This is a genomic window from Nostoc sp. FACHB-888 (genome assembly GCF_014696655.1).
Classification (GTDB): Bacteria; Cyanobacteriota; Cyanobacteriia; order Cyanobacteriales; family Nostocaceae; genus Nostoc.
The window spans coordinates 115,344-165,694 of the sequence record NZ_JACJQM010000006.1 but is presented as its reverse complement, the minus strand read 5'-3'; the positions used below and the strand labels follow the sequence as shown (position 1 = coordinate 165,694).

The following is a 50,351-nucleotide window of genomic DNA, read 5'->3' as shown; positions in this document are numbered from 1 at the left end:
GTGATGTTTTTTCTGTCAGACGTTCCGCGATTACAACTATCGCTATAAATACCCCAGGCATCAATCTTTTTAGTTATCTCACCCCATTCAGATTAAGAAAACCAATCATTATAACACAAAATCAATTCTGCAAGAGGTCTAATAGCAATCCTAAATTATTTGTGAGAGACAAAATCGCTAAATAGCCTATAAATACGTACTTTTAATCTCCGTATTTTTTCAAGTTTTAATTCGGATTGCTATAGTATTGGCTAAATAATAAAAATAGGACTTTAGACGGGTGACATTGATTAAAGCTCAAGTCTAAGGTAAGAAAATTGTGTCATAATATCTATCCCCATGAAAGTCTATGCGCGTTTCTTGCTGCCAGTATTTTTACTAACCTTGGCAACAGCCTGTAACCAGACTCGCGCTTCTTCAGATAATTTAACACCACAAATATCCGTACCTTCTGCCCAACTGACACAGAATTCCACACAGCCAAAAAATATTGTCCGAACTGAAGCACTTTCACCTAAGCCCATCCGCATCAATCTGAAAAATTTACCAGCACCCTTCGCAACAGAAAGCGCTTCTAAGCGTCCTGAAGTTGTGCCCATTCCGCAAAATCCAGCGCTGCGTGTACCAGCAGGCTTTAGAGTTAACGTATTTGCAGAAGGTTTAGATTCCCCACGCTGGCTAGCTTTAACCCCCAGTGGTGATGTTCTGGTGACTGAAACCGGGCAAAACCACATTCGTCTGTTACGTGACAGTAACAGTGACGGCGTAGCCGACGTTCGAGAAACCTTTGCTAGTAGGGACAACGCACTCAATAAGCCCTTTGGTATGACTTTTGCAGATAATTCCTTTTTTCTAGGAAACACAGATGCTGTAGTGCGTTTTCCCTATACAAAAGGTCAAAATAAAATTACAGGTAAGGGAAAAAAAATTGCCGAGTTACCTTCTCAAGGTTATAACAACCATTGGACACGCAATGTCGTTGTCTCGCCCGATGGCAATAAATTATATGTTTCAGTTGGTTCAGGAACAAATGTGGATGAAGAACCCCTACCACGGGCTTCAGTACAGGTGATGAATTTAGATGGTTCCCAGCAGCGAACTTTCGCTTCCGGCTTGCGTAATCCTGTTGGTTTGGACTTTCATCCTGTAACTAAGGAACTTTACGCCACTATTAACGAACGCGATGGAATCGGTGATGACTTGGTTCCAGACTATCTGACACGCGTTAAACAAGGGGCATTTTACGGTTGGCCCTATGCTTACTTAACACCAAAGAACCTCGATCCTCGTCAAAAGACGGATGACAAAAGTAAACGCCCCGACTTAGCAGCCCGTACCCAAACTCCAGATGTGCTGTTCCAAGCGCACTCAGCAGCATTGGGTTTGCAGTTTTATGATGGTAAAACGTTTCCAGAAAAATACCGGAACGGTGCTTTTGCTGCTTTTCGTGGTTCTTGGAATCGCGATCGCGGTACTGGTTATAAAATTGTATTTGTTCCCTTCAATGCAAAAGGGCGATCGCTTGGCTATTATGAAGACTTTCTCACAGGCTTTTTACTAAATCCTTCTGTACCAACCACTTGGGGACGACCTGTAGGTTTACTCGTGCTGCCAGATGGTAGTCTACTACTAACAGAAGAAGCTAATAATCGGATTTACCGGATTCAATATACGGGGGGATGAATGATTCCCTAGAGGAAATTTAGAGCAGTTGTGACTACATCTGCCTATCCAGGTTTATCCCGTTTACGGTAAATTACAGAAAAATATTAATACTCATCTGGTTGAGAAATTGATTATGACTCCCAATGAAAATAATACTCAGTCAAATGTCAACGAATTGCCTTCACATTCAGGCACACGATACTGGGGTGAGGTGGAGGTGATTGAGGAGGGAGATACTTATAGAATTAGCCGTGTTGAAATCAAGCCCAGGCACGGAATTAAACCACAAATTCATTATCACCGCAATGAACATTGGGTTGTAGTTTCCGGTGTCGCGAAGGTGACATGTGGAGAAGAAGAAATATTGCTGAATCGAAACGAATCAACTTATGTCCCCGCAGCAACACTACATAAAGTAGAAAATCCTGGACATATTCCCCTAGTTATTCTAGAAATTCAAAATGGTGAATATTTGGGCGAAGATGATACAGAACGTCCTTATGATTTAAATTTGGTCAAACCTGTAGCTGAAGGTTAGTGAGTGCAAAGTTAGGAGTTGGGAATCGAGTGATTAATACCCAATGCCCAATGCCTAACTCAAAACCACCCTTCTTGTTCCAGAGTTTCAATCAGCTGCAAGCCACGCGGATCACCCACTCCTAACAGTGAGGCTTTAGCGTCTGCCCGGACTCCTAAATCTTCATCTTCGGCAAAGGCTTGAATTAGAGCATCGATCGCTGTCGCATAAACTACATTAGAAGGCAGTTCGCGGCACAGTTGACCAATTGCCCAAGCACTGTTACTTCTCACTGCTGCGACTGGATCTTTAACTAAGGCTTCAATTAATGGTGGTATTGCCCTTATAACTGCTTCATAACCTACTTCTGCCATCTGTGCTAAGGCGCTAGCAGCCCACAAACGCACTGCCGAAATGTCAGTTTTTAAGGCGTCTGCTAGGGGCGGTAAAGTACGGCGATCGTGACAGTTTCCTAAAGCCCAAACAACGCCTTTACGCACATAGCCATTCCAATCACTGTTTAATTGAGCAATTAATGGACTCACTGCTTCTGAACTGGGATTGCGTCCGAGGCCATAGGCTGCACTCACCCGCACTAAGGGACAGGTATCAGTTAACAAGCGAATCAGATGGGGGGTAGCACGCGCATCTTCTATATCACAAAAAGCACGCGCCGCTAACATTCTTTGCTGGGGCTCGGGATTGTCCAGCAGGGCCAGCATCACTTCTGGATCTGGTTTTGCCACAACTGATTCGTCAGTTAGCGGCTCTATTTTATCTAAGGGGCTTTCTAGCTCCTCCTCAATATCGAGTAGGCTTAGATCGTCTTCGTCATACATAATTTCATCTCAATCCCTTTTCGGGATCAATACATAATCCCCCGCGCCAATAAGTTAAAGCTTTATAAGTAGTATTAGTTGCGTCATTATACACTTTCCTTTCGCCTCGTTGAGACAAAACTCAACGAGAAACGCCATAACTCAGACGTTAAAGTATGTTACTGCTATCCTATAGTTTATTTTTCTGCACTTAGGAATTTTACCATCCACAGGGATTGGGTTTGATAACCTAACTGATTATAAAGATTTAATGCAGGTTTGTTTGATTGAAACACTTGCAGTCCAATCTGGCGATCGCCTCTTTCAATAGCCCAACTTTCCACATATCGCATCAAGGCTTTACCAATACCCAGTCGCCGATGTTCTGGTACAACGTAGAGGATAAAGATGTGAGCATGACGGTTACCATGCACTTGATCTATGGCATTGCCCACCCAGAGACACGCTATCGGGGGATGGGCATTGGGCATTGGGAATGGCGCATAGGGAGGAGGCAAAGGGGCAGTAGGAAGGGTAGAGATGAGAGGAATTTGCTCCTTCTCCCTGCTCCCTGCTCCCTGCTCCCCCTCCTCTTCTACCCACCACAAGGGCGTATCGCTAGAGAAGTATTGCTTAACTGTCTGTTCTAGGTGAGAAAAATTCTCATTGGGAAAGAGATCCTGGTAAGTTCGCTGCATGAATTTAAGCAGCAACGCTCCATCCGAAGTGGAGCCACGGCGAATAATATACCCAGGTAGTAGTTGCTCAGACACTGCTGATGTTTATTGACTTAGCTAACTCGCGTTATGTACTGCTAGTGGTAAATCAATTGGAGTAGGTTGAAAACTTACCCCCACCTCTTCAATTGGTGCGGGTGCTGCCATATCAGAGGGTAAAAAGATGCGGGCGCTAACTGCCACTAGGGCAAAGAAAAATATTAATACTGCAAACAGTGGGGCGAGGTATTGACGAAAAATAGCCATATTTTAATTGCAAAAAAAGCTACGAACTTTTATGAAAATTTAGCTGAATATTTGTGAAGTATTCTTGATTCATTTTAACAATTTTCTGTGCAAGGGAATCGGGCATTGGGCACTTGTACTGACTTGTACTGAGTGGAGCCGAAGTACCGATCTGTCCGAATCTCAACTTCGCTCGATTTTCGCAAAGCCCCGTTGGCGCAGCCTCTCGCAGAGAAGTATTGGGCATTGGGTATGGGTCAAAGCAATTCGCAATTTCCAATTCGTAATTCGCAATTAATAATACCCCACACATGAAGGCGGGGGCTTAAATATTTATACTACGTGTTTTGTTTCTTTTCATAATTAAAATTAGGGGCAATGACCTTGAAGGATGAATCAATTATCAATTACATCCGCAATTGCGTTAGCGACGAAGGAGCGTCACTGCGAATTGTTCGGTCATGGAGCAAGGGGGAGAATTAAAATTACCTCTTTCCTATTTGCTCCCTGCTCCTCCTCATTCCGTGTCCCCTACTCTCACAGTACTATTGATCGTGCTCCAACTCATCTAGCACTTTCTGGCAATACCAATTCTCTGGCAGTCCAGGATAAGTTTCTTTTGCCTGTTCAATTAACCGTTCAGCTTCGGCAGTGTCACCGGATAACTTAGCGATCAGCCTGTTTTTGAGATAGCTATCAGATACACCATCGTCTACCTGGTCTGGTATCCCTTGATTTATAGTTGATGGTCGGGACTGATCTCTTCGTAACTGCCAAAATAAAACGTAATAAAGTGTCCCAAAAATTAAAATTAGGCTGAGTGTTCCAAAAAAAGTTAGGAGGTTAAATGCTAGAAATCCCAGAACTAATTGTGAGAGAACATAGCCAAGTAATAAACCGGTGAGTAAGAGGATAAATGTGCCGACAGCAATAACTACTTGATTCCCCATATATCCTCTTCTTCGTCCTCAAGTCCTGGTCTGGATACTGCCACTGGCTGAGGGTTCCAGGGGGCAAATACTGGTAATAGGAGTAGTCCTGGCACAGCGGCGGCGATGGTAATTAAGAAAAATACTGGCCAACCCGTGCTTTGGGCGATCGCACCTCCAGGGGCCGCCAGAATATCGCGGCTGACAGCCATTAAGCTGGATAACAAAGCATATTGGGTTGCGGAAAACCTCTGGTTACAAAGACTCATCAAAAAGGCAACAAAGGCTGCTGTCCCCAATCCACCACAAAATTGTTCTACGTTGATGGCAAGTACCATAGCTTGGTAGTTTTGACCGATGTACGCTAGAAAAAAGTAAGCTAAATTACTTACTGCTTGTAGAATACCAAAAACCCAAAGTGATCGATTGATGCCAATAGCACTCAAAATTGAACCACCTGCTAAAGCGCCGATAATCGTAGCAATTAACCCCATCCCCACTTGAATTGCCCCAATATCGGTTTTGGTAAAACCTGTTTGCAGCAAAAAAGGCGTGGTCATATTACTCAACAAAGCATCACCTAGCTTATATAGGGTAATGAATGCAAGCATTAGAATAGCTTTGATAATCCCTTGACGCTGAAAAAATTCTCGGAAGGGCAAGATTACAGCATCAGCGAGAGTTGCTGGAGGGCTAATTTCCTTGGGTTCTGGTGCAAACAACGTGGCAAAAATACCTATTACCATCGTCCCTGCCATAAACAAGTAAACCGATGACCAAGGCAGTTTGTCAGCAAGTATCAAGGCTAAAGCACCTGCGGCTAATAGGGCAATTCGATAACCTAAGATAAAAACTGCTGCACCAGCCCCCATTTCTAGTTTTTCTAAAACGTCGGTACGGTAGGCATCAGCAGCGATATCTTGAGTTGCACTGATAAAAGCAATGACTATGGCGTTGATGGCTAGTAACTGTAATGCTTGTTTGGGTTGTTGAAAAGCTATGACTGCGATCGCTACGATCAAAGCAATCTGCGTCAAGATTAACCAACCCCGTCGTCGCCCCAAAACTGGCAAAGTGAACCTGTCCACCAAGGGTGCCCACAAAAACTTCAAAGAATAAGGCAAACTCGCAAGGCTAAACCAACCAATAGCGGCTAAATCTACCTTCTCCTCGGTCATCCAAGCCTTTAAGGTATTACCGATTAACAATAATGGTAAACCCGATGAAAAACCTAAAAATAATAAAGCCGCCATCTTGCGGCTACCGAAAACTCCCAGTAGCGATTTAATTTTCCTCATACTTTCAAATTTTTGCCTCTTTTGAGGAAATATCAATAAAATACAACGAGGAAATCGAAAAGTATATCATCTCACTACTACCTATAAGGGTTTGGATTATCGGAGTGGCAGCAGTTCCGATTAATTTCTATCAAAGATTGAAACTTGCCATAGCTGCTATGTGATTTTCCGTAAACATGAGAAACTACCAAGATTTACTTGGGTTAAATACAAATTCAGGATAACCTTATAGCGTCAGCGTTTTATTAACTTTCTTGAATTGGATAAACCTGATGTCCCTTGATTTCTACTTTGTGTGCAGCGAGGCATTTTTCCCACCCTTCACGCGTACCAATGTCGCTTTTTTGGTTAAGCAGCCCTAATTCCTGTTCTTGTTGGGTGAGTTTAGCAAATTCTTTGTAGCGTGGGTAGTTGCTGGTAACAAATGTTTCTTTACGGTGCAAAATTGGCGGATTTGCCCTATTTTCGTAGTCTCGGTGAGTGACGAATAGGGTTTTTAAATCAATACCAATGCTGGCTTTTAAAGCTGGGTGGGGATCAGTGTCGAATTCGGGGTAAAACAGATAGGATATTTGCGGCTTATCAGTGTGATATTTGATCAATGTTGCTCCGTCTACACGCCCAATGGTGCGGCTAGCACAGCCTTCACAAATTCGCAGCAACGGATCAAGGGCTGCTAATGCCGAAACATGGACGTAAAGCGCACCGCGCGTATGTTTACCAATTTTGCTTTTTTCGCAAGCAGTTTGAATTACCCCAGGTTTACCCAAGCTAAAAAGTTTTTGATCGGCTACTTGACAAGCTTCTTCATAGCTGCTGAAAAAGGCTTTGATATCGTGACGCATTTCTGGGGCTAACTTTTGCCATGCAGGACGTTTATCAAAGTGGGTGAGGGCAAGATAAACTTGGATATCGAGAGAACGACGGTAAGCGATCGCATCCCATTCAGCTTCATCAGTAGCTTGCAAAACTACACCAAAGGCGCGGCGAAAGTTACCAAATTCGCTCAGTAATTCCTGTTCATTTTCCAATTCACCTTTTACAGGTAGTCTACCGCGCTTGGTAAAGAAAGCCATGAGTGGTTGCAGCTGTTCTTGATAGTCTTCAAACCGCTTTGTAGGGATGCGGACTCGCGGTGTAGATGTGGTAGAAAAGAAGCGGATAGCTTTGTAACTTTCTTTTTCAGCTTCGTCTCGAAAAACAAAGTAAACCCCTAATGCGATCGGTACTGCATCTACATTTAAAACTTCATCAATATAAGTTTTGAGTTCTTGTTGTTCGTAATATTTCTGAAAAGTATTGCGGCGCGTCACAATGCCATCATTGTAAGCAAGTTGGGTTTTGCTGGGAGCGTTAATGAGTATTTGAGCCGCGACAATTAAAACTTTCCCAGTGAGTTCCCAGGCTTGGCGAAGGCTTTGACGGCGTTCTTCTGAGTTTTCAATGACGTTGAGGACATAACCCAGGTTAACCACATCGGCGGGGGTGCGTGGTACATCAGGATAGTAGTAAGGGTCCCAACCTGCACTGGTGTAGCCTAAGTTTTTTACTCGTTGGACATCACCACCGTAGCCGCAACCGTAGTCAAAAAAGGTGGTGTCTTGATTGAGGATTGACCCTTCTATAGCCAATCGTACAGGGCGAGAGATGTCGGGGCGAGCGATCGCAGCTCTATGACGCTCAATTTCTAGCGCTTCAGGCATAATATTAATTGTCAGTTAACAGTGAACAGTTAACAGTTAACTAATATCCTTTCAATTTTTAACCGCTAGTTCAATTAAATCTTCAATTTTCTTGATATTTGGATCGCCTGCTAAGTAGCCAATACCGCGATGCAAATGTAAGCGGAATTGGGTGGCGAGAGTTTCTTTGTCCGTGGCATAGCCGTCATTGTGACAGCGTTGCTTAAGGGCGAGGAGGAGAATATCGGACATTTCACCACCAAAGACGCGCCAACTCATTTCGACGTTGCTATCTTGGGGGATTGGGACAGGGGAGGGTGCGGTTGCTTCTGCAAGGGAACGACAAAACGCCCAACGACATAAAATATTCCATTGGTCGATTTTGGTGCTGCGCTTAAGTTTGGTAAGTTGGTCTTTAGCTGTTTGGGATAGTTTGATTCTTTCGATTGGGGATTCCATAATCTTTCTAAATAAAAATTAAAGTAGTTTTCGGTCATAAACCTAAACAGTAGCGAACCGCAGTTTCTACTTCAAGCATTTTGGAGTCAAAAATCTTGCCAGATGGATCAGCAGGAAAGCGATTTGGATCTAAAGAACGAATTTGAAAACATAAGAACACTCTTTCTATAAGCAATCCACTGTCACCTGGCGAGACTCGGATATTAGTTGGATAATCACGCTTAATATTTGTTCCTTTCGTACCGACAATTACAGTCACAACTAAAGGTGATTGATTTATAGCATCTATAGATAAAACTAAAACTGGCCTTGTTCCTGCCTGTTCTCGACCCAGCACTGGATTAAGATTGACAAAATAAATTTGTCCTCTCTCGATGCTCACAGTTTTTCCAAACCATCCATTTCTGTAAGCTTAAATTCATTATTAATAGAGATGAGTTCTGTTTGTATATCTAAATCGATAGCCATTGCAACTAGTTGTTCATTCATATATTTAACATCAGTAAATTTATTTACTATTTGCTTTCTTTCTTGCACTTGTTTTGCGATCCGTTCTAATAACCATTCTAATTCTTCTAATGACAGAACACGTAGTTCATTCTCCATTTTTAATACATGAGGTGAGTTCATAATTGCTTCTCTACTTTCCAAAGGCCGTGATATATATTGTAAATATCTTTTTTAGACGATATCTACTACCAAAAATATTGATTTTCTACCACTGTTGTTTGGCGGGTAGAGGAGTCGTATTTGAGCAGGTATTCGCGGGCGATCGCTTCATTTTCTCGCAGTGTTTCCACTTCTTTCTTGCCAATTTCAGTATCCGTAGATAACAAAATCACTTGATGGCTGGCGGATGGAAAATAACGTTCAACTAAGTTGCTGCGGTGAGAGGAGTCTAGTCTACCTAATGGCGTATCGATTGCTACTGGTAGGCGGTGTCCAGAGACTTTGGCTAAACCCCAGAGGAATGCGATCGCAAGTAGTTGTTTTTCGCCAGCCGAGAGGCGATGTTTCGGGACAGGTTTACCATTTAAATCGTAAAGCAAAAGGCTAAAAGTCTTAGTATCAATAGTGATGCGATGCACTAAGTCTGATTTATGGAGGAGATAAAGGAAGCAGTTTTTAACTTCCTCCTCTAATTTATTGAGTTTTCGCAGAGTTAATTTTTCACGAAAAATCTTGAGTGTATTTTGAACTTTTGCTGCTGACGTAATAATATGTTCGCTATTTTTATGTTTAATATTTTCTACAGTATAATCACTTAATTCTCTTTTTGACTTGGCAATAATAGTTTCTAATTCAGCTAAACGGCGGCGGATTGTTTCGTAATTTGCTTTAGCTTCAACGACTTGATTTTGTGCCGTTTCTAGCGCTTGACGCAGCTTTGTATAATCTTCTGGTGCTGCTGCTGTTTGCACTTGCCTTTCTAGAGTATGAATTTCTTCTTCTTTACTTCTGAGAATAGCTAATTTATCTTTTGCAGAAAGTTTAGAATTTTGTAAGTGATATATAAAATTATCTAGTTGACTTAAAGTTTCATCATCAGCTAATAACCAAGGTGCTTCTGTGTGGATAGTCTTTGCATATAAACTATCTACATCTTGGATTAAAAATGATTGTATTTTTTCAACTTGTATCGGAGAAATTTCTACTTGATTTAGCCAAGCGAGTAAACGCTGATCTCGTTCAAGTAACAAATCCTTAGAGATTTGTACCTGTTGATGGCGAAATTCCTTTTCTCCTTGTGTCTGCGCTTGATTGAGCAAATTGGGAATTAATGCAAGAGGTAAAACATCAGCCGCCAATTCACACATTGACTGACGTACTTGTTCAATTTCCGCAGTTTTTATATCCTGTTGTAGTTCTAGTTGATTGCGTTCGGCTGCAATCTTCCCACCTTCAGAAATGAATTTATCAAAGGCTTCTTGCTGCTTTTGTTCTAATTCTTCTACCTGATTTTTGAGAACTTCTACTTTCTCTTCTGTTGTTTGATAATCTTCTTGCTGTTGGGTTAACCTAGTTTCAATTTCCTCTAGGTTTGCTAAATCCTTACTATTACCAATTTCTTTAAGTTTACGGTTAACTAAAATATCTAAATCAACAGCTAAACGGTCTGCTAACTCTAGCCCTAAAAGTCCGCGTATTGCATCTACTACAACTGGTGGTGGTGTTTCTTGTTCTGCGAGTTCTTTAACCTGTTCACCATCAAAGAGAAATAAGTTAGAAATACCTAATGGCAGAAGATTTTCAATATATTCATCCCAGATATTAACTAAAGCATCAGGCCATGTATCACTATCACCTAAAATACCTAATGTATCCTTACCATCTTTAGGATTTTTTGTCCAGCTACGGACAACACGGTATTTTATTGGCTTATCATTTTCAATATGTTCAAAAAGTAATTCAATTCGGGTGTCTACAACTGGATCTATTTTGTTGTTAACGCATTGATTGAGAAAATCACTATAACTTAAATTACCACGGGTAGAACATTGGGCGCGAGCGCCATAAAGGGCGAGACGAATGGCATCCATAAGGGTGGTTTTTCCGCCGCCATTCATCCCACCTAATAGGATGATTGGGTGTGAGGTTTCCTCATCAATTTTTGGGTTAAGATTAATTACCTGTTTACCACTGTAAGGGCCAAAGTTTTGTAGAACGAGTTCAAGAAATATCATTGATTTTTAAGATTATTAAATATTGGGTGAAGGAATACTGGGCGAATGGAATTCGCGGTTATGCAGGTGAAGTTTATCAGGTACCGGGTGAATGCGAGTCGCGGTTATGCAGGCAAAGTTTATCAGATCCCGGGCGAATGGAATTCGCGGTTACACAGTCAAAGTCCACCTTCGTGGACTAAATCCGTATATAATTTTTGGTTTATTTGGGAGTTAGTTCCCAGGTGGGAATGATTGATTTTTGGCTGTGGTGGGCAGCTTAGTTTCTGATGTAATTGGCTATATTATCAATGGCATCGTGACTAACTGTAAAAGCTCCATAGCTACCTTGCCACTTGAAAAATTCGCCCGGTTTTATTTCGTGAGTGATGAAATGGGAAGAACTTCCCTTAATTTGTTTAACCAATTCAGAGATACTGATGGTTGGCGGAAAACCCGTTAGCAGATGGACATGATCGTCAATACCACCAATCGCAATTACGGTACACTTTAACTCTTCAGATTCCCGAATAATTGCCCCGTAAACTTCCTTTTGAATATCAGGCGTAATTATAGGCAATCTATCCCAGGTTGACCAAACATAATGCACATACAATTGTGTAAAACTTGCTCTCATTTTCTTCAACCCACGTTCGCCCTTGGCGTTCCGAAGGAAAGGTGGGTTTCGTCTGTGTAGCCGCGAATTCCATTCGCCCGGTATTCTCGGTATTCGCCCGGTATTCTATTATTCTTCTGAATTTTCCTTTTTAAATTTCATACTTGCCCAAGTTACCTGCTCATCACTTTCAGCTTCATCTACTTCATTGATTGCTGGAACATCGCCTAAAGTCATCTGCTTGACTTTTGCAACGTCACCTTGACTAACTGCTTCGCTTAATTCGCGTTTCAAACGAGCATTCTTAATCGCATCTTCTGGAGAACGGGAACTCGTATTAAAACATTTTTCTAGGGTTTCGTATATTCCCACGCGACGAGTCTTTTTGCGATACTGGCGTTCTGTGTCTAACAATTTCGCCATGAGTTCCAAGTGCATCGCATCACCTTCACAGATTTCTTCTAATACTATCCATTCATCACGACCTAGTAGACTATAGTCTGCACCAGGACGGGGATCTTGAAATTCTTCGCCTGTCACTTCTTGATAAATCCGGGGTAAGCTATCATCAAATTCGTGTTTGTCTTCTAGCCAAATGCGGCGAATTTCGCTCATTTCTTCTAGAGTAATTAGTGTGATATCGCGCATATTTTCTGGCGCTGTGCGACGGGTTTTTGTTTGCGCTTCTAATAATCGTCTGAGCCAATGTTCCCGCCAATATTTAGTATAGGGGCCGTGAATTGGTTCAATAGAGGTTTCACCATCTACATGACGTTCAAAAAGTTGGACTTCTCCCCAGATGCGACGGAAGTCTCTTTTATCGCGGTCATCTCTATTATCTAATTCATTGCGAATATCTAATAGAGGCTGCATCCATTCTTTTTCTTCATCATTTTGAATCATTGCCTCCATTGATTTATCTTTACTAACAATTGTGCAAACCCAGCAGCCAAATCGAGAATCACCACAGCTAGCAGTCGAAGTATCAACAACTAGTGGACATTCATTATCTGCTGTAGCACCTCGATACATAGTGAACAAATCTTTGTTGCTATATCCCCAAGGATTTTGCCATTGATTTAAGTAAATCCAAACTTCATCAGTACGCCAATCTTCAATAGGGCTATAAATCAAAGAATTAGGTAAGCTTGCACTATGGTAAAGCAGAGATGTCGGTGAACTTGAATCAGAAAGGAGACGATCTTTTAAGCTACCTGCTTGATGTTTTTCCATTGAGATAGCACGTTTGATACTTTCAGCCTTACGCGTACCTAAAACAAGAATAACTTCCCCATTTACTCTAACCACATCACGGATAAAGTGGTTAGAAGGATGAATTTTTAGACGGTCTGTACACCAACGAAATTTTCCTCGTGGCGTTGGATAACCTTTACCAATCAAGCTTACCCAGAATGTCTCTTTGATTTCTGGGTGTAATAAATGTGGCTCAATGGGCATTTTCTGTTCTTGAGCAGCAACTTTCATCCTTTCTAAGGATTTGCGTACCCAAACAGAGACTACAGGGTTTTCTACTAGTGTGTCAGTTGTAATAACATGAATAGTCTTTTTTCGCTTTTCAACTGGTAGTGCTGCGATCGCATTCCAGATAAGCTGTAAGGTAGCAGTACTATCTTTGCCGCCCGAATAGCCCACCACCCAAGGTATCTCATCTAAACAATACAATTCTTGAATTTCAATAGTGAGAGCTTGGATATAGTCCACTAACTCTGCTACAGTACGTGCTTGTTGAACTATCTTTTCTTGTTGTTGTGCTGTAGTCATTTCTCTTTCTCTCTGGAAACACTGGCGTAATATTCGGGCGAATAGAATTCGCGTCTACATAGACAAAACCCACCTCCGCAGGTTTAATGTAATATCCGGGCGAATAGAATTCGCGGCTACACAGACAAAACCCAGCGACCTGGATTGAAGAAAAGTTTTTAAAAACTTTACTACTAATATCCAAATTTTTGGATAATTAAACGACATAATCCTATTCTGTTTTTAAAATTTAACATGAAAGATACTGCATCTGACCCAACGGCTGACATCGCTAGAGAATACCGGGAACGAGAAAACAAGGAAAAACAGGTACTAGCTTTACTCCTAGAGAAGTTTTTAGGAAGAAAAGATCAGATTCTCGTTCAAAAAACCGAGATGGGTGGTACTGAGGCTTATGTTAGCTCTGTTACCTTGGAATGGTTCGCAGGCCGGGTTCACTTCGCCTCTGGCTTACCTCTGTTTCAAAAAAAGTATAATCCTGAGACTGATAATGTCGAGATTGACGCGGATAGTATTGATGAAATTCAACAGCGTCCCCTTGATTGGTCACGTCAAGCGCCACTAGTGCAGTATTTGGCGGCTAGACACAACCATAAGTTTCCGCCAGTGCTGGTAGTAATTAATCAACCGTGGGTGGATAATCCCAAAGCTGCTGAGTGGGATAGTGAAGGACGCGCCACCAAGTCTACTACTGATTTCGTCCCCTTAGATAAAGACGCTAAAGTAGGTCTGCTAAATATTTCTGAGGATGATATAACCATTTATGCACTAGATGGTCAACATCGATTAATGGGTGTACAGGGGTTGATGGAGTTAATTAAAACTCGCAAACTCCAGCGCTATAAAAAAGATAAAGGTGCTGATGACAGTTTTATTACAGTCAATGATTTGATAGAAAAGTACCAAGTAGACCTTGCTTACTTGCAAAATTTACCCAAAGAGAAAATTGGTATTGAGTTCATCTGTGCGGTAGCGGCTGGGGAGACTCGCACCGAGGCGAGGCGGAGGGTGAGATCAATTTTTGTTCATGTCAACCTGATGGCTGCACCGTTGACTAAAGGGCAACTAACACAGTTGAATGAAGATGATGGTTTTGCGATCGTTGCTAGAAAAATTGCAGTTACACATCCACTATTAGAACAACGACAAGAGCGCAATCCTCGTGTTAATTGGAATAGTGCAACAGTCGCTTCAAATTCTACAGTTTTGACCACTTTGCAAGCTCTCCAAGATATGTCTGAGCGATATTTGGCTCAAAAGTTCCCTCACTGGAAACCCTTGGAGAAAGGTCTAATTCCCATGCGTCCAGAGGATGAAGAAATTGAGCAGGGAATTGAGGAATTTAAAAAGCTATTTGATTCTTTGGCTAGTCTTTCTAGTTATAAAATTTTAGAACACGAGGATACACCAGCTTTACGGCGCTTCAGCTTTGAGAAGGATGGAGGTGAAGGAAATATGCTTTTCCGTCCAGTTGCTCAAGTTGCATTAGCGCAAGCTTTGGGAATTTTGGTTTTTAAAAAAGGTTTCTCCCTCGTAGATATTTTTAAGAAACTACGGAAGTTTGACCAGCAAGGTGGTTTTAGTGGTATGGAATATCCCCAATCTCTCTGGTATGGGGTTTTGTATGACCCAAATAAAAAGCGAGTGCAGGTTGCTGGACGAGATTTGGCGGCGAAGTTATTAGTTTACATCCTGGGTGGAATTCAGGAACAGATGGAACGTGCTGAACTTCGTAAGGCTTTGGCTGATGCCAGGACTGTTGAAAATAAAACAATAGGTTTTGATGGGGAGTTTGTTGAACCGAAAGCTGTAGGACTTCCACCTATCCTGTAATTATGCTTGAAATATATTTTGGCGATGCCATTGAAGCGCTTCCAGTTCTGGAAAGTATTGCTCTGTCTTGGGTAGAAGTATTGTTTCACCATGAAAATCTTTCATAGGTTTAGCATGGGGAGATGCTTCTTCCAAATCATTACTAACTATAATTTTGTATTGCTCATCTACAGCAAACCAACCCCTATCAAATGCCCAATGATGATTTTTGCAAAGAGCAATTCCATTATGAATTTTATTATCATAAAACTGTGAAAATGGTTTGATATGTGCGCCATCTACAATGTTTTGATTTACTTTTTTAGTTACTTTGAGTCCACAAAAAGCACATCTGTAGTCATAAATACGAATAATTGCTGTCCTAAAGAAAGCATTTCTAATAACTGCCCGTTTCAAGCTCAACCTTGGATTATTGTCTAAATTTCTCCTTTCAATTAATTTTTCTATCTCTACCGCGTCATCTTGAAAAGTTTGATTTATTTGTAAAATAGCTTCTATATCATTTTCATTATCAGAAAAGAAAGCTGCCACAAGTGCATCAATTAGTTCTTGTCTGTAAAATTCATCTTGCAAAAAATTAAATAATTCATTGTCTAGATATGCGTATTCAACAGCATCTTTTAGTTTGTTAATTGTTTTTGGCTGTAACCCATTAAATTCAGGCTTAAATTTCAAGTACCAAAAGCCTTCATTTTGCAGATGCAAGAAAGGATAGTGTAAACCACCTTTGTAAGACGGAGAACCGATTACATTCCAATACCTCTCAAATATTTGAATTAATTCATCTGAAACTGGAATCTCGTTAGTAGTAATGATACCTCGCGCAATCAAATCAATTACAGATAAAACTAGTATTGGTTTGTATTGAGCGTTACCACGCTTACGGCTATTACTCACATTTAATTCAGCCAGCCGTTGACAATAATATGTTATATTTTTCATATTTAATAACTTAATTAAGCAAGCGAAAAAATCATTTTAAAAATTTACTAAGGTCAAATTCTTCTTCTAGCTGTTCTTTTGTTCCTCTTTCAGAAATCAGAACTAATAGAAGTCGCTCTGAGTAGTCAACAGAACCCCGTAACTCATTTTGTAAAATTTCCAGTCCTGCGTTAGCATACTCTTCAAATATTTGAGTGCGTTTATCTTCATCTTGTTCTTCTCTAGATGAGAGTATGTTGATATCTTGAGTTTCATTTACTCCTAATAATTTAATGATTAGGTCATATCCCAATGAAGCAAAATTTTCTTGGGGAATTGGAGATGGTTCTCTTTTTGTAGTTTCTCCCAAAGGAACCCGCTTTTTATTTTTAACACCCAATGCTGCTGCAAACACCATAACTTCTACATAAGTCTGAAAAGGCCCAGTTGTGTCTTTTGATGCGACTAGAGATTTCACCAACTCAGCCTTATCTTTAGCAACCCTGATTCTATTTGCAGCCATTGTTTTAATATCTACATTGTTGCTATTTTAACCGAAAGTTAGAAGTGATAGTAATTATTAGTACATTATTTTATACTAGTATGTAGGCGATCGCCTAAACAAACAAATTATCCACTAACATAGTCCATCTTGGTACTGCGGGTTCAGCTTCAGCTACCTCATCATCACCCCTCTGTTCTCACCGTCAAAACCTGCGGCGGCGTAGAATCTGGAGGATACAAAAAGTCCACTTGTACTTCTCGCTTCCCACCCGCTAACATTTTCAGCGTCACCAACGGTTCACCCCTTTGTCCCCGACGCTGTACCAAATGCACATAGCGCGTCTTTTCCACACCATTATCATCGATGTAACGCACCCGCACCGTTCCCCGAAAGAATATCTGTTCTACACCTGGCTTTAAAAACAGTAGTCTATCTGTTCCTCCTTCATCCTTCACAGGAGTCTGGATTGATACAGTCACAGTCTGAGTTTGGTTAGTAATATTCCTGAGAGGTAAAGTCAGATTGTATTCAACACCATAGTTACTGTGAGCAAAGTACGCTGTATCAGGATAGCGTTTTAACATTGGTGCGCTTTGAATTTGCCCAGTACTGAGAGTAATTAAATGTACAGTTCCCAAAGGATAAGAAAACGCCTTTCCTGCTTGGGGTATGGTTAACTCAGACACATTGGGATTATCCGTAAGCTGTGTTTGCCATTGCGTTCCTTGGGAGACACCAGCGACACGACTAAATACTGTTGGTTCTCTGGGAGGGTCGAGAGGTGTAGGAATGGGGTCACGTTTTCCTGCTAAACTGCCAGTATTCAGAAGCTTTTGCCACTCTGCTAAAGTGGGTGGAATGTTACTATTTTTGACTAAATTTGCGAGATAAACTGGGCTACTACTTGCCAAGCGCATCATCGTAGTGCGACCGTTAGAAGCAGGAGCCTGTACGGGAATGGGTAAATTCGCTAGGATTTGCGTTTCTTTTGGTTCTATCACCAGCTTGTCAGGAAAAATCCCTTGCCGAACTCCCCGCAATACATCATTCATTGTGCGATCGCCTGGCCCAGAGTAAACTGTACCTTGGGGATTTTCTACCACATCAGGTAAAGCGATAAATGGCGCTTCTCTGGTAAGGTAACTAGCTGCTTGTAAAACTTGCAGTGTGACAGGTTCATTCCCTGGATTATGTACAATTATCCCTTGGTAAACAGTGCGGCTTTGGGCTGGTGTTTCCGCCCTGACGATATGATGAGCAAATATATCAAATCTGCCTTGAAAGGGATAATTTAAATGTGCTGACTGTACTTGTTTCCCATCTGGGGGGAAAGTTGATAGTAAAATTCCTTCAGTTGTTACCAGTTCGGGACTATTGCTGTTAAAGGTGGGAATAATATCGAGTTTTCCTGGTAAGGGGCGTACTTCTTGCGGATGTACTTCAACTCCAGCAATATATTGTGGAGGAACCATGTAGATATTTAACGCCCGACATATCAAAGCTGCAACTTCGCCTCTAGTAGCGCTTTGCAGTGGTTTTAGCTGTTTAACATTGGGATAATTGACAACAATACTATTAATAGTCGCAGATGCGATCGCATTTTGGGCATAGTTAGGAATTTGTCCCGCGTCGTTAAAATATTGTTGTAATATCTGCGTTGGGTTGGATACAGGGCTGTAATTTTTCCCACCAGCTACAACACCAATGATTTGGGCGCGAGGAATTGGCTGGTTAGGCTGGAAAATCCCACCAGGATAACCAGAAAAAAATCCTTTTTGGTAAGCGGTAGAAATTGCTTTATTCGCCCAATAATTACTGGGTACATCTTTAAATGACGTAGCAGTGCGTTTCACTGGTGAATCAGGAAAAGCATTTAGCATCAACACTGCTGCTTCAGCGCGTGTCACTGTTGCTTCTGGGCGAAAACTACCATCAGGGTAGCCTGTAATAAGTTTACGGTCTCCTAGTTGCTGTACACAATTTTTTGCCCAATAGTTTTGGGTGTCAGAAAAGGCTAGCGCGTTGGAAGCTGATAGAGTTAAAAGGGAGACGACGACTACTGAAGTTTTTCTGAGTAGCATTAATAAGCTTTAGTATAAACTAAAACTATTAAAGCATTTTGTGGATACTTGAAAAGAATCAACTTAAGCTTAAAAAGGTACTTAGAAACCTCCTCTGCACAGGACTTTACCCGGCTGCGCGGATTAAAATAATTTGTTTAAGCCTCTTGTTATTTTCTCTTACTCTTAACCCACCTTAGTAGGCTAGCGGGTGACGCTCCTTCTCTGCGAGACGCTACGCGAACGTCGCTATCGCTGAAAGCGTTTTCGTAAGACTAGCTGCTTTAGGTTTATGTTTTGTACAACCCCAAACTCCATTCGCCGGGGCGTAATTATTTATCTCGTTCAACTTCCATAATTTCTGTGTACTCAAACTCGTTCGGACTTTGTTTCACCAAAGCATATTTTTCTCCACCCAACTTAATATCATCTTGTTCGCAATCTGGCTTAGAAGAATAATACGTAAGCACATATTCTCTACCAATTCTCTCTGTCATCTCTGCTTCTACTTCACCCCGCCACTGAGTTTTAGTTACTAAAACTATCAACTGATTCGCTAATTGGGGGATTGTCTTTGCAATGTGTTGCCGTGAATTCTCATCCAAACTACCAAAGGGTGAATCCATCACAATTGGGAAAGTGTTACTATCGGGAATCATCATCATTTTTCGCTTCTCGCTCCATTCCCGTACTTTGTCAATGATGCTAGCTATAAAGGATAAACTGAGAATTTGATTTTCCCCAGTGGAAGCTGCAACTGGTGCTTCTATACCTGTAGTATTTTCTACTAATGTCAGTTCATATTTTTCACTAATTTTAGGAATGTATGGAGTTACAGAAATCTCCATAAATATCTCTTGTACTCGCTTTTCTAGTTGCAGGCGAAATTGTTGTTCTTGACGATTCCTAACTTCCGTTAACCGTTCAATTGCATCTTGAGTAGCGTTAATTCGTCGCTGTGCTAAAGTTTGCTTGTCTTCATTCAGCTTCTGTTTGGTGATTTGTTTGTTTAAACCTTCAATCTCAGTTGTGAGTTGAGCAATTTGCTGCTGATTTGCACCCTGTTCTCGATTTAACTCATCAATCTTACTTTCAATTTCATCTAACCGTTTTTGCAAACTGCTAATTTCTTCATTAGCATCTTTTCGCAACCGTTCTTGAATATTGTCTAAGTCTCCTTCAATTTGAGATATGCTTTGCCTTAATTGATTAATTCTGGCTTGTTCTCTATCAACTTCTTCCCAAAAACCTATAGCTTGCTTATCAATTTCATCTACTTGAGCTATCATCCGAATTGCAGTTTCTTCCACCGCCGAAGAACCTGCTTTATTTAACCAGGTACTCACATGAGTATGAGAATGATTACCCTTATGTAACTCTGCGCCACAAATACAGCGCTGAGAATTGAGTAAATCATTCACAAACTCCCGCGAAATTCCAGATGTTAATTCGCCTCGTTGCTTCAACTCATGGATAATTCCTCGGAATTGAGATGTAGTTTCTGACAATAAAACGGTATAACCCCGCGCAGAAATAACTTTTTTTAGCGCTTCCTTAGTTTTTTTATATTCTTCTTGATTCGTCGCTTTCTGCGATTCTAAATCCTGCCATCTTTCTTGTAATTCTTTTGCAGCGCTCAGTTCTCGCAAACGGTTACTTGTCTCTTTTTTAAAAGTTTGTTGATATTCTAACTCTTCTTTAATTTCCGTTTGCCGTTTAGTAATACGTTCACGTTCTCGCTCTATTTTCTCTTGCTGTCGTAATAACTGTTTAGTTTCAGAATCACCAATCGCTTTTAACTCATTTTCTAAAGTTTTTTTAGCATCTCCCAAATGTCTGATGGAACGGTTGATTACTTCTACACCCAAGAAGATTTTTGTAGCTTCGGCAATTTCAGCTTTTTTATCAGAACGGACTATTTCTTCGATTCGTTCGCCGTCAAAGAAAAAATATTGATGTAAAGTAGCGGGTAATATCTGATTAATTATATCGTCTGGTTGCTGAGTTGGTATATTCCATTTACCATCATCCGCACCAACCCACATGGTTAATTGAGTTTTACCAGCGTCAAAATCACCTTCGTTTTTATAACCCCGACAGGCGCGTTTAACCCGATAGCGTTTACCTTCATGTTCCCAGCCAATTTCTACCCAACATTCTATAGCTTGACCTTTTTGAGTTTCTGCGATCGCACGCTTATTTACCAACTGCTCTATCGATGCAAATGCAGCACTAAATTTATCATACAATACCCAGGTAAAGGCATTCAGCAAGCTAGTTTTACCAGAACCATTATTACCATGAATAATCGTCGTGTTGTGAACATCTCCACCAGCCAAAATCATCTCTGGTGTCGTACCATAAAAGGAGCGAAAGTTGCATAGCTTGATTGAAGTCAGCTTCATCGCACCTCTTCCTTGATAATGTCCAAAATATTATCATTTATATGGCTGTTAATCTTTTTATCTAGCCTGCCTTTTTCCAGCTTCCATACCCGCTCAATAATTCGCCGTACCTCAGGCGGAGCGCTGTTTATTGGCTCTTGCACATCATCGATATTTGCATCTTGTGACATCTTCGGTTTGGAAATATAGTTTTTCTATATTTTAACTTTCTCTAGTACTGCATTTACCTCCGTAAAGCCACTGTTAGCCTTATCTTTAATTTTGTAAAAACTATTTTTTGAAATTTATACTTTTCTTTGAAAAAAGACTTTACTATTGAATTATATTCTGTTATTGTTAATATCAATAATACCAGATCATAATGGGATGTAATTAAAATTTTTAAAACTACTTACATCCCATTATGTTCTAATTCATAATTTTATTATTTCATACTTAATGCTTCTTTTTTCAGAACTCGAAAAATTTTACAAAATAATACAACTATATAGTTCATCATCAAATATCTAATAAACCATAGCGCTTTTGTAAATCAAGTAACTTCATTCTTGCTTCCCCTGCATTATCAGCTAAATCGGCAAACTCCACAAAGCGACGCAATTCCTTTTTCAATAGATTACGCTCAACTTCTATAGTTTCTCTATCTAAATCTGGTGGTAAAACAATCATGTCAAATGTGATATTACAATAAAACCCCTATTTTTTTTAGGGGCTTTGTATTAGCAATTGGCAGCAAAATTCCTACCATCAAAATTAAAAATCAGGACACTCAGAATCTACTACGTTGGGATGACAGTAGTATTTCAAAACCGTTTGCACCTCGTCCCCAATCCACAAAGCAACTTTTTCCGGTGTCACCCCCGACGCGATCGCCCAGGTGGCGAAAGTATGGCGGGTGGCATAGGGTTTTAAGTAAGGTATTTGACCCTGTGCGGCGAGTTGACCAACTACTCCTGGGTATTCGGTGCGCTTGTTGCCCCGGAACATTATCTTGACGCTCCAAAACTGCTGCATGATGCAACTGTTGTATGGTTTTCCCGTTTTGGAGACAAACACCAGCGCATTCGGTTTCAAATCCTGAGAGTTGGCTTTCATCTCCAAAAGCATTTGCTGTAATTTTGACCCTTCACTAGTCGGAAATATGCGGCGCTTGCCGTTTTTTGTGCCTTTACGCACTCGATAAAGATTGCAGGATTTATTAATTAGAATTCGAGTGCAGTTGGCTTGCACATCCCCCCAGGTAAGGGCGAATGCTTCCCCCAATCGCGCCCCTGTCCAAAATAGAAATTTTACTAAATTGGCGTGGTGACTATGGACTGGGTGACTCTCAAAAGTAGAAATAATCAAGTCGCGTTCCTTAAGGGAAAATGCTTCATGCTCCTCTTCAGTACTTTTGCGGCGGGGTTTTTTGATTTTGAGTTTTTCAAACGGGTTAGTAGCAATCAGCCCAGAAGTAACAGCCCACGCACAGCACTCACTAAAATGATTGAGCAGCACCCAGGACATCAAATGTGTGGTGTTTTTAAGTAACCAGTCCCGAATGATTACGGCGTGTGCCAATTCTGTTGTCGGCAGTTTAGCAATATATCTGTTAGTCCCTTTGTATTTAGCAATAATTGTGGTGGTTTCTAGGAGTGACTTTTTAAATTCGCTAAATTTCTCCCACAAATCACTCAGATTAAATTCATAAGTTGCGCTCAAGCTTGAGGTAATGACAGCGTTCCTTCTGGGCTGAAACTGATAGCTTTTAAGTGTGGAGTCAAAGCGCTCAAGGGTGATATCGCTAATAATCATGTCTCTTTTAATCCGCACCAATGCACGATTTTGGGGAGTATCTTGCAACCCAGAGCTAACAAAAAGTTGCCCAATCCCCCGAACACTAAAACGGATGATAAGCTTATTACTGCGTTTATCGACGCTAATCCACTTGTCTTCAGCGTCCATGCTATTCCTCGGCATCGACAACATATAATTGACCTTTGCTATCAGAGGTAATGTACACAGAAATGCTGCGATTTTGCGGCTCTGGGTCTTCATCTTCCTCTTCTTCATAGCTAACAGTCACCAGCGCTTCTACTACAACTGTCCATTCACCAGCTTCGTCGTCACGTTCCTCTACAGTTACTAACTCAATCTTTGTGTCTAGAATCTCCCAACTAGAAAGCGCTTCCTCGTCTGGCTTGGGCCATTCTGTGGCGTAGGTGTGGCAGGTGGTATCGTCATCTGGGTCATCTTGCTCCTCATACAAGTAAGCAGTCAGCCCAGGCGGCGCATATTGATTGAGAATGTACATTTCGGCTAATTCTTTTAGTTGCTCATCAGTTGGGACTGTCATCGCGATCCACTCCCGCCGCACATAGGACAGCTGTGTAATTCGCCGTCCTCCTGAATGAATCCACCGCCGCTACACGTGTTACACAGGGTTTTGTCGTAATACACGATATCGTCTTCATAATCTGGATCGTCAGCGTCCCACGCCCAGGTATGACCGCAGTCAAAGCACTCCCAGTAACCATAATTTTCTTGGTATTGCAGTCGTGTAGAATCGCATCGAGGACAATTTGTTTGAGTCATTGCAGATTTGAAAATTGTTTCGATTTTTTAAGTTTTTTAGCCCCAAAAATTTTGTCTACAGTCGCTAAAATCCGTTCTGGGGGCTATTTTTAGCGCCTACAGCCGAATTTTTAGGGCTAAAAAATTGTAGACGGTGTAGACGCGTTATTAAATGATTAGCGGCAAGGTGATGAGCGATCGCACTTCCACTCAACCACTGCGTATTTAATCGATAATTCATCTACAAAGCGTTGCCTACAGCCTGTAGACGAACTGTAGGCAAGCTGTAGACATTACTTTGACCACCTCCAGCCCAATCGATCGCCATTTCCTTCGACTTCCCCCAACCCCCTGTCAGCCATAGAAGCAAAGATAATCCGCACTTCATCTGGCTGCATACCGTCAAACAATCGGCTAACTTGCAGCAGAATTCTGGCTTTTAAAACCTCGCCTGGGTGCTGTTGACCCCAGTCAAGGATAAATTGCTCAAACTCATTCATGGCTGTAGGCTGCGATTGCACCTTATCTTCCCCGCCGGAGGTTTCCGGCTGCACCGTCGCCCCGGTTGCCCAATTGCTAAGGTCAAGCTCACATGGGCAGTCATCGACTAGAAAGCGCTTTTTACCACCAGCTTTTAACCATTGCTCTAGTTGAGGATCTTTGAGTTTAGTCCTGGCGTAGTCACGCCCGAACTGCCCCAAACGCACCAAGACAAAGCAGCTGTAAAGGGTGTCTTTGTCACCTTGTAAACCGTAATTCTCAGCCGTGTCATTTTGGGCCAGCGCACAAATGAACTGTTTGTATCGCCTGCCCCGTTTAGCGTGGCGTTTAATCCAGGTGGTAGCGTGGTCGCACTCGTCTACCAAAATGGGGAATTCTTCGGCAATCATGAATCGTTCCCGACCGGCGATCGCGTTATCCCCCCCTTCACCCCTAAGCTGAACTAGGTTTTCAAGAATTTCTAAGTCTTTACCCATTGCGGTGTCGATGGCTTTGAAATTCCCTTTACGCCCAATGACATCGGCTTGATCAATCCATGACCAATCATCCGGTTTAGCGTCGCTGTCATAGACGACGACCCTACCGCCGATTTTGGAAGATAGGTACTGGGTAAAGGTTGATTTCCCGTCGCCCGTGCCACCGACCAAAGCAACGTGTTTTTGCTTTTTCTGGATGTACTCAACTGGATCTGTAATCAGGTTTTCAGGTTTCCAGTTGACATCCAATGCCCCAACTGTAACAGCTAACTGCGCTGTGGGTTGGGTCTTTGCGCGGGCCCACGCTTGAAAGTTCACCCGTGATGCACTTTCAATATCACCAAGTGATTGTTGCAGGAGTTTGGCTGTTTGGCGATGTCTGCGACCGACTTCGAGAACGCCAACTGATGCGCCCAGTATCCACGGTTTAGATTCTGGTTTTTGACTTGCCCCCAGGAACAGCAAGCCACAGCTAACAGCCAAGCTTCCCCAAAATGACCACTTAGCACAGGCGTACATCTGCAAGTGTTGATGTAACTGGGAGGGGTGTAAATCACTGCTCATATTCCTAGCAATACCCCCGCGGCGACTAACCCAACCCGCAATAGCAAAATATCCTTGACCTCTGGCACGGCTTGACGTAAGTACATGACGACAATCCCAGCGATCGCTAAAATTCCCACCACCCCCAACCGGATAAACCCAGGCATGGGTATACTTACCCAGCAACTACTTAATAAAGCAGGAATCGCTACTGTAGAAGCAAGGGTGTAAGCCAAGTCTGGCAGATTGTCTGGGAGGGCTATCGCGTTTCTCCACCCCTTTTTAAATTCCTCCAGCCGTGATAGTTCGGCTGTGCTGGTTACTGGCGAGTAGTGACCGCGTTCGCTGGGAACCTCAACAACAATTTTTTGCTCATCTGCCATACTGCACCTCGATTTTGAGGTAGAAAGGACGATCGCTTTCCTGCTTGCACAGTGCCACGAAGGCAATGATTACAGCGCCAATGATGCAAATAAGGATGCTTATCTGATTCACTTTTCCCCCCAGTCACTGTACTTGCCGTAGCCACTGGTTTCAGTCAGTCGGTCATTGATTCGGTTGATAACTTCGTTATCACTGACAGGCAGTGACTTCCCTTGGAGGTAGGCGGCTGATATTTCGGCGCACTCCTCCACAGATGCGCCATTGCCTAGTAGCTGTCCCTCTGGGAAGCCTACGCGGTGAATCTCGTTACTGGGATTTGGTTGATCAGTCATATAATACAGATGATGTTTAGTTTTCGTCGGCGGAGACTAATCTCATGGGCGATCGCGGATCTGTGCGGATGGCGTTCGCCTTTAAAAATCAGCTTTCGTTGCAGTGGTGCTGTTAAAAATAGTTACGACCCAGCAAGGCAAAGTCTTTCGCCTTGTCGGACTAACTTCGATGGGTTGACGAGTGTCAAGGCAAACTGCCCGCCCGTCGTTGAGTTTTACGTAAAGGGTTTTGCCTGTTTTTGTTCGAGAGAACAGTTGCCCAGGTGACAAGGTTTCAAATATTACCTGAGTTTTACCTACTACATATTCGGCTTGGTGAGAATCGAACCCCTCGGAGAGCGGATCGTCTGCCATCTCTTTCCACTGTCTCTGCCTTCTGGCTTTAGGTTCACCATTGTTAGCTGACTTGCCGTTAGTAGTGGCTCGATCTGTGGTCTGTTGGTCGGTCATAGTGGGTGACGTGTGCCTCGATAGTGGGTGATGTGTGCCTCATAAGTGGGTCACAAGTACTTCATGAGTAGGTGATGTGTACGTTATCTTGACTTGAAAATTACATTTGTTTGTTCACTAAAGCATTGCTGTATATACACTTCAGAGTTTTCTTGTTTTAGTTTTGCGCTATAATCTCCTTACTATTAAATTCAGTTTGTTTTGGCGATCGCTCGTTTTCGGGGCATCGCCTTTTTACTGGCTTACCTCCGCTAATTCAGGAGTGTGGCGATAGACGGTCACGCTGTTGTCTTTGACTATCCGCAAAAAGATTTTTGCTTCTTCTTTGCGTAACTGAACTGGCTTTGAATCGCCCTGAAAGTGGATGAAAACTACATCTTCAAATCGTTGCACGTAGGCAATTTTCTCAAAGCAGAGAAATGTATCAGAGTGTGGATTCTCAAAATGAATGAAATTGAGGCTCATAAGCTGTTATCTGTTGTTGGTATACATTCAGCATGGATGGAAGCTAAGTACTGCTAGCCCAGCGACGCTACGACTTACGGGTGAATGCAGTTGTCAGTTGTCGGTTTCCCCTAGCAGGTCTTTGGTATTCGCTCAGTGCTGGCAGGCTGCTATCTCTGCCTGGTTTGGGGTGGTATATCTTAGTTTTGTTCAGATATAACTAATGTTAGTATAATGTACGAATGAAACCTGTCAAGCATTCTATTCGTACAGAATAAAGTTTCGTTCATACAATAAAATGAGGGTATTGTTGTGGTATACGCGAATGGCCAGACCCAAGAAACTAGCAGAAGACTCGATGCGGGCAACTTTTTGGATCAGCGAGAAGGACTGGGAGGATTTCAGGCTTCAAGCCGAAGCTATGGGACTGAATCGCTCGGATCTAATCAGGCTGATAGCTCAAAGGAAAATCCCCTTGGGCGAACAAACAAATACAGAGATACTCCTCCTGGGAAAATCCTAGAGCGGCTCAAATTGATCGAGGGGAGATATCTATCCCATCTCAAGACACTTGAGGGACGACTAGAATCCCAGCTAAACGAAACCAAAGGTGAAGAGCAAAGCTTTAAAACTGCTATTCAAGAACTTGAGCAAGAAATTTACAACTTAGTATCCACCCCAGAGAAATTAGAGTCGCGTAACAAAAATAACGGACATTACGAATAAAGCCGTCCTGCCTACTGTGGCTAGGACGGCTTTATTCATGGATATGTCGCCTACTGCCATCAGCAGGGGACACATCTGTGACTAGGCATCAAGGTGCGATCGCAGATCATCTAACGGTGATTCAACAGAAACAACAGAAGGTCTTTGCTGAGGGACTTCTGGCTCATCCGGGAGGAAATCTAGCCTTAGCCGAAGTCTTCCTTTCTGCCAGCCTCCGCCCTTAACCAGCAAAACCTTACAAGTGATACCATCCTCAGTCTCATTCCTGTGAGAGGTGTTTTCCCCAAACGCCAAATCCTTTAGAGACTCTATTAATTCTCCACACGTAGATGTTGTGTTCCCGGTGAAACTAATCTCCTTGTCCATAGAAACAACATCATCGTCGTACAAGATGATTTCATTACTCATTTGATTTTCTCTTTCGGTAAACGATATGGCGGGTTAAGCGCCAACTTGATCCGCCTTCCCTGAGTTTTCCCAATGTTCAATGACTAATGAGCCAACATACCCAAACTTCCATGAGCTAATAAACCAGACAGATGCCGAAATGCAGCGACTGGGCTGGACAGTAGAGCAAGGTCGAGAGCATTTGATGAAATATTACGGAGTGCGATCGCGATCGCTTTTGACCCAAGAGGAATTAGACAACTTTCTTCTTTACCTGCAACTTACCGATTCGCCAACCCCCAATAACTAATGACCAATGACCGACGAAATCAGAGTAACTATCTACCAAGTCAAGCGAATACCTAACGTTTACCGTCCTCCCCTGGGCTTACCCCTAAACTGGAAAGATGAAACATCGGGAGAATTGCCCCGTGCAGTTTTTAAATACTTTAGTTCCCAGCAGCTTACTGCCGAAGAAATCAGCCTCGTAGCTGAATACTGCCAGCATTACATCAACGCCCCTTGCTGGGATGCCACCGGAGGATTCCCCAATGAGCTAGCAGCGCTGCGGGAATCAGCCAAGGAACTTTCTAGCGTTAGCGATATTAACCAGTGGGTTAATAGCTGCCTTGAAATTGCGATCGATCCTTTTTAACTACCAACAATGTCTCAATAGCAACTAGGCAACTCGTCACACGCAAAAAAAAACTCACTAAGTTTATAGCTTAGTGAATTAGATACAAAAAACATCAGTAAAAAATGAACAAATACTTACGAATCTTAAGCGGTAAAATACGCGTTGTTTCCCTGCATTCTAACACATCAAATAAGTCAAAACTAGCTAATTGGGGGACAGAACAATGATAGCAACCCCCTATACATACACCGAAGAACTAGATTTTAGCTCTAACGAGAATAAACCTTTACCACAAAATATTGGAGCAGAGGAAGCTGTACTAGGTGGTATCTTGTTAGACCCTTCTGCAATTTATCGAGTTAAAGACAGATTAAGACCAGAGCATTTTTATATTGGGGCACACAAAGATATCTACCAAGCGTGTCTGAAGCTTTGCAAGAGAAGTCAACCAACAGACTTGTTGCACGTTACTAGCTGGTTATCAGACCATAATTTACTGGGAATAATTGGTGGTAGAAGTAAACTAGCTAACCTTGTTGATAGAACGGCTAGCGCGGTCAACATCGATAAGTTAGCAGATATAGTAATCAGAAAATATAAACGCCGCGAACTCATCAGAGAAGGGCATCGAACTATCAAGCTAGCTTACGACGAAGAGCAAGATTTAGTAGATATTTTTTCAACGGTTACTAATAAAATAAAAGCAGTAACCGATACACCAATCGCACCAACAAAAGATGAATACCAGCGATGGAAGCACGACCGACTACTAGAAGAAGTAACAAACATTTATACAACAGTAGTCGAGCCATCATTTAGATTTCTCAAGCTACATGAACTGGCTAAGGAACACTCTCTTACCACAAGTTTTCTCGAACACTTCTATCTAAAAAGTCTTACTGCTGTGTGTAGTAAGTTACTCACCTATGAAGAACTAAAGCAATTAGCAGGTTCTACAGTTCGTGAGTGGTTAATTAATGGCTTAGTGCCTAAAAGCACCACAATTTTACTAGCTTCCGATGGTGGAATTGGAAAAACCAAATTCACTTATGGAATCGCCAAAGTCATGATTCAAGGTACTCAATTCGGCAAGTTCATCGCTACAGGAGAGAAAAGGAAAATCCTTTATTACCAGGGTGACGAGAGTCCAGGCGACATGGTGCAAGCCTTAGAATCTCTTGGTTATTCCGAAGACGACATTGGCCCATACGTAAGAACCCGTTTTGGGTGGAGCGCCGAGAATATGCCAGCCCTCATCCAAGATTTAAAGGAGTTCCAGCCGGACTTTGTAGTAATTGACTCACTCTCAACCGCTAACAAGTATTCCGTTTATCAAGAGTCACAGATGGAATACGCTCGTCCCATATTGCAGATGACCGGGCTAGCCACTCAGCACAAATGCACTTTTCTGATCATTCACCACACCAATCGGGAAGGTGGCATTCGCGGCACAACCGCAATTAGAAACGCTGTTTCAGAAGTATGGACGCTCACGAAAGATAAAAGCCAGACTGCCACGCCTTACGATCGCATTTTAGAGATCAACAAATCGCGATCGCGCTCCTCCGGGAAAAAATACCGCACCTACTTTAACCCGGAAGACGTGAGTTTCACCTTTTTGGGAGAGGAACCAGAAGAGGGGTCAATTGTCTCAGAGCAATCAGCCAAAGACGCACTTTTAGAATTTTTCAGCAAAAACCGAAACGTCAGGTTTACATCCAAAGAAATGTCTCACCGACTGGGGTATTCAGACGGACATCTCCGCAATTGCCTATCAGGGCTAGCGGCAGATGGGCTAATCTCGGCTGATCGCCAGCCAGGACAGCCGACTAATTATTTTCTAGTCCTGGAGTCAGTGACGATCACCCCGGACGATCACCCCACGATCACCCCCGATCACCCCCGCGAAACTCCTCAAAGCATTGCCAGAACTGAGTTAGAGTCTGCTGAAACAGGAGGTAGCCCAGAATACCCGATCACCCACGATCACCCCACGATCACCCCCGACGATCACCCCATCGATTCATGTACAGCAATAGATACAGCCGAAGGTGATCGTCTAAGTACAGAAAAATCGTTAGAAAAAAAATCTGAGTCAGAAAAAAATAATGGGCATTTTTCGCGATCGCCCGATCACCATCGCCCAGAAGTCTTGTCAGACAATAACTCTAGGGGTGATCGTGGGGTGATCGTTATCGAGGACGATCACCCCTCATCTTCACCGTCAGCGACGATAAAGCCAGAGTTGCCCTTTATTGAAGAGAAGGGACTTTACTGGAGTGTGTCCTTCAACCGAGAGGTAAAAGTATTCCAAATTTTTGATGAGTTATCCGAAGCCAGCTGCCAAGTGTCAGGACGAGGCAGATTTAGTCTGACCTTTACTGACTTGCAATGCTGTGAGCAATCCCCCAGGAGTGATTTAAGTGTCGGTGACAAAGTAGTAATCCTGGTTGGCAAGTACAAGGAAACCTTTGCAACCATTACCACCATTAGAACCGATGGCATTTGGCTAAAGTGCGATGATCGCAAAAAGCGCCTAACCAGACCTTACTTTCCACATCAACTGGTCAAGGTTTAGCCAAGTAGCCGTTGCCTTGCATGAAAAATGCGATCGCTGGCCAAATACTGCGATCGCAATAAATCCAATGAAGTAAAGACAGGTGTTATCAACCTTGTCCAGGCTATCCGCTCCAAGTATTGTTTGTCGAAGGCTTGGCGAAAAGTTTTCAGGTAGAGTAAAGCGCGATCGCACCTCTGGCGAGCGATCGCACGATGGCAACATCTACCCGCTTTAGCCTATCCGCCCCAGTGTTGCTTGTCACGGACTATAAGCGATGTGACAAAACTTAATTTTTGTACTATCAATTTTTAAAAACTATTGGCAGCATATTAAAAGCTGCTTACATTAGAATAATCCAACTAATTTTAAATATGGCTGAATTAAGTTTGACAGACATCTTTGGTGCTGGTGCAATGCAGGATGCCACTAGTATTACAATTCAAAAAGCTGCATTACCCAGGCTAAACCCAAACTCAAGTAATACTGCTGAGAGTTTGTTAGTTGGCATTCTCTTAAAAGCTGAAGCTACTTTAACTCAAACGAGTTTTGATGCAAACCTTGATCAATCTATTTATTTTTCTACGGGCTTTTCTAGTTTTACTAATCGAGGCCCAAACAATGACTCCTATAGAGTTGATCAACTAACTGTAAATCTAGTCAAACCTGATACTGGATCAATTATTGATCCAGATGATTATTAATGGCATTAGGGCACTTAGAAGGCATTGCGGGAAGTGGCGCGACTGGCACTTATATCCCGCGTACTAGCCCTAGCGTGGACATCCCGCCAAATAGTAGCGGGGGCTATGCGGTTACATATCAATATTGGATATTTTTTGCTGGCGAAAATGCTTACAAAGTTTTTGTAAATGGTATTGAAGTCGATCCAGGTACAGGATATCGCTTAAATTCTGCTGTTTGGGTTTTAGATAAGATCGATATTGAATATGATTGCATTAACGGAGCTTGTATTAAAAAAGATGTTTACAAGACTCCAGGATTTTATAAATCTTTGAGCGAATGCGAAATAGCTTGCGGTGTCGGCTGTAGTGGAAAATGTATAAGTAATAGTGAGTGGTCGCAAATAGAGAATTTATCGAGTCAATTAAGACTAAGGAATTGTAGTTAATGGCATTCAGCACAATTTCAAATTTACAGCAAGCTTTAAACTGCGCTGGAAAGTGTGATTGCTGTAATAAACTACAAGCACAAATCAATGATTTAAAAGCTGAGATCGCACGTATCCCAAAACTAGATGAAAATCGCCTTGTCACCGCAACAAAAGCGGCACTACAGCCAGATATTACCACAGCAGTAGCAGCAGGTGGAACGGTTATTATTAACAAACTAAGACCGGAAATCAATAGCTCAATCGAAGCTGCCAAGAACAGTTTTGAAAGGACTCTGCAACAGATGAATGATGCAGTTTCAGGAGTGCGTAAAACTGCCAATGTCGCTAATAGTAAAGCTACTCAATCTTTAGGTGAAACCATAGCGAACGCTCGTGAAATTGAATTAACAAAAGGATTGGCACAGCAAGCCAAAAACAGTGCAGTTGCGGCTACAAGACAAGCAACATCAGCCGTTACTGAATCAGCCAAAGCTGTTAAAACTACCCTTGATACAGCTAGCGACGTTTCAGGATTAAAAGGCGTTGTTAATGGCGTTAAAGGGACTATTGGAAAGTTAGGAGAAACTGTTGTTGCTGTGGAAAAATCCGTTGGCACAGCAATTACAAAAGCAGCAGAAGCCATTGGAATTAGCAAACAAGCACTAGGTACAGTTGGAAGATTTGCGGGGCAATTTCTAGCTATTTTTAATGCTATCGCCACTATTTTTACAATCCTTGATGGCATGGCCACAAGAGAGGTACTTGGCGCGAGATTAGATGCTGTAGAGGCAGGATTAGCGGCACAAGGCAGGGATATATCCGGCGTTTTGGGTAGGCTGTTTCAGTTAGTTAATAGGGTTAAAAACAACGAAACTGCCACCGAATCGGCACGTAATTTAGCTTTTGAAGCAAGAGGAATAGGATTACAAGCTACATCGTTAGCTCAGTCAGCACAAATATCAGCAAGTAATGCACAATCTACGGCATCAGTCGCTAGAGGTGCAGCATTGCAAGCTCAAACCACGGCTGATGGCGCTGTTAAAAATGCATCGATTGCAAACAATAACGCAAAAATTGCGGATACCAGAGCAAGACAAGCTGAGGCAACAGCAACGACCGCTACAAATGCGGCTAGTCAAGCACAACAAAAAGCAGAACGAGCTATTGGTGAAGCCCAAGCAATACAAACTAAAGCAGAACGGGCTATTGATGAAGCACGAACAGCACAAACCAAAGCAGAACGGGCTACTAGTGAAGCACAAGTAGCGCAACAAAAAGCCGAAAAATCACAACAATCAGTAAATACTTTAGATAATAAAGTCTTAAACCTTGAAACCAAAATCAATGGGTTAAACTCTGCTATTCCTCCTTTAAATAATGCAGTAGGTAATGTAATTAATATTGCAAATGGCGCAAGTAATACGGCGAATGCAGCTTTAAATCAATTTCAAAACAGTTCTAATAGTTTACAAAATCAATTAGATCAAAAATTTAATCAAATTGTCCAACAAAATAAACAAGACTTAGGAATTAAGGGGCTTGAAACATCAAGCTTATCAAAAGAATTTGATAAAAAGTTTTCTGATTTTCAAAGGTTATCAAAAGCTGATGCCGATACTAGATTTAAAGAATTCACACAACAAAATGAGCGTAGCTTAGGAATTAAAAGGCTTGAAACATCAAGCTTATCAAAAGAATTTGATAAAAAGTTTTCTGATTTTCAAAGGTTATTAAAAGCTGATGCCGATACTAGGTTTAAAGAATTTATAGAACAGAATAAGAAAGCTCTAGCAATTCCAAATAAAAAAATAGACTCTTTGCAAACCCAACAAAGGGAAAGCGAGAAAATGAACAAAGAAGGATTAGAAAAACTTGATCAAATAATCCCCATGCTTGCGGGTATTCCGCTAATTCCAGCGCTAGCGGCTAATGCCATCCGTCCAAGTATACCAACACTCCCACAAATCGAAACTGCTGCGGCTGCGGGCACTTGTCGCACAACTCAGCCGGGTGGCTGTATGCGTCGGGCGCTTGATGATAATGCCGCTAATATTGCTAATAATGCTAATAGAAATTCGGCTAATATTTTGGATGCCTTGAATACGGGTGCAAATGCCGCATTATTACAAGGGCAGCAAACAATTCTTACAAGGTTAGGCGCTCAACTCCCCGGTGGTATTGGTGGAAAGCTATCACGCTTCACCGACTGGTTACAGCTTGATCGAGCGCTAAACCTACTAATTTTAGCTGCAACTATTCACAATGCTTTGATGCTATCTAATGACATTGGACAAACTTTATTAGGAGCAATTAATAATGTTCTTCAGTTGATAGGATTAAAAAAAGAAGACGGAAGTAATTTTGATATTGGTTCAGTAATTAGCGGCTCTATTGAAAATTTAATCAAGGGGGCAATTGGGGCTGACAACTATATTCAATTAAAAGAGGCGTGGGCTAAAGCTAATAGAGTTTATCAAGCAACTACTAATGTGCTAAATAGCTTTTTAAATTTATCTCAAACTATTTTACAAGCTTCTGAGTTAATAGCAGCTTATACAGGAAGAATTGGAAACGCCCTAAAAAAAGGTGGTGTTATTCTTGAAAATGCCTACGGGTGGATGAATCCACAACCTAGATTTAATAGAATTACTACTTTTTTAGAAGGGCTACAAAATGGAGCCTCAACAATTCAAATGGTCACTCAAGCACCATTAGATATTATCACCGCTACAACTGAGTTTACAACCGCTTCTACAGAATTTGTAAAAGCTATAAAAGAAGACGATAAGCCCGCAAATAAACCAGCATCCACACCAGAACCCGACCAATTAAAAGCCAAAGAAACTCAATCAAAAATAGAATCTCAACCGTTAAGTTTTGATTTTTCAGATTTGTTTGATGGGGAGGATTAAAAATGTCGCTGCCTGAAGGGTTTGACAGCATAGAGCATCTTCAAAAAACTTGGAATCAAGAACACAATAGGAGGGTTGATCGATATTTTAGGGACGTACAAGGTAATGGTAGTTTAGCAGGGGTAAGAGAATCCTTGAAACTAGCTTGTAGGGCGTTAGATAATGATAATATGTATACGTCCTGGATGCGTTCAGACCTTTTTTATAATGTTATTGGGTATAGCCGTAAAAACTTGGCTGTTTTTTATGGTAGCCGCCTTAGCACGGCTCCTCCAGTAGCAGGGCATCCGCAACTATTTTTTGTTTTTTCACAAGATGAATCGGCCTCTCCACCAGAAGAGTCGCCAATACAACACGAAAAGTCTGTTAGATTAACAAATTTCTATTGCTCAACTGGAAATATAAAACCAGCTATCACCAAAGCAAATATGCTAGAGATAGCTAATGAAATTAAAACTACTTTTTTATCAAATTTAAGGGGAATAACTTATAGTACTGGGAATAAATCAGCTAGCTATACTGACCCAAATAATGGATTTTTTAGAGGAAATTATCTACTTGTAAATTCTAAATCTGATGCAGTAGAAATTTATCAGAAAATTTGTAATGTTATTAATGCACCTTTTCAAACCGATAAAATAATTGTCAATGATCCAGACAAACCTAGTACAACGACCGCTACAGCAGGGAAAGTGACAATTTTAGGCAAGTCAGTACAAAATCGCCGTTATAGACCCGTTGCAGTTCTTCGATTCAGAAGCGCTTATATATCTTTAGGCAATCTTGTACCGCCAGTTTTTTTACTCGATACAACGCTTAGAAATCAATCTTTAGTCAAATATCCTTAAATTTTAGTACTTTTTACAAAAAGATTACAGCTAAAAATAAAGGTAAAAACCTATATAGGTTTCTCAATAAAATTCTAAGGATTTTAAAGAGCTAAACTAGGTGTTGTTTTCAATCAACATTAACAACCGCCAAAAAAGACTATGGGATTTAGAGATTTAAACCGTTATCCAGCACAAAAAGCACGATATGACAAATATAGAGAATGGCTGGAAGCTACACCCCTAGTACGCCAGCAAAAATATGCGGCTATTACTGACGAAACTAAAAGAGCAAGGGCAGAAAGAGAACCGGGATATATTTCACCATTTAGCACTGCTGGCACTACAAAAATTTATCTTCCTGCCCGATTGGTTAAAGATGGGCAGACTGGGCAAGGTGCGGGAGTCGCAAATGTATTAAGAGGCTTACTCGCCCCTTATACGACTACTGCGACAGAATTTGCAGCTTTGACAACCCCACTTCAAGTAGATAGTAAACAATATAGATTTGCAAAACTAACTTTAACTAACGTTGTGCCTGCGGCTGTTAAAAAGCCTAGCAGAATTACTGGGGCTGAATATAGAAAGCCAGACGTAGATAGTGTTACTAGTCCATTTGGACAAACCACTGGGGGACAACCTTATGATGGGGCTGTTTTAGGCATTAAAGGACAGCCCGCTTACGCTACTTTTTTAGAAGGGAATGGAGGCAAGAATCGCGCTAGGTTTACCCCTGAAGGTTAATGAGTAGAATTGCAGAAAGGATAGGTTTAATTTGGACTCCCGAAGACCCTCTAGACTTTCTAGCCGTTGACGTAGAGGGTAATTGCTGTGATGCTGAATTTCAAGGAATGATTGCTATTAATCAAGCTGGTAGAGATTGGCTGACTGGAAAAATTGATATTATTGAATACCTTGATAAACTGGAATATTACGGTATTCCGAACCCGTTTGAAATAGTAGACGAGTTTGCAGATCATATAGATTTTGTAATCTCTCATTCTTGATATGACGCGCAATTTACAGTTAGGGATAGAAGAAAACTGGAATTTACAATATAGTAGCTCTGTCCCTTCTGTAAGCTACTTGAATGATTCAGAAGGAAAAGCAATTTATCAAAAAATAGCTCAAATAGATATTCCAGTAGCTTTTGACAGGGCTATCATTGCAGTGTCTATCACAACTGATATTCCTACTGGTAAAACTTGGAATTATGCAGGATATTTACGCCGAACTTTGATGATTGGGATAGGCTCAAGTTTTGTCGGAAAGCCTGAAGAATTATTTTTGAGCAAGTTTAATTTAATATTTTTTGAAGATTTAAACATTAATTATTTTTTATCTCTTCAGGTTCCGAGATGGTTTATCAATGCCAACATTAATATTTATCAGTATGAGGGCAAGGATACAACTAATGTAGATGATACTCTGACTAGAATAGAACAAAAAATAGATGACATTTCTAACTATAGCAGTGGAGCTTAATGTGGAAAGAACTAGGAGTTTATACTTTACAATTTGACTGGATTGTAACACCAATAATTAATGCTGAAGTTTTTCGTATCACTCATTTGTCAGTTCCAGTCAAACAGCAAGATTATATAAAAGCTGTTATCGGCTTAGAATTTTCTGATGGTCTATTACCTAATATTTTTAGTCCCCAAAGATTAACATCAAGACAAGAAAGAGAGATTTTTTATTTTACAAATTTTGATAACTCGCCTAGACGGTTAATTTTTAAGCGTTTAGAAAAAAGAGAGATAATCTGGAACATAAAAGTAGAATTTAAAAATATGCTGATACCAAGCAACAAACCTAGAGTAACAATTGCCCAACCTTTAGCAGATATCAACGTATCAAACGTTAAAGCTGTTATTCTTCGAGAAAGAAGTGATTTGTCAAGACAAAATTACTTGTTAACGAACAGTGGATCACAAACCGTATTTTTTAGGTATGTTCCTATGGGTACAGATCCAACAAATGACACTCTTTTAGTTAGCTCTACAAACTGGGATTTTTTTATAGAAGCGGGGAGGCAATGGTATGACCAAACTTTCTCACAAAACGGATTAATAGCAATAGCTTCAGGAAATCAAGCTGTAAGAATTAAAGCAGTAGAATACAATTATTTATGATTTTATGAGGCTACCAAATGACCCTATAGTTCTGCTAACTTTTGCGCTAGCTGTGGGTGGTAACATAACGTGGGCGCTCTTATTTTTCGCAAACTCTATTAAACGTAAATACGCGGCTGAAAGAGATTTTAACCACCTAAAGAATAACCAAGCGCAAATCTCAGACAGTATTGCTATTTGTTTAAAAGATATGGATACTCGCTTTGATCGCGTTGATCGTGATCTACTTGAGATTAAAGCTTATTTGCTTGGGAAAGCAATTCCTAGACGAGAAGAATAAATACGAAAAACCCCGGATACAGAGTAACAAGGGTTTTGCGATATTAGATTAAGTTATCCCAAACTCAATCCAGTATGGCAATTTTACTCTTTATAGCTTGGATATTGCTAGTAGTTGCAGCTATTTCTTTTGTTAAGCAGCAATTACAATTTAGTGGAAAATCTAAATCTTACCGAAATGACCCTAAAAATAGACAACTTCAAAGCGATTTGTTAGCCCTTCTTCGGGGAGATGTACGCACGGCCAAGCGACTGCTTAGGCAGCAAAGGCAGAATTGCCCAGGACGATCAGATAACTGGTATTTAGAAAAAGTTATTTATGACTTAGAGCGTGATCGACATTAGTCGAAATCTCCATTTTGTCACTTGGCTTTTTCAAAAAGCCCTAAAAACATTGGGAGAAAGCAACTACTTACCGTACTTTTTTGGCTCCCATCTTCCATTAGCTCGCAAAAAATAATATCCCACTCAGCAAGATATATATTGAGCGCTATAGCTATGATCTGATTGCTGGTTTCCCATTGACGATTGATCCAAATTTCCCCCACCTTGGGGGCATTCTCCAAACTTTGATTAAAAGGGCTTGGCACAGGCTCATACCCATCAGGGGAGGAGTCATCCAGATATATACACCCATCTTCTCTCGTCCATCCATCCAGACGGCGCTCAGTTTCTTGAATAAATTGTCTTTCGTTAAAATTCATAATTCCGTTTTTGTTAATCGCATTCAAACCATTCATCTGGGGTTAAATTGAATTGTGGCTTTCCAATGCCTTCATCAATCCCCACAACAAAGCCGCCAAAGTCTTTAAGCCAGGTTTCAATCGAAGTATTAATATCGCCTTCGATAGTTACCAATACTTTGTCTGTCTCTGTTACTTGTTGCGGATCATGTTCTCCTGAATCTTCAAGAGTGTGTTTCAAAACGTATACTTTAGGCATAATTCCTATTTCGTCACAAGATAAGCGTAAATGCTGGCAACTAAGCCACCAATAATTGCCCCAGGAAGTCCAGCGGCGAGAACTCCCAAAAATGCCCCCCCACTACCTAAAGCCAAAACTTGATCGCCTTTTTTCCAAAAATTCATAATTCCGTTTTTGTCACTTGCAGCCTGTATCGCCTATGGTATCGTTCCCAATGAGTAGCGCGATCGCAACTAGGTATCAAAACTAGAATCTTTGAAAATCAAGCAATTTTGGGCATTTTTTAGGAGCGATTTAGTAGCGATTTTTGGGGTTTTGCTACTAAACCACGTTGAAGGAGTGCGGCTGTGGTGTTGTGTTCTGGTGGTCAAAATAGTCATTTACAAGATTATGTAAACCACAAGGATGCTGCTTTACTAGCCCTTAATGGCAACGATGAAAAGATTGATCACAAGTGGCAGCGGACAGAAAAGCTATTCAAGGAGCAAAAGACCGAGATAAAGGATCTTCAGAAGTTTCTCCAGAAGCACCAGAGCTTTAGAATCCACGAGTAGTCACTGGGGATTCACTCTAGCAATTTAGGGGATTGAGTATTGGGCATTGGGTGAAGTTTATCAAGCCTACGTATCTTGTGTAAGCTTTATCAAGACTGTAATTAGCTCGTCTGCTTCAAAAGGCTTGCGAATAAGCTTTTGAAACCCAGCATCCATTGCATGGTCTAATTCATCTTCATACGCATAACTTGTAAGAGCCACGGCTGGAAGAAACCCACCTTCTAAAATTTCTTTCTTTCTAACACTGCGAATTAGTGAATAACCATCCTTACCTGGCATCGCAATATCACTGATCAAAATATCTGGTTTCCATTCTTCTATTGCTTCTATAGCTTCATCTGCTGATACCGCCGTCTTAATTTGTGCTTGGTAATCTTCCAAAACAAACGCAACTACACATAAACAATCCTCATTGTCATCTACCACAAGTACTTTTAAACCATTGAGAGATAGAAGTTTTTTTTCAGGTATTTCTTCTAAAACTTCTCTATCTCTTTTTAGATGTACATCGTTAGAACTTTTTGGCAGCATATACTTACCTCCTACTTGGTAACGACAATTAGGAGTCTTAAAAAGCAGATGGTGGTCCCCATCTGCTTTTAGACATTTTTATATTAAATCAAAGCAAACAGTTTTGTAATAGTATTTTGTTTGCATAATTTACTTTTTTCTCAAATTTTAAGCGTCCAGTGGATAAGCAAGACATTCCACTGGACTGCCAAAAGGCAAGAGGGGTTTTTAGTTAAATTAGTCAAAACTTTATCGCTGTTTATCCCCCAAAATAGGGGCTTTCAGAGGTTGGTACTTGCTTAATTTAGTCAAGAATTAGTCAAGGGTAAAATTTTGAGCCTGAAAAGGTGGGTGACGAGGGATTTGAACCCGCAACCAATAGATTAAAAGTCTATTGCTCTGAATGAGTAGCGCGATCGCTTGCTCAGAATACTTGAAAATCAAGCAATTGGGGGTATTTTCTAGGAGCGAATTAGTAGCGATTTTTGGGGTTTTGCTACTAAACCAAGTTGAAGGAGTGCGCCTGTGGTGTCGTGTTCTGGTGGTTATAGTAGTCATGTCAAATATTGTCGCGCGTTCTTTAGCCGGATGAGGACGTAAAACTCGCCCCCGTCGCTGAATAAATTGTCGAGGATTACCAGAACTTGATAAAATCACCGCAGTTTGAATTGCTGGAATATCTACACCTTCATCTAAACAACGAATTGCGACTAAACCTTGCAATTCTCCGCTTTCAAATTGATGACGTAATATTTCCCTTTCTTGTAAAGTTGTTTGAGCCGTATAGGTGCTTACCTTGTACCCTAAATCCACACCCAGAATTTTAGCAACAGCTTTGAGTTGACGTAGAGATGAACGTTGTCCTGTATCTTGTGAACCATCACTACAATAAAAAAGAGTGTGGCTAGTTTCGCGGCGAGTTGCCATTAAATCCCGTAAAGCATTTAATTTATTTTCAGCCGCACCAATTAATCTTGCTCTTTGCATCAACAACGACTTTAAATCTTCATTGTCTTCAAAGCTTCCTCCTTGTCCATTTTCTCGTTCTCTATATAGTAGCGATCGCCCAATTCTTTTAGTTAGCTTTAAATAAGCAATACTTTCTGCTTCAGTTAACTCTACTAGTACCGGATAATACAGATAATGTACTAAAGCACCTTGAGCGATCGCATCCCTCAAAGTAAACTCTGGCTGGAGAACTGGGCCAAAATAATCAAATAAAGATTGTGTACCAAAATCATCAAAATACCTCTCCGGTGTGGCAGATAAAGCCAGTCTCAACCCCACACTGCGCGGCAAACTTTTTTCTAGCTTGGGTGCGCCTAAATTATGTGCCTCATCTCCAATAATTAAAGTTTTGGGGGGAAAATATTTTAGTTGAGACTGAAAACCATCTCCAATTAAAGTAGAGTTCGTAGTAATCACAGTGACAAACTGTTGAGAACCAGAACGCAGATTATAAATTTGGGTAGAAAGTTGACTTTGCCAAGTGCGTAAATTCTCAAAAGCTAAAATGGGTTGCAAATTAAATTTTTCACATTCTCGCGCCCATTGAGTAACGAGATGGCGATAGGGACATACCACCAACAGAACTTGTAAATTAATCTGCTGATATAATTCACAAGCGATCGCTAGTGCGGTAATTGTTTTACCACTACCAGTAGCCATTTTCAACGTCCCTCTGCCATTGTTGGTAAACCAGCTAGCGATCGCTTGTCGCTGATATTGCCGCAATTGCAGAGACGGAGGCATTCTTGGGCATCCTGGTAATGGTTGCGGAGTGTAATAACTGCCCTTACTTTCCCTTGCAAATGGTAATTTTAACCGGAAAGTGGGCAGTTGCTGCACTGGATTTTTCGTCAGGTACATATTAATTTAGTCATTAGTCATTGGTACTTATCTTTCCCAATCCCCACTCCCTACTTCCCATTCCTCAGTTGTAACCGCGCCAAACACCAATGAGAGAACCTTGCACCTGCACTTGCATAGCACTGACTTCAATGGGATTGTACTTAGAATTTGCTGGTTTGAGGGTAACGCGATCGCCTTGGCGATAAAAACGTTTTAATGTTGTACCAAATCCATCGACTCTGGCGGCGACGATAGTACCATTTTTTAAATGATTGGGTTCTGCTACTGGACGCAGAAATACCACATCACCATCAGTAATTAAATCTTCAATCATGCTATCGCCAGCTACCCGCAAAGCATAGGTTTGGGGAGGTAAATCGAAATTAGAAAAGTCTAAATGATCTACAGCATCAGTAAACGGTTCTATTAAACCACCAGCAGCGATTGTGCCCAAAATTGGTACACCTAGCTTTACAGGACGCAAAATCCGAATCGTTCGCGCTTGTCCTTCAGTCCATTCTATATATCCTTTAGTGCGTAAATGTTCTAAACGGCTTTGAATTGGTGCTGGTGACTTCAAGTTCATCGCTTGCATCATTTGCCTAATTGAAGGCGAATGCTGGTGCGATCGGATGTATTCTGCTAACCATTCGTAAAGTTCTTGTTGAGCTTCAGTTAGACGTTCCATAAATTTGCGGGAAGTAATTATAAATGTCTCTAGAACATTAGTACTACAAAAAACTCCCCATAACAAGAGAAAAGTAAAAAATATAAAAGGCAAAAGCTAGAATATTCTCTTTTCTTTTACCAATTTATTCTTGATTTTTACAAATTTTAAGTAGTTAAGAGCCAGCAGCACACTCGCCATTCTGACTCTTAACTTTTGTACAGACGCGATTAATCGCGTCTCCTAACTCTTTTCATTCCGCCCCTAAGATACTTGCAAGTAAAGCTTTTTGAGCGTGCAGACGATTTTCTGCCTGTTCCCAAACTCGTGCTTGAGAACCTTCAATAACAGCTTCGGTAATTTCTTCACCACGATGGGCTGGTAAGCAGTGTAAAACAATTGCCTCTGGTTCCGCAAGGCTTAATAGCTGCTCAGAAATTTGGTAAGGCTGGAAAATTGGCATCCGGTTGTCTGCTTCTGCTTCTTGCCCCATACTCGCCCAGACATCAGTGTAAAGTACAGCAGAACCCTTAGCTGCTAATTCTGGATCATTAGTGACGAGGACTTCCGTTTTGTTATTAGCGATCGCTCTTGCTTGTTCTACAATCTGAGAATCTGGCTCATATCCGCTAGGGGTAGCAATTCTGACATTCATTCCTACCAAAGCACAGCCCAACATCAGAGAATTAGCCATATTATTTCCATCACCCACGTAGGTTAAAGTTAACCCAGTAAGGGTGTTAAAACTTTCTTGAACCGTCAATAAATCGGCTAATACCTGGCAAGGATGTTCTGCATCGGTAAGCGCATTAATTACCGGAATCTTGGCATAGTGAGCAAAAGTTTCTAAATCTTGCTGTGCAAAAGTGCGAATTGCCAAAATATCCAGATATCGGTCCAACACGCGCGCTGTATCCTGTAACGGTTCCCCGCGACTAACTTGAGTAACATTAGGATTGAGATCGATTACCTGTCCACCCAGTTGGTACATCGCCACCGTAAAACTTACCCGCGTGCGAGTAGAAGCTTTGGAGAACAACAACCCCAAAACTTTATTACACTGCAACTTCAACTGTTGTGATTTAAGTTGAGTTGCCAATTGTAGAAGTTCTTGAAGTTCCGTAGGACTGATGTCCGCTAGACTTAATAAATCTCGTCCGAGCAATGCTGCCATGCTTGTAATCTGTAAAAAATAATTATATATTTCTGTCCCTTTATTCAGCTGTGCTAGGAAAATACAGTTTTAGAACTGCGCCAGATATTTTTGCGCCCAGCCCAGAATTTTAGTTAGCTTTTGCCATGCATATTAATTTATCAACTTTATCAGCGATCAGAATCACTACAATTGCAACGCTAACTCAACCATCTAGGCACACAAAAGCAGCGATATTGCCAAAATCTCTCGTCTTCTAGCCTAATTTAGGAACAGGGAAATATTTTTTCGCAATTACAGCTAGACAAATAAATCGATTATGGTACAATAAGAAATTGTGGTTGCTACTTGAGAGTAATCAAAAAATTGCCAGCATAGCACAGTGGTAGTGCATCCGACTTGTAATCGGAAGGTCGCGAGTTCAAATCCCGCTGCTGGCTTTAAGTATAAATAAAGATTTGAGTTGTCGATTGTGTGATGAAAATATCAAGGGAAAAGAAGAACACAAGCTCCCCGGCTTCTTAGAGAAGTCGGGGAGCTGAACCTTTCAAAATTACGAAATATATCCACACAATTTTGGAGCAGTGACAATGTTAGGTTTACTAGCAAAATTGACCAAATGGGAAGAATTAACCAGTCAACCCGCTTTAGAAAACATTGATTCTGACCAAATTTTACTCATGAATGGGATTAACTGGGATATATATGAGACACTATTAAAAAGTTGTCAAAATACTTCTCATTATCGCTTTAAATATTTAGAAGGTACTTTAGAAATAATGTCACCTAGCCGTCGCCATGAGGTCGATAAAAAGATCATTGCTTTACTGTTGGAAACCTATTTTTTAGAAAAAGGTATTGATTTTTATCCTTTAGGTTCAACTACTTTTAGAAGACAAGCAGCAGCTAGAGGTATAGAACCAGATGAATGTTATTGTTTTAATTCTGAAAAACCTGTTCCCGATCTGGCAATTGAAATAGTTGTAACCAGTGGAGGAATAGATGATTTATTAATTTATCAAGGCTTAGGTGTACCGGAAGTTTGGTTTTGGCAGAATAATCAATTTTTATTATATTATCTGCGTGGTAATAGGTATCAGCAAATAACTAAAAGTGAACTTTTACCAGATTTGGATTTAAGCTTGTTGGCAAGTTTTGTTATGTCAGGTGAAAAACCAAAAGATTTAGTCTCAAAGTTCCGTGAAAGCATTCGTAGTGAAATTTGAACTAGTAGGTTGGGTTACGCTACGCTCGACCCAACCTAAAAAACGGCTGATGATTGATTATCTTTGTTGTTGGTTTAACCAAATTTCTAAATCAGCAACATTAGAAAAGTCTAATAATGCTTCTCCTAGATTTTCTAATTGTTCAATCGATAATCCTTTAATTCGCTCGATTAATGATTCATTAATTTCCCCAACACGGCGATTGAGCAGACGTATAATTAAATGTTGTTCTCCTTCCTGTCTTCCCTCTTGTTTGGCTTGTTCTCTATCTCTTTGATAAAGTGGTTCTAATCGCATAACTAACTCCCTACCATCTGCTTCTAATTCTTGATTTACTCTCAAGTTATTTAAATTCCCAAGAGTTGGCGCAATGCGCGATCGCACCAATTCCCTACACCTTTTAGAGGAAAATTACACAATAGTTAGGGGCTGGGCATCTTGGGAATGGTTAAATTATATGCAGCAAAGAAACCCCAGTACTCCCAATGTGGTTAACAAATTATTTATGCCACACCAAAGAGATTCTTTAACTAATTAAACTAAATATTGGAAAACTATTTTAGAATATCGAGATATTAAATGTATTTATTCTAAAGTGAAATTGGATAAGGATGAAATTTCATTAGCTCATTATCTGCCTTGGTCATTTGTAGCTCACGATCAACTATGGAATTTAATTCCAACTACAAAATCTGTTAATTCATCTAAATCTAATAACTTGCCATCTGAAGAATATTTTAAAGCTTTTCTGGAATTGCAACATATCGGTTTAACTATTTCTTATGAAAACATATCAAAAAATCGATGGTTAAAATATACTGAGTCATTTGTATCTGAATTAAAAGTTATATTCAATTTTAATATCTTCTGGTATCAAGATGAGTGAATTTGGTGACATTTATCTTTTTAAATTTACCAATGAGCTATAGTCTCGCTTTGAAGAACTGTTAGAGAAGAAAAAAGCTGATGCGCTCACTCCTGAAGAAGAGGCTGAATATGTAGGTATCTCGGAATTAGAGAGAATCTTTACCTTGATTAACGCTCAACTAGCGGCGAAAACTAAATGGTGTCCGAACCAACTCGAAAACTTGTAAGACAACGAGCTAAATATCTTTGCTAATACTGCCACTCTCCAGAATACTTAAGTCCAGACCGTTTTACCATTGACCATATTATGCCGCAGTCTTTGGGCGGTTCTGATGAACTGGATAATTTGGCTTTAGCTTGTCATCGCTGTAATGAGCGTCACTATAATTTTACAACGGCTACTGATCCTAAAACCCAAGAACAAGTCCCTCTATTTTATCCCCGTCAGCAAAAATGGTCTGACAATTTTATCTGGACAAAAGACGGTATAAAAATTTTAGGTACAACTTCTACAGGGAGAGCTACTAGTGAGAGATTTGATTTCAATGATGAGCGTCGAGATGAGCCTTCGATTCAAGTGGCTCGTCGTTTTTGGGTAGAAGCCGGTTGGCATCCCCCACAATCAGATCCACGTCAAGGATAAGATAAAGCTTATGTAGTGAACGATGACTAATACTACACTGACTAATCAAAATCCTGAATTAACTATTCAGTAAAGCCTTAAAAAAATATGTAAAAAATTTCAAGCGGAAAATTTTGACAGGCAATGACTACATAAGAAAACATAATTTACCTTGATTACCATTCAACTACTCCCGTTGACCCTAGAGTAGCAGAAAAAGTCATGTACTATATGACTATTGCTTTTGGTAATGCTAATAGTGTAGATCATGGTTATGGCAATCAAGCCGCACAAGCAGTTAAAGAAGCTCGTCAACACATAGCTGAATTAATCAATGCTTCTGCCAAAGAAATTATTTTTACATCTGGTGCAACAGAAAGCATTAACTTAGCAATTCAAGGACATATTTCTCAACAAAATACTCCCGCCACAATCATTGTTTCACCAGTTGAACACAAAGCAGTTTTAGATACCTGCAAAGCATTAGCCAAAAAAGGGCTTGCTGAGATAATTTGGTTAAAAGTCAATCAACAAGACCAAATTGATTTAGAACATCTAGAAAAAGTCTGCTTTGGCGGTGCTTCCTTACTCTGTGTGATGGCTGCTAATAATGAAGTGGGGACAATTTACCCAGTACAAAAAATTGGAGCGATCGCTCAAAAATACCATATCCCTTTTTTATGTGATGCTTCCCAAGCAGTCGGTAAAATTTCCATCAACTTCCAAGACTGGGGTATTACCTATCTAGCTATTTCTGAGCATAAACTTTATGCACCCAAAGGCGTTGGTGCATTAGTAGTAAAAAAAGGTCATTATCTTGAACCACTTATTTACGGTGGCGGACATGAACAAGGACTCAGATCCGGTACGCTCAATGTCTCTGGAATAGCTGGCTTGTGGGAAGGTTGCAGATTGAGACAGTTGGAAATGGAAGCAGATGAAACAGCGATGCCTACGGCGGGCTGCGCCTACGCACTTTTGCGAGATCAGCTACAAAACTCGCTACAAGCTCAAATTCCTAATTTACTGCTGAATGGAGACTTAAACAACTGTTTATCAGGTAACTTACATATTTCTATCCCTGACATCCCTAATAGTGCCATTATTGCTAGAGTTCGCCATCAATTAGCTATTTCTACAGGTGCGGCTTGTTCATCAGGTATTGTCGCGCCATCTCACGTTCTGCAAGCTATGAATCTTGCCGAAAATATAATTGAGGGAGCGTTAAGAATTGGTATTGGGAAATTTACAACTAAAGAAGAAATTGAAAAAGCATCTTCTGCGATCGCCAGTGCAGTAAAGGCTATTTTGAGCCTAAAATAATAAAACCCTTATTAGGGCTTTAAGAGTAATATTTTAAGTTACACAAATCTGTCAAATTGTCAAACAATTTGGCAAGCGACACTTATGATTTCGCAAGTTGTTGGTAGCGTTCCTGAACTTCTTGAATCGAAAACAAAGTTTCAAACTTCAACCCAGCTGACTGGTACAACTCACCTCCACCTTGTTGTCGGTCTACCAGTGAAATTACTTGACTTACTGTATAACCTGCATCTTTAAGACGCTCAACTGCTTTTAAAGCAGATTGCCCAGTTGTGACCACATCTTCCAAAACTACTACTTTTGCACCTTCTGGTAAACTGGGGCCTTCTATATAAGCTTTCGTTCCATAACCCTTGGCTTCCTTGCGAATAATCAGCGCTGGTATCGGGCGGTTTTCATAAACAGAAACTATACTAACTGCTGTCACAATTGGATCAGCCCCCATTGTTAGACCACCTACAGCTTGTGTATCTGTGGGTAATAAAGGAAACAGTAATCGTCCTACAGCCAAAGCACCTTGAGGATGGAGTGTTACTTGTGTCTTGTTGACATAATAAGAACTACGCAGCCCAGAAGAGAGGAGAAAATCACCTTCTTGATAAGCAAGTTGGCAAAATAAATTTAGTAGCTTGTGGCGCAAGGTGGTCAAATCAGGGGTGGTTGCCCAAATATCTGAGTGGGTAAAAGTTTCAGTAGGATACGTCATTACAAAACATTAAAAGTTGTGCTACACCAAAGGTTGAACTCGTTAGAGTTCTGAAATTAAGCATAAATTAAGATTGCCCAAAAATTGAGGAGTTAGGAACGTGGGTATAAAATTTAAAACCTTTGGTGGTTTATTGGTACTGCTTGCTGCTGGTATTGCTTTTCCCTCTGTTGCATCTGCCCAAACGGAAACCCCCAAAACTGAAACTACGAATGATGCGTTTGAAGGAGCTTATTTTCGTCACGATCGCAATTTCTATGAGAATAGCAGTCTCAAGCGTCAACTAGACTCATTTTTCGGATCGGGTTCCGGTTTCGGTGGTTCTTTCCCAGAAAATGAAATTGCCCGCGATGCTCAGTTGATTAATACTTTATATCGTGATGTCCTGACTCAACAAGTTGGCAACGACCCATATATTCGTACTCCTGATTTACCAAATCCTTATGACACATCACTAATGATGTCTCCGCGTTTCAATAGCAACAAACTCAAAGTAGGAACTGAATTCAGGTTTGAAACTTTACTACCTCGGTAATATTAGGGAGTAGGAAGTGGGGAGTAGGGAAAAAATAATTAATGCCCAATGCCCCATGCCCAATGCCTTTTATGCCTCTATTACTGCTTTTTGATCGTTCAGTGCGCCCTGCTGGAATCGAACCAGCCTGAAGACGAATTATGAGTTCGTTGCCTCCCCAATCGGCCAAAGGCGCTTGTGTTGTTCGCTTTCGGGTTCATAAGAGTCAATTACTTCAACTCTTAGGTCAACCTGATTTGCTAATTTTAGACTAAGGAAAATACCTCATGCATTGAGTTTAGCCAATTGGGTAATAATAGCACAAATTTACACCTGTGAATACTCGACAATAGCTTATCAGATTTTTATACTACATAATTTAAAATTTAATCATAAAATAGTGCAGACTAATATTGATTAAGTTCCTTTAAGGATTGAGGTCAAAAGCTTCACTATTCTTAAATAGACTAGCATTCTATTGTGATAGCTTGTCAGCAATGAAAATAAATTCTACTGTACTTCTTACTTTGGTTTTGTTAATCCTGATGATGGGGGCAGGTTCTGTGAGCGCCTTGTTGGGGTTTGAACTGGGGAGTTCAGCACTTAAAGGCGTTACTACACCAGATGGGCGTCCTACAACCAAATTTGCCAGCAATAAAACAAATAGCTCCCAACAGGCAGGGTTAGTGTTATTAAAAGAGGAAGAGATTCTGAAAATTGTCAAGGCACGAATTGAGGGTAAAACCAAGGCTGCTAAATCAGAAAAGCTAGAGGAAGATGATGAAGAAACCAATAGCAGCAAGCAGAAGCCAGAGGAAAACCCCCCAGCAGTGGTTGAAGAAAAGCCCCAGCCAGGTTTTCCAGTTACTGCCCAAAGTCAAGGTGTAACCATGATTGTGCAATCTGTCCGCTACTCTGGTGGTGATTTGCTACTGAAAGTGAAAATGCAGAACAAAGGTAAAGATTCTGTGCGCTTCCTGTATAGTTTTTTAGATGTTACCGATGATAAAGGACGAACTCTGAGTGCTAGTACAGAGGGTTTACCAACAGAATTGCCTGTAA

General features: G+C 41.0%; 58 protein-coding genes, 2 tRNA genes and 4 pseudogenes (1 of these 64 only partly in view). 25 read left to right on the top strand and 39 right to left on the bottom strand.

Annotated elements, in window-relative coordinates; translation table 11 throughout:
• The first annotated feature begins 339 nt into the window (after positions 1–339).
• A complete protein-coding gene (locus H6G26_RS06390; RefSeq protein ID WP_190728441.1) occupies positions 340–1,683 on the top strand; it encodes a sorbosone dehydrogenase family protein in 1,344 nt (447 codons plus the stop codon).
• A 115-nt stretch (positions 1,684–1,798) separates the two neighbouring features.
• Positions 1,799–2,203, top strand: coding sequence for a phosphomannose isomerase type II C-terminal cupin domain (locus H6G26_RS06385; protein WP_190728440.1), 405 nt, complete (start codon positions 1,799–1,801; stop codon positions 2,201–2,203).
• Between the two features lie 59 nt (positions 2,204–2,262).
• Here H6G26_RS06385 and H6G26_RS06380 read toward each other — a convergent pair whose 3' ends face one another.
• From H6G26_RS06380 to dndC, 12 genes are all read right to left on the bottom strand, one after another.
• Complete coding sequence (locus H6G26_RS06380; protein WP_190728439.1) at positions 2,263–3,021, bottom strand: HEAT repeat domain-containing protein; 759 nt, start codon at positions 3,019–3,021, stop codon at positions 2,263–2,265.
• Positions 3,022–3,197: 176 nt separating this feature from the next.
• On the bottom strand, positions 3,198–3,773 hold the full coding sequence (locus tag H6G26_RS06375; protein ID WP_347242435.1) for a GNAT family N-acetyltransferase: 576 nt from the start codon (positions 3,771–3,773) through the stop codon (positions 3,198–3,200).
• A 21-nt stretch (positions 3,774–3,794) separates the two neighbouring features.
• Positions 3,795–3,983, bottom strand: a complete 189-nt coding sequence (locus H6G26_RS06370; protein ID WP_190728438.1) for a hypothetical protein — start codon at positions 3,981–3,983, stop codon at positions 3,795–3,797.
• A gap of 524 nt (positions 3,984–4,507) precedes the next feature.
• Entirely contained in the window at positions 4,508–4,912 is a 405-nt protein-coding gene (locus H6G26_RS06365) for an ABC transporter permease (protein WP_190728437.1), read from the bottom strand.
• Complete coding sequence (locus H6G26_RS06360; protein WP_190728436.1) at positions 4,897–6,189, bottom strand: AmpG family muropeptide MFS transporter; 1,293 nt, start codon at positions 6,187–6,189, stop codon at positions 4,897–4,899. Before H6G26_RS06360 ends, H6G26_RS06365 begins: the two co-directional genes overlap by 16 nt.
• Before the next feature lie 245 nt (positions 6,190–6,434).
• Complete coding sequence (locus H6G26_RS06355; RefSeq protein WP_190728435.1) at positions 6,435–7,892, bottom strand: DNA phosphorothioation-associated putative methyltransferase; 1,458 nt, start codon at positions 7,890–7,892, stop codon at positions 6,435–6,437.
• A 51-nt stretch (positions 7,893–7,943) separates the two neighbouring features.
• Entirely contained in the window at positions 7,944–8,330 is a 387-nt protein-coding gene (dndE, locus tag H6G26_RS06350; RefSeq protein WP_190728434.1) for a DNA sulfur modification protein DndE, read from the bottom strand.
• A gap of 34 nt (positions 8,331–8,364) precedes the next feature.
• The gene (locus tag H6G26_RS06345; RefSeq protein ID WP_190728433.1) at positions 8,365–8,712 is read right to left on the bottom strand and encodes a type II toxin-antitoxin system PemK/MazF family toxin; all 348 of its coding nucleotides are present in this window, start codon (positions 8,710–8,712) and stop codon (positions 8,365–8,367) included.
• Positions 8,709–8,960 (bottom strand): hypothetical protein, encoded by a 252-nt coding sequence (locus H6G26_RS06340; RefSeq protein WP_190728432.1) that lies wholly within the window; start codon positions 8,958–8,960, stop codon positions 8,709–8,711. Before H6G26_RS06340 ends, H6G26_RS06345 begins: the two co-directional genes overlap by 4 nt.
• A gap of 65 nt (positions 8,961–9,025) precedes the next feature.
• Positions 9,026–11,014: a DNA sulfur modification protein DndD gene (dndD, locus tag H6G26_RS06335; protein WP_190728431.1), complete on the bottom strand. Its 1,989-nt coding sequence runs from the start codon at positions 11,012–11,014 to the stop codon at positions 9,026–9,028.
• Between the two features lie 259 nt (positions 11,015–11,273).
• Entirely contained in the window at positions 11,274–11,630 is a 357-nt protein-coding gene (gene tnpA, locus H6G26_RS06330) for an IS200/IS605 family transposase (RefSeq protein WP_190728430.1), read from the bottom strand.
• A gap of 108 nt (positions 11,631–11,738) precedes the next feature.
• Positions 11,739–13,391: a DNA phosphorothioation system sulfurtransferase DndC gene (gene dndC / locus H6G26_RS06325; RefSeq protein WP_190728429.1), complete on the bottom strand. Its 1,653-nt coding sequence runs from the start codon at positions 13,389–13,391 to the stop codon at positions 11,739–11,741.
• A gap of 234 nt (positions 13,392–13,625) precedes the next feature.
• Here dndC and H6G26_RS06320 point away from each other — a divergent pair, with 234 nt between their 5' ends.
• Positions 13,626–15,224 (top strand): DGQHR domain-containing protein, encoded by a 1,599-nt coding sequence (locus H6G26_RS06320; RefSeq protein WP_190728428.1) that lies wholly within the window; start codon positions 13,626–13,628, stop codon positions 15,222–15,224.
• Here H6G26_RS06320 and H6G26_RS06315 read toward each other — a convergent pair whose 3' ends face one another.
• From H6G26_RS06315 to H6G26_RS06250, 15 genes and pseudogenes are all read right to left on the bottom strand, one after another.
• Positions 15,225–16,166 (bottom strand): HNH endonuclease, encoded by a 942-nt coding sequence (locus H6G26_RS06315; RefSeq protein ID WP_190728427.1) that lies wholly within the window; start codon positions 16,164–16,166, stop codon positions 15,225–15,227.
• 31 nt (positions 16,167–16,197) lie between these two features.
• On the bottom strand, positions 16,198–16,668 hold the full coding sequence (locus H6G26_RS06310; RefSeq protein WP_190728426.1) for a DNA phosphorothioation-associated protein 4: 471 nt from the start codon (positions 16,666–16,668) through the stop codon (positions 16,198–16,200).
• 164 nt (positions 16,669–16,832) lie between these two features.
• Positions 16,833–18,731, bottom strand: a complete 1,899-nt coding sequence (locus H6G26_RS06305; RefSeq protein WP_190728425.1) for a DUF3370 family protein — start codon at positions 18,729–18,731, stop codon at positions 16,833–16,835.
• Between the two features lie 311 nt (positions 18,732–19,042).
• The gene (locus H6G26_RS06300; RefSeq protein WP_190728424.1) at positions 19,043–21,115 is read right to left on the bottom strand and encodes an AAA family ATPase; all 2,073 of its coding nucleotides are present in this window, start codon (positions 21,113–21,115) and stop codon (positions 19,043–19,045) included.
• Entirely contained in the window at positions 21,112–21,285 is a 174-nt protein-coding gene (locus H6G26_RS06295; protein WP_167306198.1) for a hypothetical protein, read from the bottom strand. Before H6G26_RS06295 ends, H6G26_RS06300 begins: the two co-directional genes overlap by 4 nt.
• Positions 21,286–21,613: 328 nt before the next feature.
• A pseudogene (locus tag H6G26_RS06290) lies at positions 21,614–21,790 on the bottom strand (helicase); the annotation flags it as partial.
• A gap of 78 nt (positions 21,791–21,868) precedes the next feature.
• Positions 21,869–23,059: a tyrosine-type recombinase/integrase gene (locus H6G26_RS06285; protein ID WP_190728423.1), complete on the bottom strand. Its 1,191-nt coding sequence runs from the start codon at positions 23,057–23,059 to the stop codon at positions 21,869–21,871.
• A 1-nt stretch (position 23,060) separates the two neighbouring features.
• Entirely contained in the window at positions 23,061–23,450 is a 390-nt protein-coding gene (locus tag H6G26_RS06280) for a hypothetical protein (RefSeq protein ID WP_190728422.1), read from the bottom strand.
• A gap of 303 nt (positions 23,451–23,753) precedes the next feature.
• Positions 23,754–23,909, bottom strand: a complete 156-nt coding sequence (locus H6G26_RS06275) for a hypothetical protein (RefSeq protein WP_190728421.1) — start codon at positions 23,907–23,909, stop codon at positions 23,754–23,756.
• 52 nt (positions 23,910–23,961) lie between these two features.
• On the bottom strand, positions 23,962–25,209 hold the full coding sequence (locus tag H6G26_RS06270; RefSeq protein ID WP_190728420.1) for a hypothetical protein: 1,248 nt from the start codon (positions 25,207–25,209) through the stop codon (positions 23,962–23,964).
• Positions 25,206–25,571, bottom strand: a complete 366-nt coding sequence (locus H6G26_RS06265; RefSeq protein WP_190728419.1) for a hypothetical protein — start codon at positions 25,569–25,571, stop codon at positions 25,206–25,208. The genes H6G26_RS06270 and H6G26_RS06265 overlap by 4 nt, the downstream gene beginning before the upstream one ends.
• Positions 25,561–25,683 carry a hypothetical protein gene (locus tag H6G26_RS43705; RefSeq protein ID WP_277883767.1) on the bottom strand — a complete coding sequence of 41 codons (123 nt, stop codon included), beginning with the start codon at positions 25,681–25,683 and terminating at the stop codon, positions 25,561–25,563. The genes H6G26_RS06265 and H6G26_RS43705 overlap by 11 nt, the downstream gene beginning before the upstream one ends.
• Positions 25,680–25,904: a hypothetical protein gene (locus H6G26_RS06260; RefSeq protein ID WP_190728418.1), complete on the bottom strand. Its 225-nt coding sequence runs from the start codon at positions 25,902–25,904 to the stop codon at positions 25,680–25,682. The genes H6G26_RS43705 and H6G26_RS06260 overlap by 4 nt, the downstream gene beginning before the upstream one ends.
• 81 nt (positions 25,905–25,985) lie before the next feature.
• Complete coding sequence (locus tag H6G26_RS06255; RefSeq protein WP_190728417.1) at positions 25,986–26,354, bottom strand: hypothetical protein; 369 nt, start codon at positions 26,352–26,354, stop codon at positions 25,986–25,988.
• Positions 26,355–26,588: 234 nt separating this feature from the next.
• Positions 26,589–26,819, bottom strand: coding sequence for a hypothetical protein (locus H6G26_RS06250; RefSeq protein WP_190728416.1), 231 nt, complete (start codon positions 26,817–26,819; stop codon positions 26,589–26,591).
• 291 nt (positions 26,820–27,110) lie between these two features.
• On the opposite strand from H6G26_RS06250, the gene H6G26_RS06245 reads away from it, so the two are divergent.
• A complete protein-coding gene (locus tag H6G26_RS06245) occupies positions 27,111–27,524 on the top strand; it encodes a hypothetical protein (protein WP_190728415.1) in 414 nt (137 codons plus the stop codon).
• A gap of 81 nt (positions 27,525–27,605) precedes the next feature.
• Here H6G26_RS06245 and H6G26_RS06240 read toward each other — a convergent pair whose 3' ends face one another.
• Positions 27,606–27,932 carry a KGK domain-containing protein gene (locus H6G26_RS06240; RefSeq protein WP_190728414.1) on the bottom strand — a complete coding sequence of 109 codons (327 nt, stop codon included), beginning with the start codon at positions 27,930–27,932 and terminating at the stop codon, positions 27,606–27,608.
• A 79-nt stretch (positions 27,933–28,011) separates the two neighbouring features.
• Between H6G26_RS06240 and H6G26_RS06235 the strand changes: the two genes are divergently transcribed.
• From H6G26_RS06235 to H6G26_RS06225, 3 genes are all read left to right on the top strand, one after another.
• Positions 28,012–28,221: a hypothetical protein gene (locus H6G26_RS06235; RefSeq protein WP_190728413.1), complete on the top strand. Its 210-nt coding sequence runs from the start codon at positions 28,012–28,014 to the stop codon at positions 28,219–28,221.
• A gap of 6 nt (positions 28,222–28,227) precedes the next feature.
• Positions 28,228–28,566 (top strand): hypothetical protein, encoded by a 339-nt coding sequence (locus H6G26_RS06230; protein ID WP_190728412.1) that lies wholly within the window; start codon positions 28,228–28,230, stop codon positions 28,564–28,566.
• A gap of 205 nt (positions 28,567–28,771) precedes the next feature.
• Positions 28,772–31,126 carry a DnaB-like helicase N-terminal domain-containing protein gene (locus H6G26_RS06225; RefSeq protein WP_190728411.1) on the top strand — a complete coding sequence of 785 codons (2,355 nt, stop codon included), beginning with the start codon at positions 28,772–28,774 and terminating at the stop codon, positions 31,124–31,126.
• On the opposite strand, the gene H6G26_RS06220 is transcribed toward H6G26_RS06225, so the two are convergent.
• Positions 31,085–31,330, bottom strand: coding sequence for a hypothetical protein (locus tag H6G26_RS06220; protein WP_190728410.1), 246 nt, complete (start codon positions 31,328–31,330; stop codon positions 31,085–31,087). The genes H6G26_RS06225 and H6G26_RS06220 overlap by 42 nt on opposite strands.
• A 71-nt stretch (positions 31,331–31,401) precedes the next feature.
• Here H6G26_RS06220 and H6G26_RS06215 point away from each other — a divergent pair, with 71 nt between their 5' ends.
• From H6G26_RS06215 to H6G26_RS06175, 9 genes are all read left to right on the top strand, one after another.
• Positions 31,402–31,809, top strand: coding sequence for a hypothetical protein (locus H6G26_RS06215; protein ID WP_242053607.1), 408 nt, complete (start codon positions 31,402–31,404; stop codon positions 31,807–31,809).
• The gene (locus H6G26_RS06210) at positions 31,809–32,237 is read left to right on the top strand and encodes a hypothetical protein (RefSeq protein ID WP_190728409.1); all 429 of its coding nucleotides are present in this window, start codon (positions 31,809–31,811) and stop codon (positions 32,235–32,237) included. The genes H6G26_RS06215 and H6G26_RS06210 overlap by 1 nt, the downstream gene beginning before the upstream one ends.
• A complete protein-coding gene (locus H6G26_RS06205) occupies positions 32,237–35,131 on the top strand; it encodes a hypothetical protein (protein ID WP_190728408.1) in 2,895 nt (964 codons plus the stop codon). The genes H6G26_RS06210 and H6G26_RS06205 overlap by 1 nt, the downstream gene beginning before the upstream one ends.
• Positions 35,132–35,133: 2 nt before the next feature.
• Complete coding sequence (locus tag H6G26_RS06200; protein WP_190728407.1) at positions 35,134–35,979, top strand: hypothetical protein; 846 nt, start codon at positions 35,134–35,136, stop codon at positions 35,977–35,979.
• Positions 35,980–36,120: 141 nt separating this feature from the next.
• Positions 36,121–36,702, top strand: a complete 582-nt coding sequence (locus H6G26_RS06195; RefSeq protein WP_190728406.1) for a hypothetical protein — start codon at positions 36,121–36,123, stop codon at positions 36,700–36,702.
• Positions 36,702–36,965 carry a hypothetical protein gene (locus H6G26_RS06190; RefSeq protein ID WP_190728405.1) on the top strand — a complete coding sequence of 88 codons (264 nt, stop codon included), beginning with the start codon at positions 36,702–36,704 and terminating at the stop codon, positions 36,963–36,965. Before H6G26_RS06195 ends, H6G26_RS06190 begins: the two co-directional genes overlap by 1 nt.
• A gap of 1 nt (position 36,966) precedes the next feature.
• Complete coding sequence (locus tag H6G26_RS06185; protein ID WP_190728404.1) at positions 36,967–37,443, top strand: hypothetical protein; 477 nt, start codon at positions 36,967–36,969, stop codon at positions 37,441–37,443.
• Positions 37,443–38,093 (top strand): hypothetical protein, encoded by a 651-nt coding sequence (locus H6G26_RS06180; protein WP_190728403.1) that lies wholly within the window; start codon positions 37,443–37,445, stop codon positions 38,091–38,093. The genes H6G26_RS06185 and H6G26_RS06180 overlap by 1 nt, the downstream gene beginning before the upstream one ends.
• A 354-nt stretch (positions 38,094–38,447) precedes the next feature.
• Positions 38,448–38,717 carry a hypothetical protein gene (locus H6G26_RS06175; protein ID WP_190728402.1) on the top strand — a complete coding sequence of 90 codons (270 nt, stop codon included), beginning with the start codon at positions 38,448–38,450 and terminating at the stop codon, positions 38,715–38,717.
• A 17-nt stretch (positions 38,718–38,734) separates the two neighbouring features.
• On the opposite strand, the gene H6G26_RS06170 is transcribed toward H6G26_RS06175, so the two are convergent.
• The 3 genes from H6G26_RS06170 to H6G26_RS06160 are packed head-to-tail and all read right to left on the bottom strand — an operon-like array spanning position 38,735 to position 39,460.
• Complete coding sequence (locus tag H6G26_RS06170; RefSeq protein ID WP_190728401.1) at positions 38,735–39,112, bottom strand: hypothetical protein; 378 nt, start codon at positions 39,110–39,112, stop codon at positions 38,735–38,737.
• Complete coding sequence (locus tag H6G26_RS06165) at positions 39,090–39,314, bottom strand: hypothetical protein (RefSeq protein WP_190728400.1); 225 nt, start codon at positions 39,312–39,314, stop codon at positions 39,090–39,092. The genes H6G26_RS06170 and H6G26_RS06165 overlap by 23 nt, the downstream gene beginning before the upstream one ends.
• A gap of 5 nt (positions 39,315–39,319) precedes the next feature.
• Positions 39,320–39,460: a hypothetical protein gene (locus H6G26_RS06160; protein ID WP_190728399.1), complete on the bottom strand. Its 141-nt coding sequence runs from the start codon at positions 39,458–39,460 to the stop codon at positions 39,320–39,322.
• A gap of 183 nt (positions 39,461–39,643) precedes the next feature.
• Here H6G26_RS06160 and H6G26_RS06155 point away from each other — a divergent pair, with 183 nt between their 5' ends.
• Entirely contained in the window at positions 39,644–39,850 is a 207-nt protein-coding gene (locus H6G26_RS06155) for a hypothetical protein (RefSeq protein ID WP_190728398.1), read from the top strand.
• Positions 39,851–39,916: 66 nt separating this feature from the next.
• On the opposite strand, the gene H6G26_RS06150 is transcribed toward H6G26_RS06155, so the two are convergent.
• From H6G26_RS06150 to argF, 4 genes are all read right to left on the bottom strand, one after another.
• Positions 39,917–40,381: a response regulator gene (locus tag H6G26_RS06150; protein WP_190728397.1), complete on the bottom strand. Its 465-nt coding sequence runs from the start codon at positions 40,379–40,381 to the stop codon at positions 39,917–39,919.
• A gap of 294 nt (positions 40,382–40,675) precedes the next feature.
• Complete coding sequence (locus H6G26_RS06145; protein WP_242053606.1) at positions 40,676–42,229, bottom strand: DEAD/DEAH box helicase family protein; 1,554 nt, start codon at positions 42,227–42,229, stop codon at positions 40,676–40,678.
• A 64-nt stretch (positions 42,230–42,293) separates the two neighbouring features.
• Positions 42,294–42,899: a transcriptional repressor LexA gene (gene lexA / locus H6G26_RS06140; protein ID WP_190728396.1), complete on the bottom strand. Its 606-nt coding sequence runs from the start codon at positions 42,897–42,899 to the stop codon at positions 42,294–42,296.
• Between the two features lie 232 nt (positions 42,900–43,131).
• Complete coding sequence (gene argF / locus H6G26_RS06135) at positions 43,132–44,052, bottom strand: ornithine carbamoyltransferase (protein ID WP_190728395.1); 921 nt, start codon at positions 44,050–44,052, stop codon at positions 43,132–43,134.
• A gap of 347 nt (positions 44,053–44,399) precedes the next feature.
• Here argF and H6G26_RS06130 point away from each other — a divergent pair.
• Both H6G26_RS06130 and H6G26_RS06125 read left to right on the top strand, forming a co-directional pair.
• Positions 44,400–44,471: transfer RNA gene (locus H6G26_RS06130), tRNA-Thr, on the top strand.
• 150 nt (positions 44,472–44,621) lie between these two features.
• Positions 44,622–45,257 carry a Uma2 family endonuclease gene (locus tag H6G26_RS06125; protein WP_190728394.1) on the top strand — a complete coding sequence of 212 codons (636 nt, stop codon included), beginning with the start codon at positions 44,622–44,624 and terminating at the stop codon, positions 45,255–45,257.
• A gap of 57 nt (positions 45,258–45,314) precedes the next feature.
• Here H6G26_RS06125 and H6G26_RS06120 read toward each other — a convergent pair.
• Positions 45,315–45,611 (bottom strand): annotated as a pseudogene (locus tag H6G26_RS06120) (DUF4351 domain-containing protein); the annotation flags it as partial.
• Positions 45,612–45,813: 202 nt separating this feature from the next.
• On the opposite strand from H6G26_RS06120, the gene H6G26_RS42375 reads away from it, so the two are divergent.
• From H6G26_RS42375 to H6G26_RS06105, 4 genes and pseudogenes are all read left to right on the top strand, one after another.
• The gene (locus H6G26_RS42375) at positions 45,814–46,143 is read left to right on the top strand and encodes an HNH endonuclease domain-containing protein (RefSeq protein WP_347242437.1); all 330 of its coding nucleotides are present in this window, start codon (positions 45,814–45,816) and stop codon (positions 46,141–46,143) included.
• Positions 46,136–46,351: pseudogene (locus H6G26_RS42370) on the top strand (hypothetical protein). Before H6G26_RS42375 ends, H6G26_RS42370 begins: the two are co-directional and overlap by 8 nt.
• Positions 46,321–46,767, top strand: a pseudogene (locus H6G26_RS06110) (HNH endonuclease). Before H6G26_RS42370 ends, H6G26_RS06110 begins: the two co-directional pseudogenes overlap by 31 nt.
• A gap of 201 nt (positions 46,768–46,968) precedes the next feature.
• Positions 46,969–48,069, top strand: coding sequence for a cysteine desulfurase family protein (locus tag H6G26_RS06105; RefSeq protein WP_242053603.1), 1,101 nt, complete (start codon positions 46,969–46,971; stop codon positions 48,067–48,069).
• 82 nt (positions 48,070–48,151) lie between these two features.
• Here H6G26_RS06105 and pyrE read toward each other — a convergent pair whose 3' ends face one another.
• Complete coding sequence (gene pyrE / locus H6G26_RS06100) at positions 48,152–48,775, bottom strand: orotate phosphoribosyltransferase (protein WP_190728393.1); 624 nt, start codon at positions 48,773–48,775, stop codon at positions 48,152–48,154.
• 100 nt (positions 48,776–48,875) lie between these two features.
• Between pyrE and H6G26_RS06095 the strand changes: the two genes are divergently transcribed.
• Positions 48,876–49,310, top strand: coding sequence for a hypothetical protein (locus H6G26_RS06095; RefSeq protein ID WP_190728392.1), 435 nt, complete (start codon positions 48,876–48,878; stop codon positions 49,308–49,310).
• A 102-nt stretch (positions 49,311–49,412) separates the two neighbouring features.
• Here the strand turns inward: H6G26_RS06095 and H6G26_RS06090 are convergent.
• A tRNA-Ile gene (locus tag H6G26_RS06090) sits at positions 49,413–49,485 on the bottom strand.
• 301 nt (positions 49,486–49,786) lie between these two features.
• Here H6G26_RS06090 and H6G26_RS06085 point away from each other — a divergent pair.
• On the top strand, positions 49,787–50,351 hold the 5' portion of the coding sequence (locus tag H6G26_RS06085) for a hypothetical protein (RefSeq protein ID WP_190728391.1). The gene runs 137 nt beyond the window's last position; the window shows 565 of its 702 coding nt (coding positions 1–565); the start codon lies at positions 49,787–49,789; its stop codon lies off the right edge, out of view.

Bases quoted from the DNA above. Each gene is read 5' to 3' on its own strand.
- H6G26_RS06145 (WP_242053606.1), bottom strand. From the start codon at position 42,229: ATGTACCTGACGAAAAATCCAGTGCAGCAACTGCCCACTTTCCGGTTA.
- H6G26_RS06365 (WP_190728437.1), bottom strand. From the start codon at position 4,912: ATGGGGAATCAAGTAGTTATTGCTGTCGGCACATTTATCCTCTTACTC.
- H6G26_RS06315 (WP_190728427.1), bottom strand. From the start codon at position 16,166: ATGAAAAATATAACATATTATTGTCAACGGCTGGCTGAATTAAATGTG.
- H6G26_RS06360 (WP_190728436.1), bottom strand. From the start codon at position 6,189: ATGAGGAAAATTAAATCGCTACTGGGAGTTTTCGGTAGCCGCAAGATG.
- H6G26_RS06180 (WP_190728403.1), top strand. From the start codon at position 37,443: ATGTGGAAAGAACTAGGAGTTTATACTTTACAATTTGACTGGATTGTA.
- H6G26_RS06275 (WP_190728421.1), bottom strand. From the start codon at position 23,909: ATGAATTATCGATTAAATACGCAGTGGTTGAGTGGAAGTGCGATCGCT.
- H6G26_RS06255 (WP_190728417.1), bottom strand. From the start codon at position 26,354: ATGACCGACCAACAGACCACAGATCGAGCCACTACTAACGGCAAGTCA.
- H6G26_RS06380 (WP_190728439.1), bottom strand. From the start codon at position 3,021: ATGTATGACGAAGACGATCTAAGCCTACTCGATATTGAGGAGGAGCTA.
- H6G26_RS06175 (WP_190728402.1), top strand. From the start codon at position 38,448: ATGGCAATTTTACTCTTTATAGCTTGGATATTGCTAGTAGTTGCAGCT.
- H6G26_RS06305 (WP_190728425.1), bottom strand. From the start codon at position 18,731: ATGCTACTCAGAAAAACTTCAGTAGTCGTCGTCTCCCTTTTAACTCTA.
- H6G26_RS06235 (WP_190728413.1), top strand. From the start codon at position 28,012: ATGACTAATGAGCCAACATACCCAAACTTCCATGAGCTAATAAACCAG.
- H6G26_RS06105 (WP_242053603.1), top strand. From the start codon at position 46,969: ATGTACTATATGACTATTGCTTTTGGTAATGCTAATAGTGTAGATCAT.
- H6G26_RS06250 (WP_190728416.1), bottom strand. From the start codon at position 26,819: ATGAGCCTCAATTTCATTCATTTTGAGAATCCACACTCTGATACATTT.
- tnpA (WP_190728430.1), bottom strand. From the start codon at position 11,630: ATGAGAGCAAGTTTTACACAATTGTATGTGCATTATGTTTGGTCAACC.
- H6G26_RS06280 (WP_190728422.1), bottom strand. From the start codon at position 23,450: ATGACAGTCCCAACTGATGAGCAACTAAAAGAATTAGCCGAAATGTAC.
- H6G26_RS06165 (WP_190728400.1), bottom strand. From the start codon at position 39,314: ATGCCTAAAGTATACGTTTTGAAACACACTCTTGAAGATTCAGGAGAA.
- H6G26_RS06285 (WP_190728423.1), bottom strand. From the start codon at position 23,059: ATGGACGCTGAAGACAAGTGGATTAGCGTCGATAAACGCAGTAATAAG.
- H6G26_RS06265 (WP_190728419.1), bottom strand. From the start codon at position 25,571: ATGGCAGATGAGCAAAAAATTGTTGTTGAGGTTCCCAGCGAACGCGGT.
- H6G26_RS06355 (WP_190728435.1), bottom strand. From the start codon at position 7,892: ATGCCTGAAGCGCTAGAAATTGAGCGTCATAGAGCTGCGATCGCTCGC.
- H6G26_RS06390 (WP_190728441.1), top strand. From the start codon at position 340: ATGAAAGTCTATGCGCGTTTCTTGCTGCCAGTATTTTTACTAACCTTG.
- H6G26_RS06340 (WP_190728432.1), bottom strand. From the start codon at position 8,960: ATGAACTCACCTCATGTATTAAAAATGGAGAATGAACTACGTGTTCTG.
- H6G26_RS06230 (WP_190728412.1), top strand. From the start codon at position 28,228: ATGACCGACGAAATCAGAGTAACTATCTACCAAGTCAAGCGAATACCT.
- H6G26_RS06195 (WP_190728406.1), top strand. From the start codon at position 36,121: ATGGGATTTAGAGATTTAAACCGTTATCCAGCACAAAAAGCACGATAT.
- dndE (WP_190728434.1), bottom strand. From the start codon at position 8,330: ATGGAATCCCCAATCGAAAGAATCAAACTATCCCAAACAGCTAAAGAC.
- dndD (WP_190728431.1), bottom strand. From the start codon at position 11,014: ATGATATTTCTTGAACTCGTTCTACAAAACTTTGGCCCTTACAGTGGT.
- pyrE (WP_190728393.1), bottom strand. From the start codon at position 48,775: ATGACGTATCCTACTGAAACTTTTACCCACTCAGATATTTGGGCAACC.
- H6G26_RS06300 (WP_190728424.1), bottom strand. From the start codon at position 21,115: ATGAAGCTGACTTCAATCAAGCTATGCAACTTTCGCTCCTTTTATGGT.
- H6G26_RS06270 (WP_190728420.1), bottom strand. From the start codon at position 25,209: ATGAGCAGTGATTTACACCCCTCCCAGTTACATCAACACTTGCAGATG.
- H6G26_RS06210 (WP_190728409.1), top strand. From the start codon at position 31,809: ATGGCATTAGGGCACTTAGAAGGCATTGCGGGAAGTGGCGCGACTGGC.
- H6G26_RS06170 (WP_190728401.1), bottom strand. From the start codon at position 39,112: ATGAATGGTTTGAATGCGATTAACAAAAACGGAATTATGAATTTTAAC.
- H6G26_RS06150 (WP_190728397.1), bottom strand. From the start codon at position 40,381: ATGCTGCCAAAAAGTTCTAACGATGTACATCTAAAAAGAGATAGAGAA.
- lexA (WP_190728396.1), bottom strand. From the start codon at position 42,899: ATGGAACGTCTAACTGAAGCTCAACAAGAACTTTACGAATGGTTAGCA.
- H6G26_RS06225 (WP_190728411.1), top strand. From the start codon at position 28,772: ATGATAGCAACCCCCTATACATACACCGAAGAACTAGATTTTAGCTCT.
- H6G26_RS06385 (WP_190728440.1), top strand. From the start codon at position 1,799: ATGACTCCCAATGAAAATAATACTCAGTCAAATGTCAACGAATTGCCT.
- argF (WP_190728395.1), bottom strand. From the start codon at position 44,052: ATGGCAGCATTGCTCGGACGAGATTTATTAAGTCTAGCGGACATCAGT.
- H6G26_RS06185 (WP_190728404.1), top strand. From the start codon at position 36,967: ATGACGCGCAATTTACAGTTAGGGATAGAAGAAAACTGGAATTTACAA.
- H6G26_RS06200 (WP_190728407.1), top strand. From the start codon at position 35,134: ATGTCGCTGCCTGAAGGGTTTGACAGCATAGAGCATCTTCAAAAAACT.
- H6G26_RS06310 (WP_190728426.1), bottom strand. From the start codon at position 16,668: ATGGCTGCAAATAGAATCAGGGTTGCTAAAGATAAGGCTGAGTTGGTG.
- H6G26_RS06190 (WP_190728405.1), top strand. From the start codon at position 36,702: ATGAGTAGAATTGCAGAAAGGATAGGTTTAATTTGGACTCCCGAAGAC.
- dndC (WP_190728429.1), bottom strand. From the start codon at position 13,391: ATGACTACAGCACAACAACAAGAAAAGATAGTTCAACAAGCACGTACT.
- H6G26_RS06240 (WP_190728414.1), bottom strand. From the start codon at position 27,932: ATGAGTAATGAAATCATCTTGTACGACGATGATGTTGTTTCTATGGAC.
- H6G26_RS06320 (WP_190728428.1), top strand. From the start codon at position 13,626: ATGAAAGATACTGCATCTGACCCAACGGCTGACATCGCTAGAGAATAC.
- H6G26_RS06295 (WP_167306198.1), bottom strand. From the start codon at position 21,285: ATGTCACAAGATGCAAATATCGATGATGTGCAAGAGCCAATAAACAGC.
- H6G26_RS06125 (WP_190728394.1), top strand. From the start codon at position 44,622: ATGTTAGGTTTACTAGCAAAATTGACCAAATGGGAAGAATTAACCAGT.
- H6G26_RS06220 (WP_190728410.1), bottom strand. From the start codon at position 31,330: ATGTTGCCATCGTGCGATCGCTCGCCAGAGGTGCGATCGCGCTTTACT.
- H6G26_RS06370 (WP_190728438.1), bottom strand. From the start codon at position 3,983: ATGGCTATTTTTCGTCAATACCTCGCCCCACTGTTTGCAGTATTAATA.
- H6G26_RS06260 (WP_190728418.1), bottom strand. From the start codon at position 25,904: ATGACTGATCAACCAAATCCCAGTAACGAGATTCACCGCGTAGGCTTC.
- H6G26_RS06205 (WP_190728408.1), top strand. From the start codon at position 32,237: ATGGCATTCAGCACAATTTCAAATTTACAGCAAGCTTTAAACTGCGCT.
- H6G26_RS06160 (WP_190728399.1), bottom strand. From the start codon at position 39,460: ATGAATTTTTGGAAAAAAGGCGATCAAGTTTTGGCTTTAGGTAGTGGG.